General features: G+C 71.1%; 52 protein-coding genes, 1 other RNA gene and 2 pseudogenes (2 of these 55 cut by a window edge). 31 read left to right on the top strand and 24 right to left on the bottom strand.

Going from position 1 to position 56,637, the window contains the following annotated elements; translation table 11 throughout:
• On the bottom strand, positions 1–357 hold the start of the coding sequence (locus tag BKA18_RS10880; RefSeq protein ID WP_366048284.1) for a Strvi_7410 family MBL fold metallo-hydrolase. 705 nt of this gene lie to the left of the window's left edge; the window shows 357 of its 1,062 coding nt (coding positions 1–357); it begins with the start codon at positions 355–357; its stop codon lies off the left edge, out of view.
• A 199-nt stretch (positions 358–556) separates the two neighbouring features.
• Here BKA18_RS10880 and BKA18_RS10875 point away from each other — a divergent pair, with 199 nt between their 5' ends.
• Entirely contained in the window at positions 557–2,008 is a 1,452-nt protein-coding gene (locus BKA18_RS10875; RefSeq protein WP_366048283.1) for an aldehyde dehydrogenase, read from the top strand.
• The gene (locus tag BKA18_RS10870) at positions 2,008–2,241 is read left to right on the top strand and encodes a ferredoxin (protein WP_006605917.1); all 234 of its coding nucleotides are present in this window, start codon (positions 2,008–2,010) and stop codon (positions 2,239–2,241) included. Before BKA18_RS10875 ends, BKA18_RS10870 begins: the two co-directional genes overlap by 1 nt.
• Positions 2,242–2,306: 65 nt before the next feature.
• Here the strand turns inward: BKA18_RS10870 and BKA18_RS10865 are convergent, their stop codons facing one another.
• From BKA18_RS10865 to BKA18_RS10855, 3 genes are all read right to left on the bottom strand, one after another.
• Positions 2,307–2,702, bottom strand: coding sequence for a hypothetical protein (locus BKA18_RS10865; protein ID WP_366048282.1), 396 nt, complete (start codon positions 2,700–2,702; stop codon positions 2,307–2,309).
• 282 nt (positions 2,703–2,984) lie between these two features.
• A complete protein-coding gene (locus BKA18_RS10860; protein WP_366048281.1) occupies positions 2,985–3,536 on the bottom strand; it encodes a hypothetical protein in 552 nt (183 codons plus the stop codon).
• A 162-nt stretch (positions 3,537–3,698) separates the two neighbouring features.
• Entirely contained in the window at positions 3,699–4,370 is a 672-nt protein-coding gene (locus tag BKA18_RS10855; protein WP_366048280.1) for a TetR family transcriptional regulator, read from the bottom strand.
• A 239-nt stretch (positions 4,371–4,609) separates the two neighbouring features.
• Here BKA18_RS10855 and BKA18_RS10850 point away from each other — a divergent pair, with 239 nt between their 5' ends.
• The 6 genes and pseudogenes from BKA18_RS10850 (at position 4,610) to BKA18_RS10825 (ending at position 9,929) form a co-directional block, all read left to right on the top strand.
• Entirely contained in the window at positions 4,610–6,016 is a 1,407-nt protein-coding gene (locus tag BKA18_RS10850; protein WP_366048279.1) for a glycosyltransferase family 4 protein, read from the top strand.
• 68 nt (positions 6,017–6,084) lie between these two features.
• Positions 6,085–6,984, top strand: coding sequence for a class I SAM-dependent methyltransferase (locus BKA18_RS10845; protein ID WP_429638313.1), 900 nt, complete (start codon positions 6,085–6,087; stop codon positions 6,982–6,984).
• Positions 6,981–8,051: a prenyltransferase/squalene oxidase repeat-containing protein gene (locus tag BKA18_RS10840; protein ID WP_366048278.1), complete on the top strand. Its 1,071-nt coding sequence runs from the start codon at positions 6,981–6,983 to the stop codon at positions 8,049–8,051. Before BKA18_RS10845 ends, BKA18_RS10840 begins: the two co-directional genes overlap by 4 nt.
• Before the next feature lie 100 nt (positions 8,052–8,151).
• Entirely contained in the window at positions 8,152–8,955 is an 804-nt protein-coding gene (locus BKA18_RS10835) for a maleylpyruvate isomerase family mycothiol-dependent enzyme (RefSeq protein ID WP_366048277.1), read from the top strand.
• Positions 8,956–9,031: 76 nt separating this feature from the next.
• Positions 9,032–9,201, top strand: a pseudogene (locus BKA18_RS10830) (prenyltransferase); the annotation flags it as partial.
• Between the two features lie 215 nt (positions 9,202–9,416).
• Positions 9,417–9,929 (top strand): hypothetical protein, encoded by a 513-nt coding sequence (locus BKA18_RS10825; RefSeq protein ID WP_366048276.1) that lies wholly within the window; start codon positions 9,417–9,419, stop codon positions 9,927–9,929.
• A gap of 374 nt (positions 9,930–10,303) precedes the next feature.
• Here the strand turns inward: BKA18_RS10825 and BKA18_RS10820 are convergent, their stop codons facing one another.
• From BKA18_RS10820 to BKA18_RS10800, 5 genes are all read right to left on the bottom strand, one after another.
• Entirely contained in the window at positions 10,304–11,314 is a 1,011-nt protein-coding gene (locus BKA18_RS10820) for an LLM class F420-dependent oxidoreductase (protein WP_366048274.1), read from the bottom strand.
• Positions 11,315–11,506: 192 nt separating this feature from the next.
• Positions 11,507–11,770 (bottom strand): hypothetical protein, encoded by a 264-nt coding sequence (locus BKA18_RS10815; protein ID WP_040899363.1) that lies wholly within the window; start codon positions 11,768–11,770, stop codon positions 11,507–11,509.
• A 248-nt stretch (positions 11,771–12,018) separates the two neighbouring features.
• Positions 12,019–12,879 (bottom strand): DUF5336 domain-containing protein, encoded by an 861-nt coding sequence (locus tag BKA18_RS10810; RefSeq protein ID WP_366048273.1) that lies wholly within the window; start codon positions 12,877–12,879, stop codon positions 12,019–12,021.
• 198 nt (positions 12,880–13,077) lie between these two features.
• Positions 13,078–14,004 carry an N-acetylmuramoyl-L-alanine amidase gene (locus tag BKA18_RS10805; protein WP_366048272.1) on the bottom strand — a complete coding sequence of 309 codons (927 nt, stop codon included), beginning with the start codon at positions 14,002–14,004 and terminating at the stop codon, positions 13,078–13,080.
• 19 nt (positions 14,005–14,023) lie between these two features.
• Positions 14,024–14,683 (bottom strand): class I SAM-dependent methyltransferase, encoded by a 660-nt coding sequence (locus tag BKA18_RS10800; RefSeq protein ID WP_006605926.1) that lies wholly within the window; start codon positions 14,681–14,683, stop codon positions 14,024–14,026.
• A gap of 510 nt (positions 14,684–15,193) precedes the next feature.
• On the opposite strand from BKA18_RS10800, the gene BKA18_RS10795 reads away from it, so the two are divergent.
• The 3 genes from BKA18_RS10795 (at position 15,194) to BKA18_RS10785 (ending at position 20,404) form a co-directional block, all read left to right on the top strand.
• Positions 15,194–17,377: an acyl-CoA dehydrogenase family protein gene (locus BKA18_RS10795; RefSeq protein ID WP_366048271.1), complete on the top strand. Its 2,184-nt coding sequence runs from the start codon at positions 15,194–15,196 to the stop codon at positions 17,375–17,377.
• 33 nt (positions 17,378–17,410) lie between these two features.
• A complete protein-coding gene (locus BKA18_RS10790; RefSeq protein WP_366048270.1) occupies positions 17,411–18,604 on the top strand; it encodes a lipid-transfer protein in 1,194 nt (397 codons plus the stop codon).
• Between the two features lie 354 nt (positions 18,605–18,958).
• Positions 18,959–20,404 (top strand): MFS transporter, encoded by a 1,446-nt coding sequence (locus BKA18_RS10785; protein WP_429638312.1) that lies wholly within the window; start codon positions 18,959–18,961, stop codon positions 20,402–20,404.
• 90 nt (positions 20,405–20,494) lie between these two features.
• Here the strand turns inward: BKA18_RS10785 and BKA18_RS10780 are convergent, their stop codons facing one another.
• The 4 genes from BKA18_RS10780 to BKA18_RS10765 all read right to left on the bottom strand — a co-directional run bounded on the left by BKA18_RS10780 (position 20,495) and on the right by BKA18_RS10765 (position 24,399).
• On the bottom strand, positions 20,495–21,133 hold the full coding sequence (locus tag BKA18_RS10780; protein ID WP_051006926.1) for a response regulator transcription factor: 639 nt from the start codon (positions 21,131–21,133) through the stop codon (positions 20,495–20,497).
• A 126-nt stretch (positions 21,134–21,259) separates the two neighbouring features.
• Positions 21,260–22,660, bottom strand: coding sequence for a sensor histidine kinase (locus BKA18_RS10775; RefSeq protein WP_366048268.1), 1,401 nt, complete (start codon positions 22,658–22,660; stop codon positions 21,260–21,262).
• Between the two features lie 6 nt (positions 22,661–22,666).
• Positions 22,667–23,395, bottom strand: a complete 729-nt coding sequence (locus tag BKA18_RS10770; protein WP_366048267.1) for an ABC transporter permease — start codon at positions 23,393–23,395, stop codon at positions 22,667–22,669.
• A complete protein-coding gene (locus tag BKA18_RS10765) occupies positions 23,395–24,399 on the bottom strand; it encodes an ABC transporter ATP-binding protein (RefSeq protein WP_366048266.1) in 1,005 nt (334 codons plus the stop codon). Before BKA18_RS10765 ends, BKA18_RS10770 begins: the two co-directional genes overlap by 1 nt.
• A 399-nt stretch (positions 24,400–24,798) precedes the next feature.
• Between BKA18_RS10765 and BKA18_RS10760 the strand changes: the two genes are divergently transcribed.
• The 3 genes from BKA18_RS10760 to BKA18_RS10750 are packed head-to-tail and all read left to right on the top strand — an operon-like array spanning position 24,799 to position 27,768.
• The gene (locus BKA18_RS10760) at positions 24,799–25,674 is read left to right on the top strand and encodes a MaoC/PaaZ C-terminal domain-containing protein (protein ID WP_366048265.1); all 876 of its coding nucleotides are present in this window, start codon (positions 24,799–24,801) and stop codon (positions 25,672–25,674) included.
• Positions 25,675–25,716: 42 nt separating this feature from the next.
• Complete coding sequence (locus BKA18_RS10755) at positions 25,717–26,793, top strand: Zn-dependent alcohol dehydrogenase (RefSeq protein WP_366048264.1); 1,077 nt, start codon at positions 25,717–25,719, stop codon at positions 26,791–26,793.
• Between the two features lie 33 nt (positions 26,794–26,826).
• Complete coding sequence (locus BKA18_RS10750; RefSeq protein WP_366048263.1) at positions 26,827–27,768, top strand: 3-oxoacyl-ACP reductase; 942 nt, start codon at positions 26,827–26,829, stop codon at positions 27,766–27,768.
• Positions 27,769–27,878: 110 nt separating this feature from the next.
• Here BKA18_RS10750 and BKA18_RS10745 read toward each other — a convergent pair whose 3' ends face one another.
• On the bottom strand, positions 27,879–28,046 hold the full coding sequence (locus BKA18_RS10745; RefSeq protein WP_173909875.1) for a hypothetical protein: 168 nt from the start codon (positions 28,044–28,046) through the stop codon (positions 27,879–27,881).
• A 159-nt stretch (positions 28,047–28,205) separates the two neighbouring features.
• Positions 28,206–29,813: a hypothetical protein gene (locus tag BKA18_RS10740; protein WP_429638311.1), complete on the bottom strand. Its 1,608-nt coding sequence runs from the start codon at positions 29,811–29,813 to the stop codon at positions 28,206–28,208.
• A 256-nt stretch (positions 29,814–30,069) separates the two neighbouring features.
• On the opposite strand from BKA18_RS10740, the gene BKA18_RS10735 reads away from it, so the two are divergent.
• From BKA18_RS10735 to BKA18_RS10725, 3 genes are read left to right on the top strand one after another with little or no spacing between them, the layout of a single operon-like run.
• Entirely contained in the window at positions 30,070–30,945 is an 876-nt protein-coding gene (locus tag BKA18_RS10735) for a Nif3-like dinuclear metal center hexameric protein (RefSeq protein WP_173909876.1), read from the top strand.
• The gene (locus BKA18_RS10730; protein ID WP_186831796.1) at positions 30,942–31,685 is read left to right on the top strand and encodes a zinc ribbon domain-containing protein; all 744 of its coding nucleotides are present in this window, start codon (positions 30,942–30,944) and stop codon (positions 31,683–31,685) included. Before BKA18_RS10735 ends, BKA18_RS10730 begins: the two co-directional genes overlap by 4 nt.
• Before the next feature lie 3 nt (positions 31,686–31,688).
• Positions 31,689–32,870 (top strand): bifunctional RNase H/acid phosphatase, encoded by a 1,182-nt coding sequence (locus BKA18_RS10725; protein WP_366048262.1) that lies wholly within the window; start codon positions 31,689–31,691, stop codon positions 32,868–32,870.
• Between the two features lie 55 nt (positions 32,871–32,925).
• On the opposite strand, the gene eda is transcribed toward BKA18_RS10725, so the two are convergent.
• On the bottom strand, positions 32,926–33,570 hold the full coding sequence (gene eda, locus BKA18_RS10720) for a bifunctional 4-hydroxy-2-oxoglutarate aldolase/2-dehydro-3-deoxy-phosphogluconate aldolase (RefSeq protein WP_366048261.1): 645 nt from the start codon (positions 33,568–33,570) through the stop codon (positions 32,926–32,928).
• A gap of 188 nt (positions 33,571–33,758) precedes the next feature.
• On the bottom strand, positions 33,759–34,556 hold the full coding sequence (yaaA, locus tag BKA18_RS10715; RefSeq protein WP_366048260.1) for a peroxide stress protein YaaA: 798 nt from the start codon (positions 34,554–34,556) through the stop codon (positions 33,759–33,761).
• A gap of 180 nt (positions 34,557–34,736) precedes the next feature.
• Between yaaA and BKA18_RS10710 the strand changes: the two genes are divergently transcribed.
• Positions 34,737–36,245: an RNB domain-containing ribonuclease gene (locus tag BKA18_RS10710; protein WP_366048259.1), complete on the top strand. Its 1,509-nt coding sequence runs from the start codon at positions 34,737–34,739 to the stop codon at positions 36,243–36,245.
• Here BKA18_RS10710 and BKA18_RS10705 read toward each other — a convergent pair.
• Both BKA18_RS10705 and BKA18_RS10700 read right to left on the bottom strand, forming a co-directional pair.
• Positions 36,232–36,897 (bottom strand): hypothetical protein, encoded by a 666-nt coding sequence (locus BKA18_RS10705; protein ID WP_366048258.1) that lies wholly within the window; start codon positions 36,895–36,897, stop codon positions 36,232–36,234. The two genes, BKA18_RS10710 and BKA18_RS10705, sit on opposite strands and share 14 nt — an antisense overlap.
• On the bottom strand, positions 36,894–37,691 hold the full coding sequence (locus BKA18_RS10700) for a MerR family transcriptional regulator (protein WP_366048257.1): 798 nt from the start codon (positions 37,689–37,691) through the stop codon (positions 36,894–36,896). Before BKA18_RS10700 ends, BKA18_RS10705 begins: the two co-directional genes overlap by 4 nt.
• A 133-nt stretch (positions 37,692–37,824) precedes the next feature.
• On the opposite strand from BKA18_RS10700, the gene rnpB reads away from it, so the two are divergent.
• An RNA gene (gene rnpB / locus BKA18_RS10695) (RNase P RNA component class A) lies at positions 37,825–38,225 on the top strand.
• Positions 38,226–38,517: 292 nt separating this feature from the next.
• Here the strand turns inward: rnpB and BKA18_RS10690 are convergent.
• Both BKA18_RS10690 and BKA18_RS10685 read right to left on the bottom strand, forming a co-directional pair.
• Positions 38,518–39,354, bottom strand: a pseudogene (locus BKA18_RS10690) (site-specific integrase); the annotation flags it as partial.
• Positions 39,355–39,361: 7 nt separating this feature from the next.
• Positions 39,362–39,739 carry a phage terminase small subunit gene (locus BKA18_RS10685; protein WP_366048256.1) on the bottom strand — a complete coding sequence of 126 codons (378 nt, stop codon included), beginning with the start codon at positions 39,737–39,739 and terminating at the stop codon, positions 39,362–39,364.
• 501 nt (positions 39,740–40,240) lie between these two features.
• On the opposite strand from BKA18_RS10685, the gene BKA18_RS10680 reads away from it, so the two are divergent.
• Positions 40,241–40,372, top strand: coding sequence for a hypothetical protein (locus BKA18_RS10680; protein ID WP_366048255.1), 132 nt, complete (start codon positions 40,241–40,243; stop codon positions 40,370–40,372).
• A gap of 3,642 nt (positions 40,373–44,014) precedes the next feature.
• Entirely contained in the window at positions 44,015–44,305 is a 291-nt protein-coding gene (locus BKA18_RS10675) for a hypothetical protein (protein ID WP_366048081.1), read from the top strand.
• Between the two features lie 159 nt (positions 44,306–44,464).
• On the opposite strand, the gene BKA18_RS10670 is transcribed toward BKA18_RS10675, so the two are convergent.
• The 3 genes from BKA18_RS10670 to BKA18_RS10660 all read right to left on the bottom strand — a co-directional run bounded on the left by BKA18_RS10670 (position 44,465) and on the right by BKA18_RS10660 (position 47,843).
• A complete protein-coding gene (locus BKA18_RS10670; RefSeq protein ID WP_429638399.1) occupies positions 44,465–44,992 on the bottom strand; it encodes a transposase family protein in 528 nt (175 codons plus the stop codon).
• Between the two features lie 485 nt (positions 44,993–45,477).
• Entirely contained in the window at positions 45,478–46,356 is an 879-nt protein-coding gene (locus tag BKA18_RS10665) for an aminoglycoside phosphotransferase family protein (protein WP_366048084.1), read from the bottom strand.
• Positions 46,353–47,843, bottom strand: a complete 1,491-nt coding sequence (locus BKA18_RS10660) for a helix-turn-helix domain-containing protein (RefSeq protein WP_429638397.1) — start codon at positions 47,841–47,843, stop codon at positions 46,353–46,355. Before BKA18_RS10660 ends, BKA18_RS10665 begins: the two co-directional genes overlap by 4 nt.
• 147 nt (positions 47,844–47,990) lie before the next feature.
• Between BKA18_RS10660 and BKA18_RS10655 the strand changes: the two genes are divergently transcribed.
• The 10 genes from BKA18_RS10655 to BKA18_RS10610 form a co-directional block, all read left to right on the top strand.
• A complete protein-coding gene (locus BKA18_RS10655) occupies positions 47,991–48,179 on the top strand; it encodes a hypothetical protein (protein ID WP_366048152.1) in 189 nt (62 codons plus the stop codon).
• Positions 48,176–48,721 (top strand): ATP-binding protein, encoded by a 546-nt coding sequence (locus tag BKA18_RS10650; protein WP_366048085.1) that lies wholly within the window; start codon positions 48,176–48,178, stop codon positions 48,719–48,721. Before BKA18_RS10655 ends, BKA18_RS10650 begins: the two co-directional genes overlap by 4 nt.
• Before the next feature lie 25 nt (positions 48,722–48,746).
• On the top strand, positions 48,747–49,241 hold the full coding sequence (locus tag BKA18_RS10645) for a helix-turn-helix domain-containing protein (RefSeq protein ID WP_366048086.1): 495 nt from the start codon (positions 48,747–48,749) through the stop codon (positions 49,239–49,241).
• Entirely contained in the window at positions 49,241–49,906 is a 666-nt protein-coding gene (locus BKA18_RS10640; RefSeq protein ID WP_366048087.1) for an HAD family hydrolase, read from the top strand. Before BKA18_RS10645 ends, BKA18_RS10640 begins: the two co-directional genes overlap by 1 nt.
• Complete coding sequence (locus tag BKA18_RS10635; RefSeq protein ID WP_366048088.1) at positions 49,903–51,774, top strand: hypothetical protein; 1,872 nt, start codon at positions 49,903–49,905, stop codon at positions 51,772–51,774. The genes BKA18_RS10640 and BKA18_RS10635 overlap by 4 nt, the downstream gene beginning before the upstream one ends.
• Positions 51,771–52,727, top strand: a complete 957-nt coding sequence (locus BKA18_RS10630; RefSeq protein ID WP_366048089.1) for a thymidylate synthase — start codon at positions 51,771–51,773, stop codon at positions 52,725–52,727. Before BKA18_RS10635 ends, BKA18_RS10630 begins: the two co-directional genes overlap by 4 nt.
• An 8-nt stretch (positions 52,728–52,735) precedes the next feature.
• Positions 52,736–54,454 carry a carbamoyltransferase family protein gene (locus tag BKA18_RS10625; protein ID WP_366048090.1) on the top strand — a complete coding sequence of 573 codons (1,719 nt, stop codon included), beginning with the start codon at positions 52,736–52,738 and terminating at the stop codon, positions 54,452–54,454.
• Complete coding sequence (locus BKA18_RS10620) at positions 54,451–55,503, top strand: glycosyltransferase family protein (RefSeq protein WP_366048091.1); 1,053 nt, start codon at positions 54,451–54,453, stop codon at positions 55,501–55,503. The genes BKA18_RS10625 and BKA18_RS10620 overlap by 4 nt, the downstream gene beginning before the upstream one ends.
• Positions 55,504–55,599: 96 nt before the next feature.
• Positions 55,600–56,112 carry a P-loop NTPase family protein gene (locus tag BKA18_RS10615; RefSeq protein ID WP_366048092.1) on the top strand — a complete coding sequence of 171 codons (513 nt, stop codon included), beginning with the start codon at positions 55,600–55,602 and terminating at the stop codon, positions 56,110–56,112.
• Positions 56,113–56,143: 31 nt separating this feature from the next.
• A protein-coding gene (locus tag BKA18_RS10610) for a class I SAM-dependent methyltransferase (RefSeq protein ID WP_366048093.1) crosses the window boundary here: on the top strand, positions 56,144–56,637 show its 5' portion. It continues 352 nt past the right edge of the window; only the first 494 of its 846 coding nucleotides appear in the window; it begins with the start codon at positions 56,144–56,146; its stop codon lies beyond the right edge, outside the window.

Genomic DNA, 56,637 nt, shown 5'->3' with positions numbered 1-56,637 from the left:
GTGGTCGAGCCACCGGTCCGGCGTGGCCTCGCGGGTGCGGCGGACCACGGAGGTGTCCGCGGCATGCATCGCGAGCCAGGCGCCGGAGGCCTCCCGCACCTTGGCGGAGAGGCCGTGGTGGTCGGGGTGGTGGTGGGTGATCAGTACGCCGTGGAGGTCGGTGAGGGCGAAACCGCAGGCGGTGACGCCGGCGACGAGGGCGTCCCAGGAGTCCGGGTCGTCCCAGCCGGTATCGATGAGCACCGGCCCCCGGTCGGTCTCCAGGAGGTGGACGAGGGTGTGGCCGAGCGGGTTGTCCGGGATGGGGACGGCGATGCTCCACACGCCGCCCCGGTGGTCGGTCACCTGCGTCGTCATCCCGGTCCCCTCTCGGTCCGCCGTGCGCCGGACCCGACTCACTATAACTAGAACGAGTTCCAATGCGGCCGGAATCGGGTCCTTGGGTGTGCGCCTTGGGGATTCGGCCCGCCCGCCGTGGACTCCTCCCGGTGGAACTGGTATCAGTTCTGCTGAGTGATTCTGATGCAGCGTCAGGAATCTTCGGGAGGCGGCAGCGATGAGCGACCTCGTCGAGCACGGAAAGCTCTACCTGGGCGGCGAGTGGGCCGATCCGGCCGGCCGGGACACCATCGAGGTCGTCTCACCCCACACCGAACGGGTCATCGGCCGGGTGCCGCACGCCTCGCGGGCCGATGTCGACCGGGCGGTGGCCGCGGCCCGTACGTCCTTCGCGTCCGGGGAGTGGGCGAACGCCCCGCTGGCGGACCGGATCGCGGTGGTCACCCGCATCAAGGACGCCTTCGCGGCCCGCAGCGAGGAGATCGCCAGGGTCATCAGCTCCGAGAACGGCACCCCGTTCACCTCCGGCGTCATGGTGCAGTCGCTGGCCGCGATGCTGGTGTGGGACGCCGCGCTCACGGTGGCCCGGGACTTCCCCTTCGAGGAGCGGCGGGCCGGGGTGCTGGGGCCGCTGCTGGTGCGGCGGGAGCCGGTCGGGGTGGTCGCGGCCGTGGTGCCGTGGAACGTCCCGCAGTTCACCGCCGCGGCCAAGCTCGCGCCCGCGCTGCTGGCCGGCTGCTCGGTGGTGCTGAAGGTGTCGCCGGAGACGCCGCTGGACGCGTACCTCCTCGCGGAGATCGCGACGGAGGCCGGGCTGCCGCCGGGCGTGCTGTCGATCCTGCCGGCCGACCGTGAGGTGAGTGAGTACCTGGTCGGGCACCCGGGCGTGGACAAGGTGTCGTTCACCGGCTCGGTGGCGGCGGGCAAGCGGGTCATGGAGGTCGCGGCCCGCAACCTCAGCCGGGTCACGCTGGAGTTGGGCGGCAAGTCCGCCGCGGTGATCCTGCCGGACGCCGATCTGGACGCGGCGGTGGCCGGCATCGTGCCGTTCGCCTGGATGATCAACGGCCAGGCGTGCGTGGCCCAGACCCGGATCCTCGCCCCGCGCAGCCACTACGACGAGATCGCCGAGCGGTTCACCGCGGCGGCCCGCGCGCTGACCGTCGGCGACCCGCTGGATCCGGCCACCGAGCTCGGCCCGCTGGTCGCCCGCCGCCAGCAGCAGCGCTCGCTGGACTACATCGCATTGGGGCAGCAGGAAGGCGCCAAGGTCCTGACCGGCGGCGGCCGGCCCGCGGGGCAGTCGACGGGCTGGTACGTCGAGCCGACCCTCTTCGGCGAGGTCACCAACTCCATGCGGATCGCCCGCGAGGAGATCTTCGGCCCGGTCATCTGCCTGCTGCCGTACGACGACGAGGCGGAGGCGGTACGGATCGCCGACGACTCCGACTACGGGCTCTCCGGCTCGGTGTGGACGGCCGACGTCGACCACGGCATCGACCTCGCCCGGCAGGTGCGCACCGGTACGTTCTCGGTGAACACCTTCAGCATCGACATGCTCGGCCCGTTCGGCGGCTACAAGAACTCCGGCATCGGGCGGGAGTTCGGGCCCGAGGGCTTCGGCGAGTATCTGGAGCACAAGATGATCCATCTGCCGGCGGGTGCCTGATGGGGGACCGCTGGCAGGTGACGGTGGACCGGGGCGTCTGCATCGGCTCGGGGATGTGCGCCGCCGCGGCACCGGACGGCTTCCGGCTGGATACGGCCCGGCAGTCGCACCCGGTGGCGCCGGAGACGGACGCCGACGAGCGCATCCTGGCGGCGGCCGAGGGGTGCCCCGTGGAGGCGATCACCCTGACCTCGGCTGGCAGCGGCGAGGCTGTCTTCCCGCCGGAGGAGTGAGGGCTGGGGAGACACCCCGACCTAGCCTGGAGCCTGAGCCCCGAAACCAGGGACGAAACGCCCAGTCAGACTGCGGCGATGATGTTGATGCAGTTGAACGTCGTTTTCCCCACGCCGAGGTCATTTGCCAGAGTGACGGTCATCCTGTAGGACCCGACGGGAAATGGCCCGACCGAAGGGCTCAACAGTGGCCCGGACTGGCCAGACCGCAGATCCGGTTCGGAAAAGTCGTTCGGGTCACCGCCATTTTCGCTGTCGAACACGGTGTCATGATCGACTTCGTCGGATCCCGGGCAGCCTTCGGGAATGCTCTGGATCAGCAGACGGTCGACGAATGCGGGGAAATCCTGACTGCTGGTGTTGACCGCAGACCATTGAACTCTGAACGAGTCGTTGTCATGGATGAATTCTTTGTCCGGCGTGATGGGCTTCTCGCTGTTCGCGAAGACGATGTCTACCATTTCTCGGCTCCTGTGATGCGGCGTTTATGCGCTGCCGTTCAGGCTCCCCGCCTCCAATTGTCCCTTCCAGGGTGAAACTCGGCAAATCGCGCCCAGCGTGAACCCAGCGGTTGGTGATGCGTCCTGAGCTTGATTCTGTCGGGGACCTTGCACCAGGGCCGTTTCAAGGTCTCGGTGAGCACGCGAGTCTGCAATGCACGCCACACGCAGGCAGCGGACCTGCTCGCCCGGCGGGTCCTCGCCCGGGCGGGCAGGGCGGCCGAGGTGGCCTGAGTCCCGATTTCAGAAATTCCCGCATTCGGGAAAGAGAGCAATGCGTATCACCTCAATTGGCCATGCCGGCCTGTTCATCGAGTCGGCCGCCGGATCGATGGTGTGCGATCCCTGGTTCACACCGGCCCACTTCGGCTCCTGGGCGCCCTTCCCGGGCAACACCGGAGTCGATCCCGCCGGCCGGCCGCGGCGGACTACCTCTACGTTTCGCATCTGCACCACGACCACTACGACCCCCAGTGGCAAGGCCGGTACATGCGCAAGGACATCACCGTCCTGCTTCCCGACTTCCCGGTCCCTGACCTGCACCATGCACTGCCGGGCCTCGGGTTCAAGAATTTCGTGCAGACCCGGCACAACCAGCCGCTGGTCCTCGACTCCGGACTGCGGGTACAGATCAGCTCGGTGGACGCGCCACTGGGCGGCCCGCTCGGCGATTCCGGTATTGCCCTGGACGACGGCCGGGTCCGTATCTTCAACCAGAATGATGCGCGGCCCGTCGATCTGCGCCCGATCCAGGAGTTCGGGCTGCGGCAGATCCCGGAGGAGGGGGTTGCCCACCTGCGCGACGACCGGCGCGGCTGTCTCGCCGAGTACCAGCGCAAGGTGCAGCCGGCCATCGACGCCTCACCGGCGCTCTGCCGCGGGATCGTAGCGACCTGGTCGCACAGCTCAAGGAGCCTGCCAACGTTCCCTGCCCGTAAGGGAGTTTCCGTAAGGGAGCTAACGTTCCGAACCGGGCGCCGTGAGGTCGATCAGCCGGCACACCGTCTCGATGTCGATCTTCACCTGGGCGATCGAGGCCCGCCCCGACAGCCAGGTGATCAGTGCGGAGTGCCAGGTGTGCTCGATGACCCGGACCGCGGAGAGCTGTTCGGGGGTGGGCGCGGCGGGAGGTGCCGGCTCCTGCCCGGGGTGGCGCGAGGCGGCGGGCGGGGCCATCGCATCGAGGATGATCGCGGTCGTCAGCCGGGAGACGGTGTCCACCTCGGGGCTCACCGAGCGGTCGGCGAACGTCAGCGCGCGCACCATCGCGTCCGCGAGATGCGGCTCGCGCTGCAGTGCGCGAAAGGCCCGCATCAGGGTCTGGGCGACCCGGGCGCCCGGGTCCTGCTCCGACGGCGGGCGCTTGCGCAGCGTCTCGTGCATGTGCTGGAGCTGGTCCTGCATGGTGGCGACCAGCAGATGCACCTTGGAGGGGAAGTAGCGGTAGAGGGTGCCGAGGGCGACGCCCGAGGACTCCGCGACCTCGCGCATCTGTACGGCGTCGAAGCCGCCACGGGACGCCAGCTTGGCGCTGGTGTGCAGGATGCGGCGGCGTCTGGCCTCCTGACGCTCGGTCAGGGGAGGACTCGCGGGAAGCGTCGGCCTGGCCGCCTTGGATTCCGTAGTCATATTTCCCATTCCGTGGCATTCCGTCCGCAATGCAGCGAGTGCCGGTGGTGTGATCGGCACAGCATGGCAGGGGGGCGGGTGGTGGCGCGAATCACCTGGTGCGGCTCTTTTCGCATCGTTCTCGGCCGGTACATTCGGAGCTCGGTGAACTGATCAGTAGCCAATCAGTTCTGAAACTTGTTCTAGATTACCGCCAGCGGTTACGCTCCGGCGAAAGTCCAGTGAGAAGGGGGCCGAGCGTGACCGCAGAGGCCGTCCAGGCAGCCGCGCCTCGCCCCGCAGAGGCCTCCCCGGCCTCCGCCCCGACGAACGGCGAGCGTCCCCTGCGGATCGCGATGCTCACGTATAAGGGGAACCCGTTCTGCGGCGGACAGGGCGTCTATGTACGCCATCTCTCCCGCGAACTGGCCCGCCTCGGCCACACCGTCGAGGTCATCGGTGCCCAGCCCTACCCCGTCGTCGACGACGGGGTGACCCTGACCGAGCTGCCCAGCCTGGACCTCTACCGCCAGCCGGACCCGTTCCGCACGCCGAAGCGCGGCGAGTACCGCGACTGGATCGACGCCCTGGAGGTCGGCACGATGTGGACCGGCGGCTTTCCCGAGCCGCTGACCTTCTCGCTGCGGGCCCGGCGCCATCTCGCCGCCCGCCGCGGCCAGTTCGACGTCGTCCACGACAACCAGACCCTCGGCTACGGCCTGCTCGGCGGGCCCGGCGCGCTCGGTGCCCCGCTGGTCACCACCGTCCACCACCCCATCACGGTCGACCGGCGGCTCGACCTGGCTGCGGCCGACGGCTGGAAGCGCCGCGCCTCCGTGCGCCGCTGGTACGGCTTCACCCGGATGCAAAAGCGCGTCGCCCGCCGGCTGCCGTCCGTGTTGACCGTCTCCGGCTCCTCCCGCCAGGAGATCGTCGACGACCTCGGCGTCCGCCCCGACCGCCTCCACGTCGTCCACATCGGCGCCGACACCGAGCTGTTCTCGCCGGATCCCGCCGTCCCCGAGGTGCCCGGACGGATCGTCACGACCTCCAGTGCGGATGTGCCCCTCAAGGGGCTGATCCACCTCGTCGAGGCGCTCGCCAAGGTACGCACCGAGCAGCCCGACGCCCACCTGGTGGTCGTCGGCAAGCGCGCCGACGACGGGCCGGTCGCCGCCGCCATCGAACGGCTCGGCCTGTCCGGCGCCATCGAATTCGTCAAGGGCATCACCGACGGCGAACTCGTCGACCTCGTCCGCAGCGCCCAGATCGCCTGCGTGCCCTCCCTCTACGAGGGCTTCTCGCTGCCCGCCGCCGAGGCGATGGCCACCGGCACCCCGCTGCTGGCCACCACCGGCGGCGCCATCCCCGAGGTCGCCGGGCCGGACGGCGAGACCTGTCTCGCGGTGCCCCCGGGCGACGCCGGTGCGCTGGCCGGCGGGCTGCTCCGGCTCCTGGGCGACGCCCCGTTGCGCCGCCGGCTCGGCGCGGCCGGCCGGGAGCGGGTGCTGGCCCGCTTCACCTGGCGGCAGGCCGCCCTCGGCACCGCCGAGCGCTACCGCGAGGCCATCGCCCTCCAGGGCGGCCACAGCGCCCGCGCCCTGGCCGGAGCGGCGTCCGGCGGGGCCGCCGCCGCGTCCGCGCCGCGCACCGCCGGACACGTCTAGCGGCCCGCCCGGCCCGTAGTTCCTTCCGCAGACACACGCCACCCACCGCCGGACGAAAGCAGAACGCCGTGCTGACCGTCGACTTTTCCCGCTTCCCGCTCGCCCCGGGCGACCGCGTGCTCGATCTGGGGTGCGGCGCCGGCCGGCACGCCTTCGAGTGCTATCGGCGCGGCGCGCAGGTCGTCGCCCTCGACCAGAACGGCGAGGAGATCCGCGAGGTCGCCAAGTGGTTCGCCGCGATGAAGGAGGCGGGCGAGGCCCCGGCGGGCGCCTCCGCCACCGCCATGGAAGGCGATGCGCTCAACCTGCCCTTCCCCGACGACAGCTTCGACGTTGTGATCATCTCCGAGGTGATGGAGCACATCCCGGACGACAAGGGCGTGCTCGCCGAGATGGTCCGGGTGCTGCGCCCCGGCGGCCGGATCGCCGTCACCGTGCCCCGCTACGGCCCCGAGAAGGTGTGCTGGGCCCTCAGCGACGCCTATCACGAGGTCGAGGGCGGCCACATCCGCATCTACCGCGGTGACGAACTGCTCGGCAAGATGCGGGAGGCGGGCCTGGAACCGTACGGCACGCACCACGCCCACGGACTGCACAGCCCCTACTGGTGGCTCAAATGCGCCTTCGGGGTGGACAACGACAAGGCGCTGCCGGTGCAGGCGTACCACAAGCTGCTGGTCTGGGACATCATGAAGAAGCCGCTGGCCACCCGGCTCGCCGAACGGGCGCTCAACCCCGTCATCGGCAAGAGCTTCGTCGTCTACGCCACCAAGCCGCACCTGCCCGCGGCGCCCGTCGCCGCGGAGGCGGACGAGCCCGCCGCCGCACCCGCCACGAAGACCGCCGAGCCGGCCGCCGGCGAGCCCCGCAAGTCCGCGCGGCCCGCCGCCGCCAAGGCACCCGCCAAGTCCCCGGCGAAGCGCGGCGCTTCGTCCACCGCCAAGCCCTCCGCCGGGGCCGCCAAGTGACGAGTCCCGGGCGTACCGAACGGCTCGTCCTGCCGGGCGTGCTCACCGCCGACCAGGCCGCCCGCACGGTCGCCGGCATCCTCGCGACCCAGCGGTCGGACGGCGCCATCCCCTGGTTCCGGGGCCACCACCTCGACCCGTGGGACCACACCGAGGCCGCCATGGCCCTGGACGCGGCCGGAGAACACGAGCGCGCCGAGGCCGCGTACGACTGGCTGGTGCGGCATCAGAACCCGGACGGGTCCTGGTACGCGGCCTACGCCGACGGCGACGCCGGGGCCCCCACCGACCGCGGCCGGGAGACCAACTTCTGCGCCTATCTCGCGGTCGGCGTCTGGCACCACTTCCTGTCCACCGGCGACGAGGCCTTCGTCGACCGCATGTGGCCCGCGGTGCACTCGTCGATCGGATTCGTGCTGGAGCTCCAGCAGCCCGGCGGGGAGATCGGCTGGAAGCGCGAGGACGACGGCACACCCGTCAACGACGCGCTGCTGACCGGCTCGTCCTCCATCTACCAGGCACTGCGCTGCGCCCTGGCCCTCGCCGACCAGCGCGAGGAGCCGCAGCCCGACTGGGAGCTGGCGGCCGGCCGGCTCGGCCATGCGATACGCAGCCACCCCGAGCGGTTCCTGGACAAGGGCCGCTACTCCATGGACTGGTACTACCCGGTCCTGGGCGGCGCGGTCCGCGGCCAGCCGGCCAGGGACCGGATCGACGCCGACTGGGAACGCTTCGTCGTGCCCGGCCTGGGGGTGCGCTGCGTCCTGCCCAACCCCTGGGTCACCGGCGGCGAGAGCGCGGAACTGGCGCTGGCGCTGTGGGCGATGGGGGAGTCCGAGCGGGCCGTGCAGATCCTCAAGTGGATCCAGCATCTGCGCGCCGACGACGGCATGTACTGGACCGGCTACGTGTTCGACGACGACGCGATCTGGCCCCGTGAACGCACCTCCTGGACCGCCGGTTCGCTGCTGCTCGCGGTCGCGGCCCTGGGCGGCGACGAGGCCACCACCACCGTCTTCGGCGGCGAACAGCTCCCGACGGGGCTGGATCCGGACTGCTGCCGGTAGGAGGCGGGGAGGGGCGCAGCGTGCCCGCGCGGGGCGGAGCCCGGCCGGGGCCCCCTGAAATGGGAGGACAGGCCGGGGCGGCCGCACTACTGTGCGCCACATGACTCTCCAAGGCTCCCTCACCCACGAGGAATACTGCGCCCAACTCCTCGCCGAGACCGGCAAGCTCCGGGACATCGTGCGCAGCGCCGATCTTTCGGCGACCGTGCCGACCTGCCCCGACTGGACGCTGGCCGATCTCGTCCGGCATGTGGGCGGTGCGCACCGCTGGGTCGGCACGATCGTCGCCACCCGCGCGTCGGAGAACGTCGACCCCGCGGACGTCCCCGAGGGGGCCGGGCCCGAGGGCGAGGATGCGGCGGCTCTGGACGCGTGGCTGGCGGCCGGTGTCGAGCAGGCCGTCGCTGCGCTGCGGGAGGCCGGCCCCGACACGAAGGTGTGGAGCTGGACGCCGGCGCAGCACACGGGGTTCTGGGCCCGCCGGATGACCCATGAGACGGTCATCCACCGGGCCGATGCCGCGCTCACGGCCGGTGTCCCCTTCGAGGTCCCGGCGCCGGTCGCCGCGGACTGTCTGGAGGAGTGGCTGCAGATCGGCGAACTGCCGGTGGTGGTGGCCCGCTTTGCAGAACGCGGGACGACGCTGTGCGGCCCCGGCCGGACGATCCATGTCCACGCCACCGACGCCCCGGCCGGGGTGAACGCCGAGTGGCTGCTCGACCTCACGGGCGAGGCGCCCACCCACCGCCACACCCATGAAAAGGCGGCGGTCGCCCTGCGCGGCCCCCTCACCGACGTCCTGGCCGTCCTCTACCGCCGGCTGCCCGCCGACAGCGACCGGGTCGAGGTGCTGGGCGAGCGCGCCGTGCTCGACCAGTGGCTGACCTGGGCGTCGTTCGGGTGAGCGGCAGGCCGCGGTCAGGAGCTCAGCCTGATATTGCGAGGAACTCCGGGCGTGCACGCCCGGGAGGAATCGCATCCTCCACTGGACCGGCTACGTTTTCGACGACGAGGCGATCTGCCCCCGCGAACGGACGTCCTGGACCGCCGGTTCGCTGCTGCTCGCGGTCGCAGCCCGGGGCGGCGACGAGGTCACCATCCAAAGGTCGGCGGCGAACGGCTCCCGACGGGGCTGGATCCGGACTGCTGACTGGCGTAGATGTCCTGATATTTCTTCGTGGGCGTATCACAGCAGGCACTTTCCGGCCTATGTGTTGAATCCGACATGGGGGAATGTGTGCATTGCGTTTCTCGGACAGCTAACGACAGGCCCTTGAAGCCTTTGGCCTCGGAATTGCGGTCTGATAGCCTTCCTTTCAAGATCACTCCGTGACCGGGAGTGTGTTGAAGCTGAGGGGGATATAAGTGAATCGCGAACGGGTGTTCAGTGTGATCGCGGGTGCGGCCATTCTTAGTGTTCTCGGTTCGGGTGTAGCGTCGGCTGCTCCGAAGGGTGGCGCATCGAACGGCGATGTGTCCATAAAGGCCATCATGGCTCTTAAGCACGCTAAGAGGGCTGGCGAAGTCTGCGGTACTGACGTGATCGACAAGGAGACGGGTCGGGGCAAGACCACCTTGGTGATGAACGTCAAGAAGGGCGTGGCGAGCCAGGTCAGCGCGCAGATGGAAATCTCCAAGGGCGCGATATCTGCAGGCGTGGGCTATGACGTCACGAAGTCCATTGAGGTCTCGAAGGAGACTCGCTTCGAAGTCCCCAAGGGAAAGTTTGGTACCGTCGAGGCGTATGTACAGTACGCCCTTTACCGCGGGGACATTTACACAAATAACGGGGTGGGCGTGGATCCCAAGTTCCCGACTGGGAAGACGGCAACCGTGATGAAGCCGATCGGGGTTTGCTTCAATGAGTGGGCAAAATAGCCGCTTGGTGCTCGGATATAGGATACTACCGTTATTCCGGCGGAATTGGATGGCGGCGGTCCATAAATGAGCTGAGTGTGTAGCTCCTCTGCCGCGTCAAAGCTGAACGAGCACAAGGATCGGCATGTCGGTCACCGCGCCGCGACCTGGGATGAGTGCACAGGTCGTTGGCGCGGTTCGGCATTGAGCGGGAAAAGGGGGACTGGTCCTCCACCGCAGGGTGTCCGCGGATCGCGACCGGGTGCGAGGTGCTGGAGAGCGCGCCTGCCGGGCGACCGGCTGGAGGTGACGTCCTTCGGCTGAGCGGTGCACCCCGCGGTTGAAGTGGCACCTGGTGATTCAGGCGGGCGCCTCGGGCGCGGAGTCGGCGGGTGTCAGGAGTTGAGCTCGGCCAGGACCCGTAGGGTGTGCGGGTCCGGGGCGGTCACCAGCAGATCGGTGACCGGGCCCGCGCGCCACAACTCCAGCCGCTCGGCGATCCGTTCGCGCGGGCCGACCAGCGAGATCTCGTCGGCGAAGGCGTCCGGCACGGCCAGGACGGCCTCCTCCTTGCGGCCTTCGAGGAAGAGCCGCTGTACGTGCCGGGCCTCCTCCTCGAAGCCCATCCGCGCCATCAGGTCGGCATGGAAGTTCCGGGCGGCGTGCCCCATTCCGCCGATGTAGAAGCCGAGCATCGCCTTGACCGGCAGCAGCCCCTCGGCGACGTCGGCACAGACCAGGGCGCGTGCCATGGGCGCGACGAGGAAGCCGTCCGGGGCACCGGCCAGCGAGGCCCGGTAGACGTCGGTGCGCTGCGGCGACCAGTACAGCGGCAGCCAGCCGTCCGCGATCCGGGTCGTCTGGGCGATGTTCTTGGGACCTTCCGCGCCCAGCAGTACGGGGAGCCGGTCGCGCAGCGGGTGCGTGATGGCCTTGAGCGGCTTGCCCAGGCCGGTGCCGTCCGGGCCGCGGTAGGGGTGCGGGTGGAAGAGCCCGTCCGAGGTCACCGGCCCCTCCCGACGCAGGACTTGCCGGATCACGTCCACGTATTCCCGGGTGGCGGTCAGCGGACTCTTGGGGAACGGCCGCCCGTACCACCCCTCGACGACCTGCGGCCCCGACAGCCCCAGGCCCAGCAGCAGCCGGCCACCGGAGAGATGGTCGAGGGTCAGGGCGTGCATGGCGGTGGCGGTCGGGGTGCGGGCGGCCATCTGGACGATGCCGGTGCCCAGTTTGATCCGGGAGGTGTGGGCGCCGATCCAGGTCAGCGCGGTGAAGGCGTCCGAGCCCCAGGCCTCCGCGGTCCATACCGAGTCATAGCCCAGGCGCTCCGCCTCGCGGGCCAGTTCGAGGTGCCGGGGGTCCGGGCCGCGGCCCCAGTAGCCCAGGTGCAGACCGAGTCGCATGCTGATCGCCCCTCTTCGACGGTGGCCCGAGGGTTCCGGGGTTCCGGAGTGGATGGATACTGACGGTGCGTCAGGTCGCTGCGTGCCCGCGCACTGTACGGCGGGGCCGCGGACAGCGCAATGTACGGCGGCCGGGCCGCGGGCGACGCAATGGGGGCTCGACGGGGCCTTGACGAGGGCCTGGCGAGGCCCCTACCTGAGCCAGGCCGGCTCCAGCGCCCGCACCTCGTCACGGTGGCCCCGTACCACCTCGAAGAACCGCTCCGGGCCCGACTCGAACAGGGCGCACAGGGAGACGTAGAGGCGATACGCCTCGTCGGGCATCTCGTACGGGCAGTGGACCGCCGCGCACTGCCACCAGTCGGACGTCGAACCGACCAGCTGGACACCGCACTGTGGGCACGGCGGAGCGGCTATTGAGGCTTGCTCGTCCCGCACCCGTAGCAGATCGCCCACCCGTCCTGGGTGGTCGTCATCTCCTGCCCACACTTCTCGCACGTCGCTCGCGTCTCGTACAGATCCTTGTTGCACTGCATCGACCCTCCAAGGGGAGTGGTGATTCTGCCATTGACCAGTGAGTAACGGCAGACCTACGGCCGGCCATCGCCGCGGTGTACGGCGGCCCTGCCCCTTCCCGCGGCCGCACGACAAAGCGCCCCGCCCCCTGAGGGGCGAGGCGCAAAAGGACCGCTGTGGTGTCCGTGTCAGCCGCGCTGGATGCCGGTGGTGTCCTGCAGGACGCCGCGGCGGCCGTCCTGGGTCTGGGCGATCAGGGCCTGGCCGCGCTGCTCCACCGCGAGGTACCAGGTACCGGGCGCCAGTTCGGCGATCGGTGCCGGCGAGCCGTCCTCGCCGTACAGCGGCCGCGCGACGGGCACCGCGAACCAGAACGGCGCGAAGTCCGCCGGGCTGCCGGCCGCCTGGGTGGCGCCGGCCGCGCCCCCGGCCGTCCCGTCGGCGGCGGGCGCCTGCTGGCCGTAGGTCTGGCCGCCCTGGGGCTGCTGCTGGCCGCCCGGGTAGCCGTAGCCCTGGCCCGCCTGCTGCTGGGCGCCGGGGTAGCCGTAACCCGGGTTGGGGCCCGCCCCGTAAGGGGCTCCGGCGGGCTGCGGCTTGGGGGCGCCGACCAGGGCGACCTGCAGGGCCGGGACGAGCGGCGTGGCGACGGCGCCGCCGGCCAGGATCAGGGTGGCGAGCAGGCCGATGATCAGGCCCGCGCCGGCGCTGGGGGCGTCGACGATGGTCCAGAACGCCGTCCACGCCGCGAAGATGCTGAGGGCGACACCGAACTGGCCGAGGTCGAGCCCCGCGACCTTCCGCGGCTGCGGCAGCAGCCGGGTGAGGACGATGATCGCCGCGGCGATCACACCGGCCAAGTACACGCTCATGACGGTCCGCAGCGAGTCCCAGGCATTCGGGCTGGAGTAGTCCTGAGCCTGCTGGCAGTACTTGGCGGGCAGGCCGGAGCAGTCCGGGCCGCCGGTGAGACTGAGGAACGAGGCGATGAACAGCAGCACCGCTGCTCCGATCACCACGCCGTCGCCTCGAGTGAGGGAGCGGATGTTCACGTAAGGGTCCTTTGTCGGTTTCGTGGGTCCGGTCGTCGCTGTCGCGGTGCGCGCAGTGCGGGGCACGGCGGGGGCCACCCATCGTAAAGGGGAACCTGCCGCCGAATCCGACGGGCCGTCGTCTTCGTTCCCGGCGCGCACGGCAGCTCGTATCGGACCTGGTCTCGGAGGGTTTCGCAGTCGCGCCCGGCGGTCCGGTCAGTGCGTCAAGAAGTCCGTAATGCCCTCGGTGATCCCACGGGCTGCTTTCTGCCGCCAATGTGCGTCGGTCAATTCCGCGGCGTCCTTCGGGTCACGCATATTTCCGCACTCGATGAACACCTTCGGCACGGTCGAGAGGTTGAGGCCGCCGAGATCGGAACGCACGTCGAGTCCGGTGCCGTGGCCGATGTAATTGGACGGCGCGCTCCCGGTGACCGCGAGGAACCGGCCGGCCAGCCGTTCGCCCAGCCGCCGCGAGGGCGCCACGATCGCGGCGTTGTGGGCCGGGCCGGCTGTGACGCGCGCCGGGAGGATGACGTGGAAACCGCGGTTCCCACGGGCCGAGCCGTCGGCATGGAGGGAGACCGCGGCATCGGCGTGCGCCTTGTTCCCGACGGCGGCGCGCTCGTCCACGCACGGCCCGTACCGGCGGTCGCCGTCCTGGGTGAACACGACCTTGGCGCCCTCCTGCTGGAGGAGGGTGCGGACGCGGTGGGCGACGTCCAGCGAGAACGAGGCCTCCGCGTAGCCGTCGTCGGTGGAGGTGCCGGTGGTGTCGCACTCCTTGTGGGCGTTGCCGATGTCCACCTGCCGGGCGATCTCCCGCCCGTGATCCACGTTGTGCGGATTGTGCCCCGGGTCGAGCACTATGACCTTGCCCTTGAGGCTGCCGTGCGGAGCGCCCTTGCCCGCGCCCCCGCCCGGGGAGTCCTTGCCGTCCGGGGAGCGGTCGGTGCCCCCGGCCCCGCTGCCCGGCGACCGGCTCGCGGCGGGCGGCCCGGCTCCGTGTGGCGGGCCGCCGTCGCCGCCCGATGTCCGCCAGACCAGCCAGCCCCCCAGGCCGGCGACCACGACGGCGGTCACTACGGCGAGGAGGAGGCCGCGCAGGCGGCGGTGCGGTGGGGAAGTACTGCCGTTCGACACGTCCGCGATGGTAGCCCGCTCAGATTCCGGGCCCGGTGCGCCGCAGAACGTGCAGCGAACGGTGGGCCGACACCTCGGTGAACGCGCCGGACTCCAGGGCCCTGCGGTAGATCCGGTACGGGGCCTGGCCGCCGTCCGCCGGGTCCGCGAACACATCGTGGATGACCAGCAGCCCGCCGGGCGCGAGATGCGGCGCCCAGCCCTCGTAGTCGGCGGTGGCGTGCGCGTCGGTGTGCCCGCCATCGATGAAGACCAGCCCGACCGGCGCCTGCCAGACGGCCGCGACCTGCGGCGACCGGCCCACCAGGGCGATCACCTGGTCCTCCAGGCCCGCGGCGTGCAGGGTGCGGCGGAAGGTGGGCAGGGTGTCCATCCGGCCGACCTCGGGGTCGACGACACTCGGATCGTGGTACTCCCAGCCGGGCTGCTGCTCCTCGCTGCCCCGATGGTGGTCCACGGTGACGGCCATGACCCCGCCCCTGCGCGCGGCGTCCGCGAGCAGGATCGTGGACCGGCCGCAGTACGTACCGACCTCCACCAGCGGCAGTCCGAGCGACGCCGCCCCGGCCGCCGCCGCGTACAGGGCCAGGCCCTCGTCCACGGGCATGAAGCCCTTCGCCGCCTCGAACGCGGCGAGTATCTCCGGCTGTGGCGCGGTCGGAGCCGTGGGAGCGGACATGGGCTTCCTCCTGAGGGTGCGGTCAGGGGGTCATCGTGCCGTACGGGGTGGGGCGGGCGGTGTGCGGGTGGGTGCTGTGCGGGCGCCCGGGCCGGACATTCGGATATCGGCACGGGCTCCGAATTCCTGACACCGGGACCCGCGTTTGTATCGCCCTCAGGTTTGTATCGCTCTGCCGATCCCCGATGCCCAAAGCGGCAAATTCGCATGCGGAGGAGTAGAGGGGGAGAGGAGCCGGGGCCGGGAGGCAGGGGAGAGCGAGAGGGAATAGTGACACGGGCAGAATTCACCGGACCGTTTCCTGAGTGCGTCCGGAGCGTTCCCTGGTGAATTCGTGGGGTTCTCCGGGGGGCTGACGGCCGCCCGGCAGCGCTTGCGGGGCAGCCGACGGGCCCAGGGGCGAGGGCGGCGAGGGCCGGGTGTCCTCCGGGTCTCCCGGGAGCGGCACTTCCCGCCGTATCGCCGCACCTGACCTTCCGTCAGAATGAAACGTGTTCTAGCCTGCCCCGCATGGGCATCGGAATCACACAAGAGCAACGTGACCTGGCCGAGGCGGTGGGGGGCTGGGCCGCACGGACCATGCCCCCTGAAGAAGTGCACAAGTTGCTCGACGCCGCCCCGGGGCAGCAGGGGCGGCTCGACTGCTGGGACCGGCTCGCCGCGCAGGGCCTGCTCGGGCTGCACCTCCCCGAGGACGACGGCGGCGGTGGCGGTGACCTCCTCGACCTCGCCGTGGTGCTGGAGGAGTGGGGCCGCGCCGCGTTCCCCGGCCCCTACCTGCCCACCGTCCTCGCCGCCGAGCTGCTGCACCGCGGCGGCCAACGGCACCTCGTCCGGGACCTCGCCACCGGCGCCCGCGTCGGCGCCGTCGCACTCGGCGCGGGTTCGCTCACCGCCGTCGAGGAGGCCGGCGGTTACGTCCTGAACGGCACCGCGCCCCCGGTCCTCGGCGGCGCCGACGCGGATCTGCTCGTACTGGCCGCGCGGACCCCCGCCGGCCCGGTCTGGCTCGCCGTCGAGGCCGGGGCGCTGACCGTACGGGTGCAGGAGAGCGCCGACCCGACCCGGCCGACCGCCGAGGTGCGCGCCGAGGGGGCCCTGGTGCCGGCCGACCGGCTGTCGGCGGTCGACGGCGACCTGGTCCGCGACCTGGCCGGGGTGCTGTTCGCCGCCGAGAGCTGCGGCACGGCCGCCTGGGCGCTGCACACCGCCACCCAGCACGCCGCCGTACGCGAGCAGTTCGGCCGCCCGATCGGCCAGTTCCAGGCGATCAAACACCTCTGCGCCGAGATGCTCGTCCGCTGTGAACAGGCCCGTGCCCTGGTCTGGGACGCGGCCCGGGCCCTGGACGAGCCGCCCGAGGTCCGCGGACTGGTCGCGGCGCTGGCCACGGCGACCGCCCTGGACGCCGCCGTCGGCTGCGCCAAGGACTGCATCCAGATCCTCGGCGGCACCGGCTTCACCTGGGAACACGACGCCCATCTCCACCTGCGCCGGGCCCTGGTGGCCCGCGCGCTGCTCGGCAGCGGCGACACCCACCGGCTGCGCGCCGCCCGCCTCGCCGCCGGCGGCGCCCGGCGCGCGCTGCGGCTGGAGCTCCCCGCCGAGGCGGCGGAGTACCGCGCCGGGGCCCGGGCGGTCATCGACGGCGTACGCGGCCTCGACCCGGCGGCCGTACGCCGCGCCCTGGCCCCCACCGGCTACGCCGCGCCGCATCTGCCCAAGCCCTACGGGCTGGGCGCGGGTCCGGTCCAACAGCTCGCCATCCAGCAGGAGTTGGCCGCAGCCGAGGTCAGGATCAGCGATCTGGGCATCGCCACCTGGGTGGTCCCCGCGCTGCTCGCCCACGGCACCCGCGAGCAGCAGGAGCGCTATCTGCTGCCGACGCTGCGCGGCGATCTGCTGTGGTGCCAGCTGTTCTCCGAGCCCGAGGCCGGCTCGGACCTGGCCGCCCTGCGGACCCGCGCCGAGCGGGTGGCGGGCGGTGGCTGGCGGATCAACGGCCAGAAGGTGTGGACCTCGGCCGCCCAGTGGTCGAGCCACGGCATCCTGCTCGCCCGCACCGACCCCGACGTCCCCAAGCGCAAGGGGCTGACCTTCTTCGTCGTCGACATGAAGACTCCCGGGATCGACGTCCGCCCGCTGAAGGAGATCACCGGCGACGCCCTCTTCAACGAGGTCTACTTCGACGACGTGCTGCTGCCGGCCGATGCGGTGGTCGGCGAGGTCGACGACGGCTGGAAGGTGGCCCGCACCACCCTGGACAACGAACGCGTCCACATGGCCGACCAGATGACCTTCGACACCGGTCTGGAGCAGCTCCTCGCCCGGGCCGACGAGCTGGACGCGACGGTGCGGGTGCGGCTGGGCGCGCTGGCGGCCGAGGCGCACGCCCTGGGCTGCATCGGGCTGCGCACCACGCTCCAGCAGGTGTCGGGGCTGGAGCCGGGGGCCGGTGCCAGCATCCGCAAGCTGCTGCAGACCCCGCACCAGCAGAAGACTGCCGAGCTGGCGCTGGAACTGCTCGGCCCGGCCGGTGCGGTGCGCGAAGGCGCCGGTGAGCGGGCGCTGCACGGCTTCTTGATGTCCCGCTGTCTGACCATCGCCGGCGGCACCACCCAGGTACAGCTGAACGTCGTCGCGGAGCGGCTGCTCGGCCTGCCGCGCGACCCGGAGCCCCGACCCCTGATCTGACTTCCGCCCGTCCGCTCCCCAGGAGGTAGACACATGGCCGGCAAGGCGTACATCGTCGGGGTCGGGATGACCCGGTTCGAGAAGCCCGAGACCGGGGACCGGCAGTACTGGGAGCTGGTGAAGGAGGCGGGCACCGCCGCGCTCGCGGACGCCGGGATCGGGTACGAGGCCGTCGAGCAGGTGCCGGTGGGCTACTGCTTCCAGGCCTCGACGGCCGGCCAGCGCGCCGCCTACGAACTGGGCCTGACCGGCGTTCCCGTCTACAACGTCAACAACAACTGCGCGACCGGTGCGACCGCGCTGATGATGGCCCGCCAGTTCGTCGAGGGCGGCCTCAACGACTGTGTGCTGGCACTCGGCTTCGAGAAGATGAAGCGCGGCGCCCTGGGCGGCGGCGCCGACAGCGGCGATTTCCGGACGTCTCCGGTGGCCCGCCACTACGGGGTGATGGCCGCCGCGCACGGTTTCGAGCAGACCCCGCCCACCGCCCAGCTCTTCGGTAATGCGGCCCGCGAGCACATGGCGCGCTACGGCACCACCGCCGAACAGCTCGCCGCGGTCGGTGCCAAGAACCACCGGCACTCCGTCCACAACCCGTACGCCCAGTTCCAGGAGGCGTACACGGTCGAGGAGGTGCTCGCCGCCAAGACCATCCACCGGCCGCTGACCAGGCTGCAGTGCTCCCCGACCTCGGACGGTGCGGCCGCGGCCGTGGTCGTCTCCGAGCGGTTCGTCGGGGAACACGGGCTGGCCGACCGGGCGGTGGAGATCGCCGCACAGGCCATGACGACGGACACCGGGGACAGCTTCGCCTCGGGCTCCTGCATCGACGTCGTCGGCCGGCCCATGTCGCGGGCCGCGGCGCGGCAGGCCTATGCGGCCGGTGGCCTCGGCATCGAGGACGTGGACGTGATCGAGCTGCACGACTGTTTCTCGATCAATGAGCTGTTGACGTACGAGGCGCTGGGGATGTGCGCGGAGGGCGAGTCGGGGAAGCTGGTCGCCGACGGTGCCACGACCTACGGCGGCCGCTGGGTGGTCAACCCGTCCGGCGGGCTGATCTCCAAGGGGCACCCGCTGGGGGCGACGGGGCTGGCGCAGGCCGCCGAGCTGGTCTGGCAGCTCCGCGGCACCGCGGGCGAGCGCCAGGTCCCCGGCGCCCGGGTGGGCCTGGCACACAACATCGGGCTGGGCGGGGCGGCGGTGGTTACGTTGTTGCGGCGGTGAGGGTGATGAGGGCGATGAGACCGCCCGGCGGGGTAACTGTCGCCCGCGAGGTGGTCCTTCCCCGGGAGGTAACCCTTCCCCGGGAGGTGGTCCTTCCCAGCGAGGTAACCCCCCCGCGAGGTAACCCTCCCCCCCCGAGGTAACCCGCCCCCGTGAGCGGGTAGTTGGTCTGCAAGGGGTCTTCCCACCCCCTAAGGGCCCGCCCTCCCCACCCCGTACGGGCTCGCCCCATACGGCCGCACCCCCGCCCCGTACGCCCCCACCCCCGCCTTTCTCCGTCCTGCGGCCTACGTCCCCGGTCAGGCGGCAGGTACGTCGAAATCCCGATGCGTGGCCCCAGCATCGAATGCGAGCATGGTCCCCATGCCGCCGATAACCGCCCCCGCCACGCTGCCCGAAACCGCACGCCGTACGACCGCCCCGGCCTGGCTGGTGATGGTGCTGGTGTGCGCGGGGCAGTTCCTGGTGGTGCTGGACGTCTCCGTGGTGAATGTGGCGCTGCCCGCCATGCGGACCGGCCTGGGGCTGAGCGAGCTGGGCCTGCAGTGGATCGTCAATGCGTACGTCATCACCTTCGCCGGCTTCATGCTGCTCGGCGGGCGGGCCGCCGATCTGTTCGGCCGCAAGCGCATCTTCGTCCTGGGGCTGGCGCTGTTCACGATCGCGAGCCTGGGCGGCGGGCTGGCGCAGCAGCCCTGGCAGCTGATCGCGGCGCGTACGGTGCAGGGCGTCGGCGCCGCCGTGCTCTCGCCGGCCACCCTCACGATCCTGACCACGTCGTTCCCGACCGGCCCGGCCCGTACCCGCGCCATCGGCACCTGGACGGCGGTCGGCGCCGGCGGTGGCGCGGTGGGCGGTCTGGTCGGCGGCGTGCTCACCGAATCCCTGTCCTGGCGCTGGGTGTTGCTGATCAATGTGCCGGTGGGGGCGCTGGTGCTGGCGGGCGCGGTGCTGTGGCTCACCGAGAGCCGGCAGGACACCGGACGGCGGCTCGATGTGCCCGGCGCGCTGCTGGTGACCGGCGGGCTGGCGCTGGTGGCGTACGGCATCGTGCAGACCGAGACGGACGGCTGGGCCTCGGCGTCCGCGCTGCTGCCGCTGGCCGCCGGGCTGGTCGTGATCGCGGCGTTCCTCGCGGTCGAGGCGCGGGCGAAGGCCCCGCTGATGCCGCTGGGGCTCTTCCGGCTGCGCTCGGTCTCGTCGGCGAACGCCGCGATGGTGCTGGCCGGCGCCGCGATGTTCTCGATGTGGTACTTCCTGTCGCTGTACGTGCAGAACGTGCTGGGCTACCGGCCGTTGCAGGCCGGGCTCTCCTTCATCCCGCACTCGCTGTCCATCGTCCTGGGTTCCAAGATCGCGCCGCGACTGATGAACCGTCTGGGAGCCAAGACCCTGGCCATCACAGGTGCGGTGATCTCCGCGGCCGGCATGGCCTGGCAGGGCACGATGGACGTCCACGGCAGCTACCTCCAGACGATCCTCGGCCCCGGCATCCTGATGGCGCTGGGGGCGGGCCTGACCGCGACCCCGATCGCGTCCATCGCCACCTCGGGCGCCGACCCCGCCGACCAGGGACTGGTCTCCGGCTTGATCAACACCTCCCGCCAGATGGGCGGTGCGCTGGGCCTCTCGGTGCTGTCCACCGTCGCGGCGTCCCGTACGGAGGCGGACAACAGCCCGCAGGCCATGGCGGACGGCTACGGCCTGGCCTTCCAGGTCGGCTCGCTGATCCTGCTGGTCAGTCTCGTGCTGATGATCGTGGCCCTGCCGCGACGACGGGCGGACGCCGAGCACGGCTGAGGCGGCAACGGGCCCTAGGATACGGTGAGTTCGGGCCACGGCCGCCCGTTCCGCTGCCTCCGGGTCGCCGCGCACCCGCTCGCTGCCCCGCTACAGCCACCCGTTCTGCCGCGCCGCCCGGACTGCCTCCATACGGTTGCGGGTGCCGGTCTTGCCGATCGCCGCGGAGAGGTAGTTGCGGACGGTTGCCTGCGAGAGGTGCAGCTTGCCGGCGATATCGGCGACCGTGGCGCCGTCCACGGCGGCGGTGAGGACGTCCCGCTCGCGCTGGGTCAGCGGGTTGGGCCCGGCGCTCAGGGCCGCCGCGGCGAGCCCGGGGTCGATGACCCGCTCGCCGGCCAGCACCCGGCGGATCGCCGCAGCCAGATCCTCCACCGGGCCGTCCTTGACCAGGAATCCGGACGCCCCGGCCTCCATGGCGCGCCGCAGGTAGCCGGGCCTGCCGAAGGTCGTCACGATCAGCACCTTGCAGGACGGCAGCTGGGCGCGCAGGTCGGCCGCGGCGTCCAGGCCGCTGCGGCCGGGGAGTTCGATGTCCAGGAGGGCGATGTCGGGACGGGTGTCCAGGGCGGTGGCGACGATCTGGTCGCCCGCCGCAACCTGTGCCACGACCTGCATGTCCGCTTCCAGGTCGAGTAGCAGCGCCAGCGCGCCCCGCATCATGCCCTGGTCCTCGGCGAGGAGGACCTTGATGCTTCTCATGGGGGGCTCGCCGGGCGCGTCAGTCATGGCGCCAGAGTAGCCAGCGGACGACCGTCCGGCAGCGGACAGCCCCCGGCAGCGGCAGCTGCTGGGCTGGCGTCCGACGTCCGGCGGAGATCAGTGGTCCGCCGGCTCCAGACCTGGCGGACGGCTTCAACGCACTTCCTCCGCCCCCGCCATATCCCCCGTCCCGACCGGCAGTTCGGCCGTGACCCGGAAGCCGCGCCGGCCGTCCGGGCCGCTGTGCAGGGTGCCGCCCGCCGCGGCCAGGCGCTCGGTCAGCCCCTTCAGGCCGGTGCCGCCCATCGGTCCCGTACGGCCGGGCGGGGGCGGAGCGCCGGTGCCGTCCGCGGGGTCCGGGCGGCCGGCTGCGTCCGCCCCCGGGTCGCCCGGGTCGCCCGGGTCGCCCGGGCCGCGGCCGGGGACGTGGCCGCGCAGCCGGCCCGGGACGGGTATCGCGGCGGCACCGGCGCCGTCGGGTCCGCGCCCGTCATCCGTGATCGTCAGCCGTACCCGGTCCTCGTCGGCGTGGACGGAGATCTCGCAGGTGGTGGCGCCGCTGTGCCGGACGGTGTTGGTGACGCCCTCGCGGACCACCCAGCCCAGCAGCGCGCCGGCCTGCGGGGGCAGCGGCGGCCCGGCCTGGCGTACGACGGGTTCGATGCCGGCCGCCTCCAGGACCGAACGGGCGCGGTCGAGTTCGGTGCTCAGGCTGCCCTCCCGGTAGCCGGTGACCGCCTCGCGGATCTCGGTCAGCGCCTGCCGGCCGACGGCCTCGATGTCGGCGGCCTGGGCGAGCGCGGCGTCCAGATTGCGCGGCGCGAGCCGGCGGACCGCCTCGGCCTTGACGACCACCACGGACAGGGTGTGGCCCAGCAGGTCGTGCAGATCGCGGGAGAAGCGCAGCCGTTCCTTCTCGACGGCGCTGCGGGCCAGTTCCTGGCGGGTGGTGTTGAGCTCCTGGATGGTGTCGAACAGGCTCAGGACCGTGGCCGTCACCGTGCCGGACAGGAAGGTGCCGTAGCCGACGCCGAACGCGCCCGGGCTGCCGTTGTGCCAGCCGGTCAGATACCCGGCCGCACCGCTGAGCGCGATCAGCCACGCGGCGAGCTTCTTGCCGCGCAGCGCGCGGACCGTGCCGGAGGCCAGCGACAGCAGCGGGAAGAACAGGAACCAGTCGCCGCCGAACCCGAGGGCGATGGCGAAGGTGATCGCGGTCAGCAGCACCAGCGCGTACAGCGGCCGTCGGGAATGGCGCAGCCGGGGATTGAACGAGGTCCACACGACGGTGATGTAGACGGAGTTGAAGGCGAGCAGCCCGAGGCCGGCCAGCCAGGGGTTGCCCGTCTTGCCCTCGATGACGTTGGAGAAGGCGCCGAAGCCCATCAGCAGCCAGGGCAGGAAGGCGTACTTCCCCGGCCCCCCGTCCACGTTCCGCTCCGCCCACCTGGGCCGGCACCGGCCGGAATCCGTGCTGCCCGCGGCGTCGGAATCCGCGGCGCAGGCGTCCTGTTGCTTCGTGTGCTGCACTGTCGCTTCCCAGGTCTGCGCCATCGTCGGTCACGGCGTCCGTGCGGCCCGACGGTACGCGTACACCGCGTAACCGCCGAAGAGTGCCAGCCAGAGGGCCAGTATCGCCACTGTGCCCGGGTCCGGTGCCCCGCTCTGCGTCACGTTCCGGCCGAGCTCGGCGAACCGGTTGCCCGGTGTCCAGGACGACAGTGCGCGCAGCCACCCGGGGAACAGCTCGGTCGGGAACCACAGGCCGCCGACGATCGAGAGCAGCACCATGCAGCCCGTATTGACCACGCCCGTGGACTGCGCGGAGAGGCGGTAGCCGTTGCCGAGGCCGAGCAGGGTGAAGGGGGCGGTGCCCAGCCACAGCACCCCGGCCAGCGCGGCCCACTGCCAGGCGGGCATCCGTACGCCGTTGACCAGCGCGCCGACCAGCAGTACGGCGGCGATGGCCGGCAGCACCGTCACCGAGGCGGTCAGCCCGCGGCCCACCACGACCCGTATGGGGCTCAGGGGGGTGATGCGCAACTGCCGCAGCCACCCCAGCTGCTTGTCCTCGGCGACGCCGGTGCCCGAGCCGATCGCCGCACCCAGCGCGCCGTACGCGGCCATCCCGACCATCGACGCGATCTTCCACTCCATGGCGGCGCCGCCGGCCCCCACGCCGATGTTGGTCATCAGCACATACATCAACACCGGCATCCCGATGCCGAACACGACGAAACCTCTGTCGCGCAGGGTGCGGCGGACTTCGAGCCGGATGTAGTCGAGCATCAGGCGCGCTCCTTCACAGACGGGGCGCCGGCGGCGGCCCGCGCCGGGGCAGCAGGGGCAGCCGGGGCAGCAGGGGCGGTCTCGGCGGAGGTGAGCGTGAGGAAGGCGTCCTCCAGGCTGGCGGGGACGACCTGGAGCCCGCGGACGAGCCCCCGTGAGGCCAGTGCCACGACCGTCGCGTCGGAGTCCGTCGTCCGCAGCAGCGCGCGGTCGCCGCGCACCTCCACGGCGCTCACCCCGGGCAGGCCGGGCAGCGGCCCGGTCGGCGCGCCCGCGAGGTCGAAGGAGACCAGCGTGCCGCCGGCCTGCCGCTTGATCGCCGCGCCGCTGCCGTCGGCGACCACCCGGCCGCCGTCCATCACCACGATCCGGTCGGCGTGTTCGTCCGCCTCCTCCAGATAGTGGGTGGAGAACACGATGGTGTGGCCGCGGCGGGCATAGGCCCGCATCGAGCGCCAGAAGGCGCGGCGCGCCTCCACGTCCAGCGCGGCGGTCGGCTCGTCCAGCACCAGCAGCGCGGGGTTGCCGGCCAGCGCCACGGCAAAGCGGACCCGCTGGGCCTGCCCGCCCGACAGCCGGTCCACCCGCCGCCCGGCGAACTCGCCGAGGCCGGCCAGCTCCAGGGCCTCGGTGACGTCCATGGGGTGCGGGTAGGTGGCGGCGACAAAGGTGATCAGCTCGCGGACGGTGACCCGCGGTACGGCCTTGCCGTCCTGCAGCATGGCGCCCACCCGGCCGGCCCGCACCGCCGCCTCCGGTGTGCCGCCGAACAGCCGCACCGTGCCCGCACTGGGCGGCAGCAGCCCCAGCAGCATGGTGAGGGTGGTGGATTTCCCCGCGCCGTTGCGCCCGAGGAGCGCCACCGTCCCGCCCGTCGCGATCTTCAGATCCAGGCCGTCCACGGCCCGCACCACGCCATAACTCCGCGTCACCCCGGAGAATTCCACCGCCGCGACGCCCTCTGCCGTGTGCGCCGTGCCGCCCGGTCCTGTCGTCTCTGCCATGCCCGCCCCGCCTTTCCTCTGTCCGGCTTCGACGTTACGGAGAGTGGCCGTCGTGCGGTAGGGGGGAATGTGGGCGATGACCCCTGACAAATGTCATGGGCGTGCGCGCTTTTCGTCAGGGGATCGCGGCGGGGGCAGCGCGCCGGCACCGCCGTACATGCCGCCGTACGCCCGCCCAGCGACCGGCCCGCGGCACCGAATCTGACAAGGTGTCAGGGTCTTCCGGGTCCCGGACGGATCGGCTATACATGAGACCCATCGGCTAGAACGCGTTCTAGAAGTGTGCCCTGTGCGCGGTCGGAGCGCGGCCGTGGCCGACCAGATACGACCCCGGTCCGGTCGACGGTGCGGACGGCCGGGCCGGGGTCTTCCCGCCGTGGTGAAGGAGCCATCTGCCCCATGCCCATCGACGCCGCCAAGGCCACCTCCGCCGAGCCGCGGATCACCGAACTCGCCTGGGACCACAAGGACGTCCAGCTCTACCACCTCGGTATCGGCGCCGGTGCGGCCACGCCGGAGAAGCCGCACCCCGCTACCGACCCGGACGAACTGCGCTACACCCTGGAGAGCGCCCTGCACGTCCTGCCCAGCTTCGCCACTGTGGCGGGCGGCGGGATGGCGCTCGCCGGCGGGCTCTCCGCCCCCGGTATCGACGTCGACCTCGCCGCGGTCCTGCACGGCGGCCAGACCGTCACCGTGCACCGCCCCCTCCCCGTGCGCGGCCGTGCCACCCAGACCTCCTCCGTCCCCGCCGTGTACGACAAGGGCAAGGCCGCCGTGATCGTGCTGCGCTCCGAGATCGCCGACGAGGACGGCCCGTTGTGGACCTGCGACACCCAGATCTTCGTCCGCGGTGAGGGCGGCTTCGGCGGCGACCGCGGCCCGTCCGCCCGCCTCGAACTCCCCGAGCGCGCCCCGGACCTGCACACCGAGCGCCGGATCCGCGAGGACCAGGCGCTGCTCTACCGCCTCTCCGGCGACTGGAACCCGTTGCACGCCGATCCGGAGTTCGCCGCGCTCGCCGGCTTCGACCGGCCGATTCTGCACGGGCTGTGCACCTACGGGGTGACCCTCAAGGCCGTCGTCGACACGGTGCTCGGGGGCGAGGTCGCCCGGGTGACGTCGTATGCCACCCGGTTCGCCGGCGTCGTCTTCCCGGGCGAGACGCTGCGCCTGCGTATGTGGCGGGAGCCCGGCCGGGTGCAGGTCTCGGTGACGGCGGCCGACCGGGACGACGCACCCGTTCTGGCGGACACGGTGGTGGCGCACAACTAGGGCAGCGAGGGCAGCCAGGAACAACCCGAGAGGAGCCGTGACATGCGCGCAGCCGTACAGCACGAGACAGGCCAGGACAAGCTCGAAGTCCTCGACGACATCGAGGCGGTGGGGTTCGGCCCCGGCAAGGTCAGGATCCGGATCCGGGCGACCGGGCTGTGCCACTCCGATCTCTCGGCGATGAGTGGGGTGCTGCCCCAGCCCGCCCCGTTCGTCCCCGGACACGAGGGCGCGGGGGAGATCCTCGACGTCGGCGACGGCGTCACCGGGCTCGGTCAGGGCGACCGCGTGCTGATGTGCTGGCTGCCCGCGTGCGGCAGCTGCCCGTCCTGCAAGCGCGGCCAGACCCATCTGTGCCTGGCCGGATTCATGAACGCCGGCACGCCCAACTTCCGGCGCCCCGGCGGGGACGTCTTCGGCTTCGCCGGCACCGGGACCTTTGCCGAGGAGGTCGTGGTCCCCGCCAACTGCGCGGTCCCGATCCCGGACGACGTCCCGTACGAGATCGCCGCGCTGATCGGCTGCGGTGTCACCACCGGGCTCGGCGCCGCCCTCAACACCGCCCGGGTGGCGGCCGCGTCCTCGGTCGCAGTGGTCGGTTGTGGCGGTGTCGGCATCTCCGTCATCCAGGGGGCGAAGGCCTGCGGGGCGGCCGAGATCATCGCCGTCGACCCGGTGCCCGCCCGCCGGGAGGCCGCGCTCCGCTTCGGCGCCACCGAGGCCCTCGCCCCCGAGGAGTTCGCCGGCGCCAAGGCCCGGATCACCGCGGGGGAGGGCTTCGACTACGTCTTCGAGGTGGTCGGCAAGTCCGCCACCGCCCGTACCGCCTACGAGATGACCCGGCGCGGCGGCACGCTGTGCGTGGTCGGCGCGGGCGCCATGGACGACACCTTCCAGGTCAATATGTTCGAGCTGTTCTTCGACGAGAAGCGGATCCTGCCGTCCCTGTACGGCGGCGCGGACGTGCTGCGCTCCTACGAGCGGGCCATCGCCCTGTGGCGGGCCGGCCGGATCGACCTGGAAGGCCTGATCACCCACCGCGTCCCACTGGCCGAGATCAACGACGCCCTGGACCAGATGCGCTCCGGCACGGCACTGCGCACCTGCATCGAGATATGACGGCCCCGTTCTAGAGGACTGGAGAGGACAGGTATGGCACAGCCACTGGAGGGCCTGACCGCGATCGTCACCGGTGCCGGGCGCGGCCTGGGCCGCGCCGAAGCCCTGGAACTCGCCCGCCTCGGCGCACAGGTCGTGGTCAACGACTACGGACAGCCGGGCCGCGACGGCTCCGGCGAGGCCTGTGCCGCGCCCGCCGAGGACGTCGCCGCCGAGATCCGTGCGGCGGGCGGCCGGGCGGTCGCCCACCTCGGTGACGTCGCCGACCACGCACAGGCCCGCGCCCTGGTGCAACTGGCGGTCGAGACCTACGGAAAGCTCGACATCCTGGTCAACAACGCGGGCATTCTCCGCGACCGGATGGTGTTCTCGATGACCGAGGACGAGTGGGACTCGGTCCTCCGCGTTCACCTCAAGGGCCACTTCAACACCACGCGCTTCGCCGCTGCCCACTGGCGCGAGCGCGCCAAAGCGGCCGGCGGCCCGGTCCACGGCCGGATCATCAACACCTCCTCCGAGGCCTTCCTCGCGGGCTCGGCAAGCCAGCCCAACTACGCGGCGGCCAAGGGCGGCATCGTCGGCCTGACGACGTCCACGGCGCTGGCGCTCGGCAAATACGGCGTGACCGCCAACGCGATCTGCCCGCGCGCCCGCACCCGGATGACCGAGGATGTCTTCGCCGGCTTCCAGGAGCCCGAGGACGGCGCCCTGGACCCGCTCGCGCCCGAACACGTCGCCCCGCTCGTCGGCTATCTCGCCTCGCCGGCCGCGGCCCGGGTCAACGGACAACTGCTGGTCGTCCACGGCGGCATGGTCGCCATCGCCGAACGGCCGCGGATCGCCGCCAAGTTCGACACCGCGAAGGAAGTGTTCAGCTACGCGGAGCTGGATGAGCTGCTGACGCCGTATTACGCGCAGCGACCGCCGAACGAGACCTTCGCGGCGGCCGAGGTGCTGGGCCTCAAACACGGCTGAGGCCGGCGCCGCGCCGCACCTACGGACGAGCCATGGCCGCCACCCGCGCAATGCGGTGCGGCGGCCACGGCTGTGGTGTGTGGTCGGCGGTCGGGACCGCCGGACCGGCCTTACGCGTCCTGCGGCTGCTTGTCCCGGCGGTGCCGGCCATGGGCGGCGGAGCCGGACTCCTCCGCGGCGGCCGGGCCACGGTGCCTGCCGGAGCTTGCGGCCTCGGCGGCCTGGGCGGATGCCTCCTGGGGGCGCGCCTGGGTCGTGTCGGTTCGGGCTTCGGACATGAAAAGAGTCTCCGTCGGATCGCTTACAGCTGTACGCGTCGGGACCTCGCCCGACGACCGCCAAGGCTGACCCCGAACGGCACGGCCGGTGGCCGGTCAACCGGCTGCGCTGCCCCCGCCCGAAATTCTAACGGGGCGGGAAATAGCGCTCCACCGGGTCTACCGTGCCGCCAGGGGTGCTTGTTGCAAGGGAACTGGCCTGCACAAAGGGGGATGTTCGGTGATCGGCCGCGGTTCCCCGGCCACGGCGCAGGGTTGTGCAGATGATGTGGAGCGGTTGTCGGTTTCCCCCGTATCCGGGACAATCTCCCCGCTGTTTCCGGGGGTCGATGCGGTGCTCGCTCCGGCACCCGGTGCGGTGCCCGATGCGATGTCCGCCCCGGCCTCCGCTTCTGTCTTTGCTTCTGCCGCTGCGCCTGCGTCCGCTCCGGACGGCGCCTCAGCGGGCATCGCGCCAGGGAGCCCGGAAGTCGGCCCGGAAGGCGGGCTCTGCGCCGGCCGCAGGGGCCCGACCAGTTTCCACGGACTCCTCGGCGGAGCCGGCAGCCGCACCGGCGGCACCGGCTCCATCGGCGGCATCGGTCCCACCGGTCGTACCAGCCGCACCCGTTCCACCGGCGGCGCCACCGCCCGTGCGGGTTCCACCGCCCAAGCCTGTTGTGGCGGCTCCATCGTCCGGACCTGCTGCGGGGACTCCACCGCCCGAACCGGCTGCGGCGGCACCACCACCCGCGGGGTCTCCACCACCCCCACCGGCGACGCCACCCGCGCCACCCGCGCCACCCCGCAGGGCTCCGCCGCCGTCGTATACGGCAGCAGCAGTTCCCCGCCCCCCGTCCACAACCCGGCCCCCGTCAGCCACCCCCGGGGCGCCGGGAATTGGCGCAGTTGTCGGACCGCGGGGCGCCAGACGCCCAGCCAGGTGCCGTGCGCGCCGTCCATCCGGAAGGCCACCGCGCAGCTCTCCGGTGCCAGCATCTGCCGTGGCTGCATCGCGAACGGGGTGACCGTCGCGCCGACGGGATGCAGGCACTCCGGGAAGCGCACCGGCAGCCGGCTGCCCAGTACGCCCCAGCCGAGCCGGTCCTGGCCCGGCGCGTCCGACCGGACCAGCAGCAGTCCGCTGTCCGGATCGGCAAGCAGCAGGCGGTCGTTGCTGTCCTCGGTGATCTGTAGCAGCGGGCCGGTCTCGCCGCCCCGTTCCAGGTCGACCGTGATCGCCTTCGTCCGGCCCGCCCACTGACGGTCCAGCGCCAGCAGCCGGCCGGCGCGGTCCAGCCAGACGCCTCCCGAGCAGCGCCCCGGGATCTCGGCGACCGGCTCGGGCCCGCCCGCGCCGCCGTGCAGCAGCCACAGCGTGGTGTGCTGCGCCCCGGGCGCCAGGGCATAGCCGCGCGTCCCGTCCGGCGCGGGCGGCAGCAGGGTCAGCTCGGGCGCCTCGACCGCACCCAGCAGGAGTTCACCGGTTCCGGGGCCCGCCGGGTAGAGCAGGGAGACGGCGAAGCGGTCGGCGACCCGGCGCGCGATGAGCACCCGGCCGTCCGCCAGCGGCAGCAGTGCGCTGTCCGGCTCCTCGGGCTGGGTGCCCTGCAGCGGCACGGCGTACGGCTCGGGGCCGCTCAGCGTCCAGCGCTCCGGGAACCAGCTCCCGGCGGCGTCGTCGTGACGGGCGAGCCGGGCTGCGTACGAGCCGTCGGCGGCGATCGTCAGGGTCGCGCGGTGCGGGCGCGCCGGCGCCGTGGCGTCCTCGGTGGCACAGATCGTCATCGGGCGGTCACCTCCAGTCGGCAACCGAAGGTAGGTTTCGCACGTCCGGCCGAACAGGGCGAGTTGCCGCACTTCACACATAAGGATGGCAGTTGTCCGGTTCGCCGTTCCCAGACGGAACGGTTGTGCATCGGCCCGCCGGCCGCGGGGTGGCAGGCCCCGGTACGACGGTCCCGCCGCACCCCCGTACCGTGGCCGCGGGCCCCCGCGCAGGACGACCCGCGCGGTGTCACAGCTGGGAGGTAACCTTCCACCCGTGCCCGTACTGTCTGAAGTCCTCTCCGCGCTCGACGCCCTCTGGCCCCCCGAGCGGGCCGAAGGGTGGGACGCCGTCGGCACGGTCTGCGGTGATCCCGGCAGCGAGGTCCGCCGTGTGCTGTTCGCCGTCGACCCGGTCCAGGAGATCGCCGACGAGGCGGTGCGGCTCGGCGCCGACCTCCTCGTCACCCACCATCCGCTCTATCTGCGCGGTACGACGACGGTCGCGGCCTCGACCTTCAAGGGCAAGGTCGTGCACACCCTGATCAAGCACGACATCGCCCTGCACGTCGCGCACACCAACGCCGACACCGCCGACCCCGGTGTCTCCGACGCCCTGGCCGGCGCCCTGGATCTGCGCATCCTCGGCCCGCTGGTGCCGGATCCGGACGATCCGGCGGGCCGCCGCGGCCTGGGCCGGATCTGCGAGCTGCCGCATCCGATGACGCTGGCCGAGCTCGCGTCGTATGCGGCCGGCCGGCTGCCCGCCACCGCGCAGGGCATCCGGGCGGCCGGCGACCCGGACCGCGAGATCCGGACCCTCGCCGTCTCCGGCGGCTCCGGGGACAGCCTCTTCGGCGCCGTACGGGCGGCCGGTGCGGATGCCTTCCTCACTGCCGACCTGCGCCACCACCCGGCCTCCGAGGCCGTCCAGACCACCGGAGACCGCCCGCCGGCGCTGCTCGACGCCGCCCACTGGGCCACCGAGTGGCCGTGGTGCGAGCAGGCCGCGGCCCAGCTCGACGCGGTCTCCGACCGGCACGACTGGGGACTGCGCACGCATGTCTCCCGTACGGTCACCGACCCCTGGACCGCCCACGCGGCGTCCACCCCTCTCTTCACCCCGACGCACACCACAGGAGCCCCACGCTGAACGCCGCGCCCGCCGACCAGATCCGCCTTCTCGACATCCAGGCCCTGGATGTCCGGCTCACCCAGCTCGCCCACCGGGGCCACAACCTCCCCGAGCTGGCCGAGCTGCAGACTCTGGAGGCCGACCTCCTCCAGCAGCGCGACCTGCTCGTCGCCGCACAGACCGAGGAGAGCGACACCAGCCGCGAGCAGACCAAGGCCGAACAGGACGTGGACCAGGTGCGCCAGCGCGCCGCCCGCGACCAGAAGCGGCTGGACTCCGGCGCCGTCACCTCCCCCAAGGACCTGGAGAACCTCCAGCGCGAACTCGCCTCGCTGGCCAAGCGCCAGGGTGATCTGGAGGACATCGTCCTGGAGGTCATGGAGCGCCGGGAGTCCGCCCAGGAGCGGGTCACCGAGCTCACCTCCCGGGTCGAGGCCATCCAGGCCAAGGTCGACGACGCCACCGCGCGCCGGGACGCCGCGTTCGCCGAGATCGAGGCGGAGCGTGCGACGGTCGCCAAGGAGCGCGAGCTGACCGTCGCCGACATCCCGGCCGATCTCCTCAAGCTCTACGACAAGATCCGCGCCAAGGAGGGCGGCGTCGGCGCGGCCCGCCTCTACCAGCGCCGCTGCGAGGGCTGCCGCCTGGAGCTGAACATCACCGAGCTCAACGATGTCCGCGCGGCCGCCGCCGACACCGTCCTGCGCTGCGAGAACTGCAGCCGCATCCTGGTCCGTACGCCCGACTCGGGCCTGTAGGCCATGGCCCGCACCCTGATCGTCGAAGCGGACGGCGGCTCCCGGGGCAACCCGGGGCCGGCCGGCTACGGCGCGGTGGTCCTCGATGCGGAGACCGGCGAAACCCTCGCCGAGGCCGCCGAGTTCCTCGGTACGGCGACCAACAACGTCGCCGAGTACAAGGGCCTGGTGGCCGGTCTGCGGGCGGCGCACGCCCTGGATCCCGAGGCCGACATCCGGGTGCGGATGGACTCCAAGCTCGTCGTCGAGCAGATGTCGGGGCGCTGGAAGATCAAGCACCCGGACATGAAGCCGCTGGCGGCCGAGGCCCGCTCGGTCTTCCCGGCCGACCGGGTGTCGTACGAGTGGATCCCGCGCGCGCAGAACAAGCACGCCGACCGGCTCGCCAACGAGGCGATGGACGCCGGGAAATCGGGCAGGCAGTGGGAGCCGCGCGACTCCCGGGCGGCGCTGGACGCCGCGGCGCCCGTCCGCAGCGCCGCCGCCCGGGCCGCCGACGCCTCCGCGGAGGCGGCCGACGAGGCGGCGGAGGCCCCGTCGGCCGGCTGGGGCCCCGACCTCGGCCCGCCCGCCACCTTCGTCCTGCTGCGGCACGGCGAGACCGCGCTCACGCCGGAGAAGCGCTTCTCCGGCAGCGGCGGCACCGACCCCGAACTCTCCGCCGCCGGCCGCCGCCAGGCCGAGGCGACCGCCGTCGCACTCGCCGCCCGCGGCACGATCCAGGCCGTCGTCAGCTCACCGCTGCGACGCTGCCGGGAGACCGCCGAGGCGGTCGCGGCCCGGCTCGGTCTGGAGGTCCGGATCGAGGAGGGCCTGCGGGAAACGGACTTCGGGGCGTGGGAGGGGCTGACCTTCGCCGAGGTGCGCGAGCGCTACCCCGAGGATCTCGACGCATGGCTCGCCTCCGCGAAGGCGGAGCCCACCGGAGGCGGCGAGTCCTTCGCCGCGGTCGCCCGCCGGGTCGCCGTCGCCCGGGACAAGCTCCTGGCCCGGTACGCGGGCCGCACCGTCCTGCTGGTCACCCATGTCACGCCGGTCAAGACTCTGGTCCGGCTGGCCCTGGGCGCCCCACCGGAGGCGCTGTTCCGCATGGAACTCTCCGCGGCCTCCCTCTCCGCCGTCGCCTACTACTCCGACGGCAATGCTTCGGTGCGGCTGCTGAACGAGACCGCGCATCTGCGGTAGGCCCTGAGCCATCGGGTAGCGCCTGAGCCATCGGGCGGGCCCTGCGCCGCGGCCGTCAGACCGCCAACGCCGCCGCGTCCCGGGCGAGTTGGCGCACCCGGCTCCAGTCCTTGGCGGCCGTCGCCCCGGCCGGCAGCATCCAGGAGCCGCCGACGCAGCCGACGTTCGGCAGGGCCAGATAGGCCGGTGCCGACGCCGGGCCGATCCCGCCGGTCGGGCAGAAGCGGGCCTGCGGCAGCGGCGCGGCCAGCGAGGTCAGATAGGCGGTGCCGCCCGCCGCCTCGGCCGGGAAGAACTTCATCTCGGTGAGGCCCTCCTCCAGCAGGGTCACCACCTCCGACGCCGTCGAGACGCCCGGCAGGAACGGCACCCCCGAGTCCTTCATCGCCCCCAGCAGCCGGGGCGTGCACCCGGGGCTCACCAGGAACCGGGCGCCGGCCGCACGGGCCGCCCCGGCCTGCGCGGGGGACAGCACGGTGCCCGCGCCCGGCACCGCGTCCGGGACCTCGTCGGCGATGGCGCGGAGCGCGTCCAGCGCGGCGGGCGTCCGCAGCGTCACCTCGATCGCGGGCAGCCCGCCCGCGACGAGTGCCCGGGCGAGCGGCACGGCGTCCGCGGCGTCATGGACCACCACGACGGGGAGGACGGGCGCGAGCCCGAGCACCGACGAGGGAGCGGGGGAGGCGGCGTCGCTGGTCACGCCGCCATGGTGCGCAGGCCTGCCCACTCTCCGCAACGAGCGTTGCGCATGCTGCAACCGCCAACCGTCGGGCGCCCGCCGCCGGGCCGTACCGGCTCCCGTGCCCGCCGGGCCGTACGGGCTCCCGTGCCCCCCCCGGGCCGTACCGGCTCCCGTCCCCGGCAGGCCGTACCGTCCCCCGCCCCCGCCTACACCTCCGTCACGATCACATCCACAGCCCAGGCTTTCCCGCCCTTCGCCGGAGCCTGGGCCTCCACCGCATAGCCCAGCTCCCGCAGCGCCTCCACCAACTCGGCCGGGCCGTCCGGAGCGCGCCCCGACGAGAGCAGATCCCGCACCAGCCGCCCCTTGGTCGCCTTGTTGAAGTGGCTGACCACCGTCCGCTTCTCCACACCGGCCACGATCTTGGACTGGAGGACCCGCACCGTCGCGGTCCGCCCGGCCAGCTCGCCCTTGGGCTTCCACGCCGTCGCATACGCCGCCGACCGCAGATCGAGCACCAGCCCGTCCCCGGCGGCCGCGGGCAGCACCTCGGCCATCGGCGCCCGCCAGTACGCGCCCAGCGCGCCCAGGCCCGGCAGCTTCACCCCCATCGAGCAGCGGTAGGACGGAATCCGGTCACCGACCCCCACGGCGCCCCACAGCCCCGAGAACACCAGCAGCGAGCGCTCGGCCCGCTTGCGCGCCGCCGCGTCCAGGGACGCCAGGCCGAGCGCGTCGTAGAGCACCCCGGTGTAGATCTCCCCGGCCGGTCGGGCCGGCGCCGACCGCAGCCCCGCGTTCTTGGCGATCTCTCCCTTGAGGCCCTCGCTGAGCCCGAGCACCTCCTGGGCCTTGGTCTCGTCCGCGGCGCACAGCTCGACGAGCTCCCCGAGCACCTCCTCGCGCGCCGCGGTCAGCCCCGGCAGCGACAGCGCCCCGGTGTCCAGCGGCGCCCCCTTGCCTCCCGCGGCCTTCCCTTCGGACGGCGGCAACAGCACGAGCACGGTGTTTCTCCTTCGCGGCGGTACGGGCGGGGGTGCGGCCCCGGGAAAGCGTATGGCCTGCGGCGGGCCGGTACGGAACCCGCGCGCCCGCCGGGGGACCGGTGCGTCACCGCCCGCCGGGGAGCCGGTGCCGCGCCGCACGCCGCGCCGGGAGCGGCCACCCGCCATACGCTCGGTTTCATGCCCCGTCTCCATATGCACGTGACCGACGCAGCCGAGGCCCCGCTGCGGGTGGCGCTGCATGAGCTGCGCGGACGGCTGGAGATCCCGGACCACTTCCCGCCCACGGCACAGGCCGAGGCGGAGAGCGCGGCCCGTGCCCCGCGGATCCCGGCCGCCGACGGCGCGGTGGCGACCGAGCACACCCTGGAGGACGCCACCGACCTCCCGCTCTTCACCCTCGACCCGCCCGGCTCCCTCGATCTCGACCAGGCGATGTTCCTCTCCCGCCGCCCCGGCCGGGGGTCCTCCGGATCGAAGACCGGCGGCTACCGCGTCCACTACGCCATCGCCGATGTCGCCTCGTTCGTGACCCCCGGCGGGGCCCTGGACGCCGAGGCGCACCACCGGGTGACCACCCTCTACTTCCCCGACGAGCGGGTCCCGCTGTATCCGTACGCGCTGAGCGAGGGCGCCGCCAGCCTGCTGCCCGACCGGGACCGCCCGGCCGTCCTGTGGCAGCTCGACCTCGACGCGGACGGCGCCCTGACCGGCGTCCGGGTCCGCCGCGCGCTGGTCCGCTCCCGCGCCAAGCTCGACTACGCCGGTGTCCAGCGGATCCTCGACGACGGTACGGCCGAGGAGCCGCTCGCCCTGCTCCGCGAGATCGGGCTGCTGCGCGAGGAGCTGGAGGTCGCCCGGGGCGCGATCTCCCTGAACGTCCCCGAGCAGGAGATCGTCGAGGAGGAGGGCTGCTACCGCCTCGAATACCGCGCTCCGCTCCCGGCCTACGGCTGGAACGCGCAGCTCTCGCTGCTCACCGGCATGGCCGCGGCCGAGCTGATGCTGGCCTCCGGCACCGGCATCCTCCGTACGCTGCCGACCGCTCCGGACGGCTCGGTGGCCCGGCTGCGGCTGACCGCCCGCGCGCTCGGCGTCGACTGGCCGCACCACACCTCGTACGCGGCGCTGATCCGCGCCCTCGACCCGCGCCGCCCCGCCCACGCCGCGTTCCTCCAGGAGTGCACCGCGCTGCTGCGCGGCGCCGGCTACACCGCTTTCGACGGCACCGCACCCCCGGGGCACGAGGCCCTGCACGCAGCGGTCGCCGCCCCGTACGCGCACGCCACCGCGCCGCTGCGGCGGCTCGTCGACCGCTACACCTCCGAGCTGTGCCTGGCCGCCTCGGCGGGCGTCGATGCGCCCTCCTGGGTCCGCCGGGCGCTGGCCGCGCTGCCCCGGGAGATGGAGCTGGGCACCCAGCGCGCCAACCAGGTCGAGCGGGCCTGTGTCGACCTCGTCGAGGCGGCGCTGCTGCGCGACCGGATCGGGGAGGTCTTCGAGGGCCTGGTCGTGGAGATCCAGGAGACGGACCCCACCCACGGGAGGGTCCACCTCGTCGATCCCGCCGTCATCGGCCCCGTCGAAGCCGCCCCGGAAGGCCCCGCACTGCCACTCGGCCGCCGTATCCCGGTCCGTCTCGCCGAGGCCGAACCGGGCCACCGCCCGGTCCGCTTCACTGCCGCGTGACGCTCGCCCCGCCGGCTCCCGGGCCGTCATCCGCCCCCGCCATGGCCTCCCGTAGGGCCCGCACCGCTGCCCGGGGGTCATCCGCATGGAACCGCACCGTGCCCACGGTCGCCCGCCGCCCCAACAGCCCCACCACCACGACCGGTTCGGCCAGCTCGACGGTGACCGAGGTCTGCCCGCCCACGGCGAACTCCGCCACCCCCGCAGCCGCCCCCTCCGTCGCTGCGTCGCCCGCCCGGGCCTCCGACCTGCCGAACCGCAGGTCGTCACGCACCGAGGCGATCCGCCCGACCGGTATCCGAAGCTCCCGCCGCGCGCCGTCGCGCAGCCACAGGTCACCCGCCCCCAGCACATGCGGCCGGGTGACCGCCGCGGCCTGCAGGCCCAGCACCATCAGCACGGTGTACACATCGAGCACCAACAGCACCCCGTGCACCGCCGGTTCGCCGGCGAACAGCGCACTCAGCCCCACCGTCTCCACCACACACACGAACGCCAGCCCGTAGACGAACGCCGCCTGCGCCGCCGCATATCCCAGAGGCCGCTCCCCGGGCGCCACCCCGATCCGCCGCCGCGCCACCCACCACACCAGACTCACCAGCCACCGCCCCTCGTGGGCCGCCAGCCGCCGCAGCGCACCGCCCCGGCTCACCCCGCACGCTCCGTGACCAGCCGGACCGCCTCGCGTACGGCCGCGGCCTGCGCGGGCGCGAACTGCGCGTGGACCGCCGCCAGAAAGCCGCCCTCCGGCGCCGGGCCCTCTCGGCCCGGTACGGCCAGCTCCGCGGCCACCGCGTCCGGAACGCAGTCGGCGAGCGCCTGAGCGGCCCGCCCCACCCGCGGGTCGTCCGGCGCGGCCTCCGCCAGCGCATCGAGCAGCCCGTACACCTCGTACATCCGCTCCATCGCCCCCGGCTCCGCGGTCATCTTTCCCAGCAGGTCCGCCATCCGCCGGCGTCCCGCCTCCTGCCCCGTCGATTCGAGCAGCGCCAGCACCTCCCGCTCCTTCGCCGCCATGGCGGGTTCCGGGCCGGGGCGGGCGGCCGAGGTACGGGCCATCTCCCCGAAGACCGCGGCCAACTCGTCCGAGACGGGCCCCTCGGCGGGCAGCCCGCCGTGCTCCTCCGCCTGCCGCCGCAGCGCGGCCAGCCGGCCCCGCCGGGACCGGATCTCCTCCTCCTGCCGGGCCAGGTCCGCATCCAGCTCGGCCAGCACCTCGGCCAGCTCCCGCCCGGAGTCGTCCGCCAGGATGTCGCGCACCTCGTCCAGCCCGAGCCCCAGCTCCGCCAGCCGCCGCAGCCGCGCGAGCGCCACCGCGTCCGGCAGCCCGTACTCCCGGTAGCCGTTGGCCCGGCGGGCGGGCTCGGGCAGCAGCCCGAGGTGGTGGTAGTGGCGCACCGCACGGGTGCTGACGCCGACCAGCGAGGCGAGTTCCCCGATTCTCATGAGCTTTCCCCGATTCTCATGCGCTCAGTAGAAACGTTGCCGCCGCGACAAGGTCAAGGTCGGCCGCGGGGGACTTGCCGCGGGCGCGGGCCGTGGCGCCGCTGCCTGCGGGTACCATGGTCGCCACGGCGGACGAGCCGGCCGGACGGCCGCGTGGGGATCTTCGATCCTCCCGAGGAACGTCCGGGCTCCACAGGGCAGGGTGGTGGGTAACACCCACCCGGGGTGACCCGCGGGACAGTGCCACAGAAAACAAACCGCCCGTGCCGCAAGGCGCGGGTAAGGGTGAAACGGTGGTGTAAGAGACCACCAGCCTCCGAGGTGACTCGGAGGGCTAGGTAAACCCCACCCGGAGCAAGGTCAAGAGGAGGCATCGGCTGATGCCTCTGCGCGGACGACCGAGGGCTGCCCGCCCGAGTCCGCGGGTAGACCGCACGAGGCTGCCGGCAACGACAGCCCTAGATGGATGGCCGTCTCCCCCCGGCCCGCAAGGACCGGGGGCGACAGAACCCGGCGTACAGGCCGACTCGTCCGCCGCCACCTGGGACTTTAACCCGGAAAGGGCCTCTGACCTGCGTCGGAGGCCCTTTCCGGTCTTTCGGAGCCTTACTTGTTTAGGCGGCGGAAAGTCCCCGGAAAGTCCCCCTGACAGGCCAGAAAGTCCCCGAAAAGTCCCCGGGATGGGCTGCCTGACGAGACCTCTGAACAGGCGATTCGACGTATGGCGCCACGAGGGAAGGCGCCTCTCGCCGAGAGGCTGCCACCTCCCTTGGGCTGCGGATGCGTGCCTGCCGAAGCTGAGAGGCCCCGTCAGGGTGGTGGCATGTCAGGGCTCAGCCCAGTATTTGACCGGTGGTTTTCCGCCTGTACTCGTAATGCGTAGGTCTCGGGTTCGAATCCCGAAGGCGGCTCTGTGGAAGCCCCCGGACTCACTCGCCGTGACCTGGGGCTTTTGCTTATCCCGGGACCTTGCGGGGGGCGGAACGCGATGATCTTCGCACCCTCCTGCGTACCCATCGGTCGAGGCGGGATCCTTCGGCGGCTCCAGTGGCGCCTGCCGAGCGGCACCCCACGGGACGATGGCGGCGGTCGCCTCGCCAGCCCCCGCGGCAATCCTCGGCATGACCGATTGATACGTGTCACGCGTGATCTGGGTGTCACTGTGACCGAGAGTCTCGGAAACGATCTTCTCGTCAACGCCGGCGGCGAGCATGAGCGAAGCGGCCACGTGTCGCAGATCGTGCAGTCGGATCGGCGGCAGTCCGCTTGCCTCGACGAGGCGCTCGAAGTAGTCGGACAGCCATCCGGGATGAATCCACGTGCCATCTTCGCGAGTGAACATTCGCCCGGTGTTGGTCCACGCCAGCCCCCACTCGGCGCGCTCGACAGCCTGCTTGGCGCGATGCAGTTCGAGAACTTCGTCGGTGTAGCCGTCGAGTGTGATCACGCGCTCGCCGCTGTTCGTCTTGGGTGCGCTCTCGACGATTTCCCAACCGTCCTGCACGAGCTGCGTGGCGGCGGTGAGCGAACGCCGCTTGCGGTGGAGGTCGACCCACCGCGTCCCGCACGCCTCGCCTCGGCGCAGCCCGCGGAAGGTGATCAGGTGCCACAACGCATACAGCCGGTCCTCGGCAACGAAGGCGAGGTAGGCGCCGGCCTGCTCGCCTCGCCTACGTCTTTACGGCGCCGCCAGGGCTGATCACACGCAGCGCGGCGTACCGGCCCCGTGCGGCCTGCTCGCTGGCAGGACTCTGGCCATCGGCTTCATCGGCCTGCGCGAACTGCATCCGAAGCCTCGACCTGTCCTCGGGTGTCGCGCCGAACTTCGCTACACGCAGACGCAGTTCGGTGGCGGCCGAGGATTCGCCAGACCAGAGACGGGCGTGGATGAGGGCGGTATCCAGTAGGAAGTCCCAGTCGGTGCTGCTGAAGTGCTCGGCCTGCGGTGAGGCCCGCCACATCAGCCACCACTTCCGGGTGCGTTGCGGCCAATCGCCCTCGCCTGGCCAGGCGGGAAGGTCGGGCGGCTCGGCCTGCTCGAACCGCAAGATCGTCTATGGTGCCGGATCGGGCCCGCGCGCAGGGTCCTTCGGGGCAGAGCCTCGGTCGGCCATGGGCAGCCCCTCGCGATCGTGTTCACGGCCCCGGCGACTGGAATACCCCAGACCCGTACATCTGCCGAGCCGCAATACGCTTGCGGTCTCCGCGGGCGGGGAGGGGGCCTCCCTCCCCTAAGCCTGCAAGATCACCTTGATTGTTACGGCGGCTTGCGGCTCCGCACTCGTGGCCCGCCCCCTGGGGGCACGGGGCGGTATTTCTCTTTGGCGGGAGCCGCGCTCGTGCGGGATAGACGATCACGCAACGTCGCGGGCAGCAGAGGCCCAGCCGGAGCATCGCCGCGCTTTATGGAAAGTGAGCCTTCCGCTTCTTTCGCGGACCATCTCGTCGCCCCTATAAGGGACTTGCCCGCTGATATTGTCTTCTCACGCACCGCCCCAGAGTTGATCAGGTCCGGCCGGACTGATCAGTCCGAGATGGGGGGTGATGAGGTGCTCGGCAAGATCTTCAACCGAATGAAGACCAAGCCGGCGCGGACGAAGCTCGAGCGGCTTTCTCAGATCGCCACGGTGGTAGCGCGTGCCCTGCAAGGGGTGTACTACGCACTGCGTATCTGGGGATAACCGCAGGTCAGCAGGCCCGGTCGCCCCTACAGCGACCGGACCTGCCAGCTAGTCCACGTCTCGGCCCCGCGCTGACTCTTCCTACAGGAGAGCGCGGGGCCTTCTTCATGTCGACTAGCTTGAGCGACGCAGTGCCGCTCTGCTCGGATGCCAAACTAGCGTGACGGATACCGAGTAAGTCAAGGATACAGCTCCAGGATGAATAAATTAAGTCCGGTCTTGGATCTGCATCATGGATCGTTATTATTTGCGGCCAGAGTATTTGTTTTTCATTACTGAAAGCGTTAGTCAACTAAACCCGCGTGACATCTAGAGCGGTAATGGCTAATGCGAGGATGCTGCAACATTGCACGCCGAACTAATTTACTGCGGACGTGTGGCAGTTGGCGGCCCCGGCGCAACGCTGTGCATCTGTGGGTGGTTGGAGTGCAGCCTCGGCTGGCTGGCGACGTTGTGCAGGAGCGCGGAGTGGGCGCCCGCCGGCATCCGCGGTGAGCTTCGGGCTGTTGCTTACATCGCGGGCCGGGTGGTGTGCCGGCGGGCCGTGTGCCGGGCTGGGCGGTGTGCCGGGGCGGACCGTGTGCCGGACCGGACCGTGAGCCGGGGCGGACCGTGTGCCGGGGCGGACCGTGAGCCGGGGCGGATCGCGAGCCGGACCCTGAGCCGGACCAGACCGTGAACGGGGCGGACCGCGAGCCGGACCCTGAGCCGGACCAGACCGTGAACGGGGTGAGACCCGGCAGGTCTCACGAGACCGTGAACGGGGTGAGACCCGCAGGTCTCACGAGACCTTGAACGGGGTGAGACCGTGAACCGGACCGGACCGGTCCGCGCTCGGGCGGTACACCAGAGTGAACTGGTACCGGGTACGGCGTGGTACCGGAACCGGGAACGAGAACCGCGCCAGGAACTGGAACTCGCACCGGGTGGAACCTGGAACTGGCACCGGTGACCGGCACCGGTAACTCCGGTAACTGGTACCGGTAACCGGGGCCGGCAACCGGTACCAGTGGGTGATCGCGTACCTGTACGGAGAAGCGAACCCCGTACAGATACAGCGAACCCGAGCCATACGGGTACGGATGCGCATCACGGATGCGCATCACGGATGCGCATCACGGATGCGCACCAGGGATGCGCACCAGGGACACGGTCACGGACACGCGCTCGGACACGGTCACGCGCGCGCTCGGGACGCGGTCACGGACACGGTCACGCGCGCGCTCGGGACGCGGTCACGGACACGCGCTCGGACGCGCTCGGGACGCGGTCACGGACACGCGCTCGGACGCGCTCGGGACACGTCACGGACACGCGCTCGGACACGGTCGGGACGCGGTCACGGACACGCGCTCGGACGCGCTCGGGACACGTCACGGACACGCGCTCGGACGCGCTCGGGACACGGTCACGGACACGCGCTCGGACACGGTCACGCGCGCGCTCGGGACACGTCACGGACACGCGCTCGGACGCGCTCGGGACACGGTCACGGACACGCGCTCGGACACGGTCACGCGCGCGCTCGGGACACGTCACGGACACGCGCTCGGACGCGCTCGGGACACGGTCACGGACACGCGCTCGGACACGGTCACGCGCGCGCTCGGGACACGTCACGGACACGCGCTCGGACGCGCTCGGGACACGGTCACGGACACGCGCCACAGATGCATCTCCGATGCGCATCCCTGGTGCGCATCCGTGGTGCGCATCCGTGATGCGCATCCGTACCCGTATGGCTCGGGTTCGCTGTATCTGTACGGGGTTCGCTTCTCCGTACAGGTACGCGATCACCCACTGGTACCGGTTGCCGGCCCCGGTTACCGGTACCAGTTACCGGAGTTACCGGTGCCGGTCACCGGTGCCAGTTCCAGGTTCCACCCGGTGCGAGTTCCAGTTCCTGGCGCGGTTCTCGTTCCCGGTTCCGGTACCACGCCGTACCCGGTACCAGTTCACTCTGGTGTACCGCCCGAGCGCGGACCGGTCCGGTCCGGTTCACGGTCTCACCCCGTTCACGGTCTCGTGAGACCTGCGGGTCTCACCCCGTTCACGGTCTCGTGAGACCTGCGGGTCTCACCCCGTTCACGGTCTCGTGAGACCTGCGGGTCTCACCCCGTTCACGGTCTCGTGAGACCTGCCGGGTCTCACCCCGTTCACGGTCTGGTCCGGCTCAGGGTCCGGCTCGCGATCCGCCCCGGCTCACGGTCCGCCCCGGCACACGGTCCGGTCCGGCACACGGTCCGCCCCGGCACACGGTCCGGTCCGGCACACGGTCCGCCCCGGCTCACGGTCCGGTCCGGCACACGGTCCGCCCCGGCACACCGCCCAGCCCGGCACACGGCCCGCCGGCACACCACCCGGCCCGCGATGTAAGCAACAGCCCGAAGCTCACCGCGGATGCCGGCGGGCGCCCACTCCGCGCTCCTGCACAACGTCGCCAGCCAGCCGAGGCTGCACTCCAACCACCCACAGATGCCAGGCATGACAGACCTTCAAGTCGCGTCGCATGCGTAGAACTGTGGCCAAAGGGCCCGCGTTTCTACCCGAACCGCCGTCGGGCTGTGTCAGCGGATGTACCAAGCGACCTGGCAATGCGATCCCACGTAGCCCCAGCAGCACGATCGGCGGCTACCGCCTCGGTGATGAGCTGATCAACCATCATCTTCAGTTCAATTACTGCCTCCACGCTGCCGAGACGGGATCGTTCGCTGGGCTTCGGAACCCGCTGCGCCGCCGCTTTGGCCTCCCCAGCAACACCGACCGCAGTGCGTACGACCTTGGTTCGCGCGGGCAGCCATCGATCCCGCGTGTGCTCCGGCGCCAGAAGGAGTAGCCGCTCCCGGACACGCTGCTCCGCCTTACGGCAGGCATCAGAGCAGAAGCGGCGTCTGCGACCGCCACGAGCCATCCCCACGGAAGCAGAGCTAGTCACGGAACCACCCGGGCCGGGGAGTTGCTCGTCACACCCCTCCCGCGCACACGTCGGTCTCGTTGAGGTCGGCTCTCCCTGTGTCACGGCGTGATGTTGTCACGAAACCGCACAGGTGCGGTAGCAGTCCCAGGCCTGAATCTCTTCCAACTTCGGCGAGGGGGCGGAGCGTTGTCCCGCGACTCCAAAGCTCGCGGCTACGGAACGTGACGCCTTACAGGTGCAGTTGACGTGATGCCTTCGCCTTCCCGCGACGGGTGCAACCCTGGGTGCTCCTCAGCTGGACGTCGTCTGACCTGTTGGCCGCGACCTGCCCGGCGTGCTGCGGCGCTCTCGGCCGCTGTCTTCCGCTCGTGATGCCAGCGACACAGGGACTGAAGATTCCCCAGGTCATGGTTGTCGCCAGCGAGGATGTGATCAACGTCTGTAGCTGGCCGCGGGCAACGGCTACCGTCACGCAGCCGCGCGGTGCACCGATGGCCGTCGCGCTGCGGAACGACTCTGCGTACGAGGTACCAGTTCCTCGGTAGTCGCTTCGGACGGTTACTGGTTGTCCATGCCATTGGTCGTCCCCCGGGGTGTGACCTTTCGGCGATGTGGCGTTCGCACCGACGACCGGGAGCACCTTGGCCTCTTAATGGGGATCCAGCGTTAGCGTGCCGAGCTGGTTGGGCATGGCGTCCCCGTGCGCGGCGGTACTGGTGACAAGCGTGGCGCGAGCCAGGGGCGTATCGGTCGAGGACGGGCGTCGGATCGCCGCTGACGCGGACACCGAGCACGGGCAGCTGGTGGCCGGCGCGTTCGAGCCCTCGCAGGATGGCGGCGAGGGGCACCCCCGAGCCGACACGTGCGACTACCCGGCGCAGGCCGGATGGCAGTTGCGCGGCTTGTTCGGCGACTTGATCGAGGTATGCGGGGTGTTCCATGCCAAATGGCGTGCAGGCCCACTCGCGCTCGGCAAGAGCTTCCGCATCTGCGCGGTAGCGGGCGCGGATCACTGACAGGCGGGCCGGGCGGTGGCCGGGGGGCTCCCCAGCAGGTCCCAGCACGGCCTGCGGCTCAGCCGGTGTGGACCGTCCAGATGGACATTAGGGCCGCCCCGTCACCTGTCGCCGTCCATGCCGGAGAGTGCGCTGTTGGTGGCAAGCGGCTGCGTCGCATTACGCGGGAGGAGGCGTCGAGGCCCTGGCCGCCGGGGTCGAGGCGTGCCTGATGTGCAGAAGATCGAGAGGCTGGCCGGTCTCACAGTCGATGAGCACGGTGCCGTAGTGCTGTCCGCGTCGGGTGGCGAAGTCGTCGACGCCCGACACTTTCGGGACGGTCCAGTCCGGATCGGGCAGGGCCATAAGCGCCCGCAAGAGCGTCGTCCGGCTCACCCGTGTGTGCAGGACAGAGGCCAGACGGCTCCCAGCCCGGCCGCCGAGTGCGACGGCGACAGCCTCCAGAACCCGCCGGGCGGCAGGTGTCCGGCGGCCATAGCGAACGGTCAGGCCCTTGACCCGCTCGGTGAAAGTACGCCGCGGACAACGAACGTTCTCGCAGTACAACCGTCGCACCGTCAGCTCGATCAATACCGGCCGATCCCCGACCGGCGTATCGGCAAGGCATCTTCCGTACGTGCTGTGCACCCGGTTGGACACAACCGCACACCCCGGGCAGGCCGCCTCTGCCTCTCGGGTCCTCGCCACCACGTGAACCGCTCCGCGCTTGAAGAAAACGCGCTCCACCAGCAACTCGCTGAGGTGCGGAAACAGGTCACCGACGAGATCATCACACCGAACCACGATCCCAGATGACGCTACGTCACCGAGACCAAACCCCGATGTTCGTCCTCACGGAATTTGTGCCTGATCCCGGTTTCGTGAACAAAGCCACGGAGGTTATCAGCGAGGTTGCCGTTGCGGTCTCGGCTCAGGCTTGTGAGGCGGTTGGGCTTCGTGCGAAGCCCAACCACTGCCACCCTCTCCTCGTTCCAGGGTTCAAAGAATGGGACGGCGGCGGTGCTTGGCTTTACACGCCGCGCCCCTGGTGGCCTGACTGGGGGCGGTGAACGGCGGGCGTTTCTCGGCCCGATGCCCGCTGACCGGGACCGCCGTGGAGCGAATCGTTGCCGCAGGCTGTGGGCGTAGAGAAGTAGGGCGAGTGAGCTGTGCCGGCCCTGGTCGGCGCGTGGTCAGTGGATGGCCCAGCTCTTCGTGCGGTCGCCGCGTTTCAGAGTGTCCAGCCGGAAGGTGAGCTGGGCAGCCGCCTCACGGTCGCCCAGGTCGGCGCGGCGGATGAAGGAGCCGAGCGTGTGGAGGTCCCGTAGCTCGGTGAGTACCGAGAGCCCTGGCCAGTCGGTGAGGTCGTAGCCGTATGCGTTGGAGAAGGAGCGCAGCTGAGCAGGGGTGCGACCGAAGCGGACGCCCTGGAACGTGTTGGCGAGGTCGGCCTCCCGGGGGCCGATCGCTGCTTCGTCCCAGTCGCCGAGCCGGGCGGCGGAGCCGTCCCAGAGGGTGTTGCCCGGGTAGGCGTCACCGTGGATCAATCCCTGTCCGAGGGGAAAGTCGAGATGCGCGTAGGCATCCAGGATTTCGTCGGAGCGGCCGAGTATCCACTCGCGATCGCTGGGGGCAAGGGTGGTGCTGGACCCGACGACGGCGCGCAGAGCGAGATGGGGGCGGTAGGCAGGTAGCTCGACGGGGGGCGCAGGAAGCCGGTGCAGCTGGCTGAGCAAGCGACCGAGGTGTTCCGGGCCGGGGGACGGGCCATCGGGCTGTGGGTAGTGCCGCCACAGGGTGATCACGTATCCGTGAACGTCCAGGGGCTGCGATACATCGAGCGGCTCCGTGACCTCAAGTCCCTGGCTGGCCAGCCAGCTGGTGAGGGCGATGGCTCGTTGAATCGAGGCACGCTGTTCGGCCCGGCTGACTCGGACAACGGCGTCGGCATGGGGAAGGAGATAGACGGAGGTGGCATGGGTACGCAGGGGCGAGATGCCCCGAGCCGAGAGCCCCCAGACGGTGCATGCCCGTTGAGCGGCGCCCTGGGGCGTAAGAGATGTCGTGGTCATCGATCCGACCGTAGCGCGGCCGTGCCGTCGATGACCTGGTAGCCGTGAATGAGGTCTGCCAGCTGTCCGATGGTCCGGTTCCCCTTGAGGTCGGTTCGGCGCATGAGGCTGCGGAGGCGATCCATGGCGCTGCCGAGCTGGCGGATGCGCATCTGTGGGGGCAGGTCCAGGACATGCTGAAGGGCGGTTGTCGCCCCGGTGGGGTCTCCCTGGAGGATGCTGGCGGTGATCAGATCGATATGGGCCAGGGCCTCGTCCCCGTACGATCGCTCTTCTCTCGGGCCGCTGCGGTACGCGGCGATAGCGGCGGTGGAGTGCTGGTGGGCCTCCTCGTACATCCCGAGCAACGTGTAGGTGCCGCCGAGGTAGTAATCCTGCTTTGCGAGGGGAAAGGTCAGCAGGCCGCCGAACTGCTCGACCTCGTCATGGAGTGGTGTCTCCTCCCTTGCCTGCCGCATCCGGTCGATCGCGGCCAGTGCCAGCTCGTGATCGCCGATTCGGGCCGCCGCGCGAGCTTCGATCGCGGCGATGCGGATACGGGTCTCGCCGGCGGGAGCGAGCTGGGCGGCGTGTTCCGTCAGCTTCAGCGCCATCCGATTCTGTGGCGACCACTCGGTGATCAGCGCGGCCGTGCCCGCAGCCCACGCCTGGAGCCCGGTGTGATCCGCCTGCTCGGCGCACAGGCGCGCGGTACGGATCTGCGCCAGCGCTGATGCCTGTTCGCCGAGGTTCTGTGAGGCGTGTGCGAGGAGCAGGCACGCCGTCCCCGCGAGCATGAACAGCTCGCGGCTCTGCTGGGGGCGCTGGCGGCCTTGCAGGCGGTCGAAGAGCTCATCCCGTACCGCGACGAGTTCGGTGAACAGCGGGAGCAGCGGTGCGTGGACGTAGTCGGTGGCGATGCGGGCGAGAGTGAATCCGAACTGCTCTAGCTCGTCTGTGTTTACGTTGCTGGAGGAGATGAATTCGGCGAACGCGCTGGAGGACTGCGCCGCCCCGGTGGCGAGCGAGCGCAAATGATCGGCTTCATCGCGCTCGGGCTCCGGTGCTTTGCGCACTGGCGCACTGCCGGGAGCGAGCGGACGGAGTTCGACTGGCACATCCAGAGCGTCCAGGAACGCCTGGGTCTTGTCGAGACGCGTGAGACGCCGGGCTCCGGATTCGAGCTGGGAGAGGTAGCCCTGGCTGAGGCCGGTGAGGCGAGCGAGGTCGTCTTGCCGCAACCTGGCGTGTTGCCGTAGGAGACGGCTCACCTGACCGAAGTCCAGTACTCGGAGGGCTTCTTGGACCCCAGGATCCGACCAGACGCGGGCTGGAATGGAGGGCGGCTCGGGCGCGGTTGAGGTTGGGGCACCTCGTGCACATGCCCCACACAGGTCCCGTTCGTCAGGGTTGTAGCGGCTGAGGCGGCACCCGCACGTCAGGCAACGACGCTCACCGCTCACTGCCCCTCCCGACCTCGGCCGACTGATGTGGACGCTGATGCTCATGCTGGCATTGCAGTTGCCATATTGCAGCCAACTTCCTTTATCACGCAGGCGATATGCGATCTCCAAAGCGCGGTGGCAGCGTGATCCGCAAGCCGTTGCCGAGACGAATTGACCGTCGGCGTGGCAGGGACCTTGGGAGGTATGTCCATGACGGCGAACCACCAGATCGCGTTCCACAATCTCCGCAGGGAATCGGCGGTTGCCGAGGCTCGGCACCGTGTTGGCGTGGATACGCATAACGCGACCATGCGTCAGCAGCACCTCGTCACCCGGGCCCGTGACTTCGCAGATCGAGCTGCCGCTCCGTTGCCGGTGCTGATGGAGGCGGCCCAATGATCGGCCGGAGATCCCCGGCCGGCGTGGCGGCCGCCGCGGAGTCCTTTGATGGACTCCGGCGGATGGCCGGCGGGGGCGGCGAGAACACCGCCGCCCTGGCCATGGAAGCCGTCATCGAGCATGCCGAGCTGCAATCGAGCATCTCACTGTCCTCCGACGACCTGGCCCCCCGTCGGGCCCGGTCATTCACCCGGACGAAGCTCGCCGAGTGGGACCTGGACGCTCTCGCCGATCGCGTACTGCTCATCGTCAGCGAACTCGTCACGAACGCATGCCGCCACGGCAGAACCAAGTCCGAGGGCATGTTGGAGGAGATCACCCTGACGATCTCCTATCAGAACGCCGTCGTGGGGATCGAGCTGGAGGACAACTCCCGCCAGCTCCCCGTTCCACGTAAGGGGCCGATCAGTGCGCTCGATGGCCGGGGCCTGTGCCTCGTAGCCGCCGAGGCGGACGCCTGGACCTCGCGCCTCAATCCGGACGGCACCGGCAAGCGGGTCCTTGCCTTCCTGCGCTGGCCGTCGACGCCGCCGGCCGTCTGACCGCAACCAGTCCTCTCCACTCCACGTGTCCGATCAGATCCTGGAGCTGTTCGTCATGCCCGCACACTCCCCGCCTGTCCTGCTGCACCTCCTGACACCGAGGGAAACTGAGATCCTGGGCCTCGTCGCCGATGGCCTGGGGAACAGCGAGATCGCGACCCGCATCGGCTTGGCCGAGGACACCGTCAAGAGCAACCTCCGCAGTATTCGGGCCAAGCTGGGCAGGAGTAGCCGCCCCGTGCTCGCCGACATGGCGTGCCGAGCAGGCCATGTAGCCCGGCCGAAGGGTGCAGAGGCGGTGCGGCCGGAGATCTCTGATGAGGAGACGACCACGCTAAGGCTGCTCGCCCAGGGGGCGGGTGCAAGAGAAGTCGCGAAAGCGCAGCTCATGTCGCACCACACCGCCAAGAAGCACATCCGGCGGTTGCTGGACAAGATGGGTGCCTCCGACGCCGTGCACGGAGTCAGCCTCGCCTGGAGCTGGCACATCCTCAACGCCGACGAAGGAGCGCGATCCTGATGGCGGCGTCCAGACTCAGGCGTGCGCTCGTCCTCGACCTCGACGGGGTTCTGCTCGATACGCGGCCGGTTATGCGGCAAGCGTGGCGCGAGGTACGCGAACGCCATGGCATCGACGTGCCGTTCGAGGCATACGAGCAGCATCTCGGCCGCCCTTTCGACGACATCATGGAACTGCTGGGCCTCACCCAGGCTGACCGCCTCCACGAGACGTACGCGGAGGCATCTCAGCGAGGCTGCGAGCTGGCCAGACCGTTCAACGGTGTGGAGGAAGTGCTTCACGCATTTGCTGCCGCTGACTGGCTGCTCGGGGTCGTCACGTCCAAACCGTTGGACCGCGCCGCTCCACTGCTGGCTCGGCTCGGGTGTCCATTTGCCGCGGTCCGCACCCCCAGTGGCCCCGGGCGGGGTAAGCCGGCACCGGACCCCCTGATGCTCGCACTTGTTGATCTCGCCACTGATCCCGCGTCCGCGATGTTCGTGGGCGATATGGCCGTTGACCGCGAGTGCGCCCGGCGAGCCGGTGTGCCGTACGTACATGCAGCCTGGGGCTACGGCGAGCCCGGCAGCCCGACACCCGAGATCGCGCGTGACCCGCAGGACCTCCTCTGGGTACTCGACACGAGCTGCGAGTCGGGCCCCTTCGTCGCAGGGAGCCTGCTGTGAGCATTGCGAAGAGGAGCGCACTCGGCCTCGTCCGGACTTCAGCGGGGGAGCAGACCGTCTGGGCGCTCGTTGGGGAAGCGTCCCTTCGGCACACGACGGCTGCCTGCATCACCACACTGGATCTTGAGGCTTGGCCGGTCGATCGAACAGAGGTGGATCGGCACGTCGCCGACGTCATGTCCGCCTTGGAGGCGTACAGCTCGCGGCGCGCCGAGACGCCGGGTGGCGCCTCGTGGTTGTACGTGCAGCACGTTCCCGTACGGCGTCTGATCACGCAGCTGGTGCGGAAGCTCCTGGCGCTGAGCGCGTGGCCCGAGTTCGCCGCGGCCCCTGGGCCCGTGACCCTTGCGCCGTACGAAGGACTGCTTGGCCTGCGGGACAGCAGCTCACGCGAGTACCGCGCCTACACCGTCACCTGGTCGGGTGTCGCGTACGCCCTTGGTGCGCTGGCGCCGCATAATCCGGCGCGCTCCGCCCGGCTGCGAAAGCTAATAACTCTCCACCCTGATAGCCGACTTGCAGGTTCCTCTACGCCCTCGGTCGTATCCGCGGCCGAGGTGGTGGCACTGACTTGGTCATCCCGGCACGCGCAGACCCTGCTGCCGGTGCTGGAGGAGCTTGCCGACGAAGGTCGATCCAGCGTGCTGGTCGACCTCGCCACGGACTCGGTGGAGCGCTGCCCAGCCCCCGCGGGCGGGTCCATCACGCTGTGCCCAGCTCCCTCCGAGGCCGTCACCGCCTCCGGCACGGTCCCCGAGATGCGTTTGGATACCGAAGAACCCGACGGTGCCGATGGCACGGCCCAAGTCGGTGTACACACCGTTCGGTTGGACCGGCTGGAACGCCTCGCCGCCGCACTTCTGGAAGGGGGCGGCGGGTGTACCCAGCCGTCCTGGCGAGCCGTAGTACGAGTGGAGAAGTGGCTCCAGGAGCTGCTCGACGCGGTACGCCCGCACACCGTGCTGCTGAGCAACGACACCAGCCCGCTCGGAGCGCTCGCCGCCCATGCCGCGGAGCGGCATGGTGCCACCACCGTGAACGTCCAGCACGGGGCGTGGATACCGGAGTCGGTCGCCTGGCCCGCCCTCCACAGCCGTCACATCGTTGTGATGGGTGACCGCGACGTTGCCCCGGCGAGGTCATGGGTTCGGCACCCCAAGGCGGAGATCCATGTCCTGGGGCAGCCGCGCTTCGATGCGCTCGCCGGCCTCGGGCGGGAAGCGCAGCGTCGCTATCTCCAGAAGCTGCTCGGCGCCGACAGCGAGCGCGGTCCGGTGCGGATCGCGGTGTGGGCCTGCCAACCGTTCGGCCCTGAGCGCCTCCAAGCTCAGGCGAACATCATCCTCGATGGCCTGAAGGCGGCCCAGGGGCACTGGGGGCTCGTCATTGCCCCGCACCCAGCCCAAGGGGGCCACGTCTTCGACCGCCTGCTGCGAGGGGACGGAAAACCACCTGTGGCTGTGGCCGACCCGCGCGTCGGAGCGCGCGGCTGCCTGGCGGGCGCGGATGCCGTGGTGAGCGTGTCCTCCACATGCGGCATCGAAGCCGTACTCCTCGACGTGCCCGTCCTCGAACTGGACCGCCCCGGTGACCGCACGCTTGGTCTCGCAGGGCACGCCGTCGCGCATCGGTGCCGAACGGCTGCCGATGTCACGGACGCGCTCGACCACGTGAGCCGAGGGAGCGCCCGAGTACCGCGAGAAGCGCGCGATGCGGTGTGCCGCTGGCGAGGCCACAGCGCTGCCGACATCGCCCAGCTCATCATCCGCCAGGCCGAGGCCGGCATCTCGCACACCGATCCCATCGAACACCATCCCGCGGGCGCCGAGTCCGGCCTGTCCCGGGGCGAGGGAGCCACCATCCGATGACGAACCTGACCGCCGATACCGTCGCCCAACTCTTCACCGGGGCCGTTACGTTGGCCAAGAGCGGGGAGAAGATCAGCCCGCGCGGGATGGCCACTCGCGAGGTCCTCGACCTCACCATGCGCCTGACTCAGCCCCGGGCACGACTCCTGTACGCGCCGCCCGCCCGCATTTTGAACCCCGCCTTCGCGGTGGCCGAGACCGTCTGGCACCTTTCCGGCTCCGACGCCCCGTGGATCTTCGACTACAACGCGCAGCTGCGGCAGTACGCCGACGACGGCATCCTCCGCGGCGCGTACGGGCCCAGGATGCGGAACTGGGGCGGGGAGGTCGACCAGCTCCACCGCGTCGTGGAGATCCTCAAGGACGACCCCGACTCCCGGCGGGCGACCATCCAGCTCTACGACCCGGCTCGCGACACCGCCGGCCACAAAGACGTGCCCTGCACACTCGGCTTCCGCTTCCACCTGCGTGGCGGACGACTGCACATGTCGACCACGATGCGCGGCCAGGACGTGTGGATCGGCATGCCGTACGACCTGTTCTTCTTCACCACGCTCCACGAGCTCGTCGCCGGCTGGCTGGACGTCGACCTGGGGGAGTACCACCACCACGTCGACTCCCTCCACATCTACGAGCGCGACATCGAGAAGGCCGACGCGTTGACCGATGTGGCAGCGAGCCCGGTAATGCCTGAACTCTCCACGCCGTGGGAGGGGTTCGAGAAGCTCCTCGACCAGGTTGAAGCCGGTGGCGAGACGGGGCACCCGGCCTGGGACGCCATGGCTGAGACGATGCGCAGCTACCGGCTGTGGAAGGGCGGAGAGCGCGAGCAGGCGTGGCGTATCGCTGACGCCATCAAGGGGCCGCTCGGCGAGGCCCTGACCGGCTGGTACGGCGAGCTGACTCGCCGCGTCGGCGGCACGCCGGCTTCCGCACCGGCGGGGACGAGGTGACGACCGCCGTGGACCACGTTCCGTCCGTCGTCCTGGGCGTGTGCTCCTTCACCCACGACTCCGCCGCAGCTCTCCTCATCGACGGCGAGCTGGTGGGCTTTGTCGAAGAGGAGCGCTTGTCCCAGCAGAAACACACCCGCGAGTACCCGCGTCAGGCCATCGGGTGGCTGCTGGAGGAGGCGGGCATCACGCCTGGTGACGTCGATGCAGTCGCGTACAACTTCCAACCCATCCGCTACCTCGCCGAGACTCCTGCTGCCCTGCGGATGGCTCTGTCGGGCACGACCCGCTCACGGGCCATACCGCGTGCGGCAGGGTTCACCAAGGTCGCCGTACGTACCCGGCGTCGCCTGCGGCTCCTCGCTCAGGACTTCCCCGACGCCCGTGTTACCCCCGTACTGCACCACCGCGCGCATCAACTGGCCGCGTTCACCGCGTCGGGCTGGGAGGAGGCGGCTGTTCTCGTCGTCGACAGCCTCGGCGAGCGCCAGACCACCACCATCGCCCACGCTCACCACAGCGCCCGCCCACGGGTCCGCATGCTGGAGGCGCTCACGGACCCGGCTTCGCTGGGCTATGTGTACGGGGCGGTCACCGAGCACCTCGGCTGGCGGCGCGGCGACGAAGAAGGCACCGTCATGGCCCTCGCAGCGCTCGGCAACCCCGCCCGATTCCGGCACGTCTTCACCCGCGCAGTCCGCACCACAGCCATCGGCTTCGCTGTGGACCCGGCGTACTTCCCGCCCCGCGTGCTCACCTCCGGCTATCCACGCACTTCCCCTCGGTTCGTCGCCGAGACCTGCCTGCCCCGGCAACCGGACAAGCCGGTCCAGGAGATCCACCAGGACCTGGCCGCCGCCCTCCAGGAGCGCACCGAGCAGATCATGATTCACCTCGCGCGCCGAGCCCGCTTGGTGAGTGGCTCGCGCAGGCTGTGCGTGGGCGGTGGCGTGGCCACCAACTGCGTCAGCATCGGGCGGATCATCGACGTCGGCATCTTCGACGAGGTCTTCGTCCCGCCAGCCCCCGGCGACGCAGGCACGGCGATCGGCGCCGCTGTCGCCGTGCACACCGACAGCGGCAGCCAACGGCCCCTGTCCGGGATCGCCCGTACCTGCTACCTCGGCCCGTCCTTTCCGGAGCCGGAGCTGGACCTCACCCCGTGGCCCGGACTGAAGCAGAAGCCCCTTGGCGCGGACGCCGCGGAGTTTCTCGCGGACCAGCTGGCCCACGGGATGATCGTGGGGCTGTTCCAAGGCCGCGTCGAGGCCGGCCCCCGTGCCCTGGGGAACCGCTCGATCCTCGCCTCGCCCCTCGCAGCCGGGGTGGTCGAGCGCCTGAACGCTACGGTGAAGTTCCGCGAGCCCTTCCGCCCGTTCGCCCCCATGGTCACCGCCGTCCGCGCCCATGAGTTCTTCACCCTCGGCCAGGACGCCCCGTACATGTCCATGGCCTCCCAGGTGACCGACGCTGCCCGCGAGCGGATCCCCGCGATCGTCCACGCCAACGGCACCGCCCGTCTCCAGACCGTCACCGAGCCACAGAACCCGTTCATGCACCAGGTCCTGGAGGCGTTTGCCCGCCGTACGGGAGTCCCTGTCCTGATCAACACCTCGCTCAACGTCAAGGGAAAGCCCATCTGCGGCACCCCGGAGATGGCACTGGACTGCCTCGCGAACTCCGGGCTCGACGCCCTGCTGCTCGAAGGGCGGTGGATCACCAAATGAAGATCGGGTACAGCTTCTGGGGCTTCCTCGGAAACGGGGTCACTGACACCCCCGACGGAGGCCGCAGCCACCGCCGGCCGCTGATCGACGCGCTCCTCGGGCGCGGCCACGACATCGTGTTTCTCCAGGCCGACCGCGATCGCCTCGAAGCTGGGGACGACCTCGGCGGCGCGTACACCTTCGACGCGGGCATCCCGGACATCGACGTGCTGTTCCTCGAATGGCGCTGGTCCATCGAAGGACGCAACACCACCGCCTGCGGCACCCAAGGACACACCTGTGATCTCCACCGCCAAGCGGAGCTGCTCCAGCTCTACACCGTTCGCCGCCGTACCCCCACCGTGATCTGGGACAAGGACCGGCAACTGCGCGAGGACAGCATCTGGCGGCGGATCCGGAACGTCGAGGTGTGCGAGGCCGCCCTCACGCCCACCCCCGGTGCCCACCGCCTCCTCTTCCCCGTCGCCGATGCGCTCCTGGACGGTGCCGACCCAATCGCCTTGGCCAGCGAGGACCGGAAGACGCCGCTCGGTTACGTCGGCAACCAGTACGACCGCGACGACGAGTTCGACCGTTTCTTCGCTCCAGCCGCCGCCCGCTTCGACCACCAGGTGGGCGGCAAATGGACCAGCACCGCGCGCTGGCCACACATCACCTTCCTCGGCCGAATCCCCTTCAACGCCGTCTCCCGGTTCTACAGCAACACCCTGGCCACGGTCCTGCTCCTGCCCGAGCGGTACGCCGCGGCAGGACAGATGACGCAGCGGATCTTCGAGGCTGTCCTGGCCGGTTGCCTGCCGCTGGCGCCGGCCGGCATCCGGCACGTCGAGCGGTTCGTCCCTGAGGACCTGGTGGTCAGGACCGGCGGCCACGTGATCCAGCGGATCGCCGGCCTCCAGAAGATCGCTGGCAGCCAGCAGCACGCCGAACTGATCTCGGAGTGCCTCGGCCGACTGGAGCTGTTCCGGCTCAGCCACCAGGTCGACGCACTGGAGACCGTGCTGGACATGGCCACCGCCGCCGCGCCGCCAAGGCAGGGGGCCGCATGATGAACCGCCCCGCATGGGCCAGCAGGCCCCGATCATCCGTATGTGTTCCGGCGGCCGAGCCGTCCGGGCACCCGAGCACCTCTAGGCTGGAGCACCATGAAGAAGGTCGCCATCGTCGGCTGCGGAGGCAGCGGCAAGTCGGATCTTGCCCGCAAGCTGGCCAAGATCCTGGATGCTCCAGTGACGCACCTGGATGCCGCGTTCTACGACGACGAGTGGAACGCCCTGCCCATGGAGAAGTTCGCCGAGGTGCAGCGCGGCCTGGTCGCGCAGCCGACGTGGATCACCGACGGCAACTACAACTCCACGCTGCAGATCCGGCTCGAAGCCTGCGACACCGTGGTGCTGATGGACGTCTCGACGCCGGCCGCACTGTGGGGGATCTTCTCCCGACAGATCCGCCACGGCGCCGGACACAAGGGCAACGGGGTGCACAACCGCATCACCTGGGGCGTGATCAAGTACGTGGCGACCTACCGGCGCAAGATGCGACCGCGGGTCATGGCCAAGATCGAGGAGTTCGCCTCCGGGCACGCCGAAGTGGTGTTCCTCACCAGCCGTCGGCACACGCGACGCTGGCTGCAGCAGGTCGCCGCACAGCACACCTGAGGGCGCCGCGCCCCGAGCGGGGGTGCGGCTCGTGATCACCAACCCGTTTCTCGACCCCGACCGGCAGGGTGAGCTGTACGGCAACACCGCCCGGCTGGCCAGTCGCTCCACCGCGCTGATGCGGGCCAAGACCGCTGGACGTCCCGTCCCCGAGACCATCGTCCAGCTGGCCCAGGCGCACCGAACCGAGGGCGATCGCCGTCCCGGCCTGGTAGCGGACATCGGATGTGGCCGCGGAACCAGCAGCCGCGTCCTGGCCGAGCAGCTGAAGCCGCAGCGGCTCGTGGGTATCGACGCTTCGCCCGCCCTGGTGACCGCCGCTCGAAGTCGCGTGGGCCACCACCCCGGAACGCAAGTGGCGTTTCTCCAAGGGGACTTCCACCATCTACCCCTGCCCGATGATTCTTGTGAGCTGGCTGTTGCGGCGTTCTGCCTCTACCACTCACCCGAACCCGGCCAGGCCATCGCGGAAATCACCCGCTCCCTGGCCCCCGGTGGACTCGCCGTGCTGGTCACCAAGGCGCT

Origin of the sequence: Streptomyces auratus (assembly GCF_050433025.1) — a bacterium.
Classification (GTDB): domain Bacteria; phylum Actinomycetota; class Actinomycetes; order Streptomycetales; family Streptomycetaceae; genus Streptomyces; species Streptomyces sioyaensis.
Note: the sequence above shows the minus strand (reverse complement) of the source record. Positions and strands in the feature narration are given on the sequence as shown.

Coding starts and splice junctions, on each gene's coding strand:
- BKA18_RS10875 (WP_366048283.1), top strand. CDS start 557: ATGAGCGACCTCGTCGAGCACGGAAAGCTCTACCTGGGCGGCGAGTGG.
- BKA18_RS10870 (WP_006605917.1), top strand. CDS start 2,008: ATGGGGGACCGCTGGCAGGTGACGGTGGACCGGGGCGTCTGCATCGGC.
- BKA18_RS10865 (WP_366048282.1), bottom strand. CDS start 2,702: ATGGTAGACATCGTCTTCGCGAACAGCGAGAAGCCCATCACGCCGGAC.
- BKA18_RS10855 (WP_366048280.1), bottom strand. CDS start 4,370: ATGACTACGGAATCCAAGGCGGCCAGGCCGACGCTTCCCGCGAGTCCT.
- BKA18_RS10835 (WP_366048277.1), top strand. CDS start 8,152: ATGACTCTCCAAGGCTCCCTCACCCACGAGGAATACTGCGCCCAACTC.
- BKA18_RS10820 (WP_366048274.1), bottom strand. CDS start 11,314: ATGCGACTCGGTCTGCACCTGGGCTACTGGGGCCGCGGCCCGGACCCC.
- BKA18_RS10800 (WP_006605926.1), bottom strand. CDS start 14,683: ATGTCCGCTCCCACGGCTCCGACCGCGCCACAGCCGGAGATACTCGCC.
- BKA18_RS10795 (WP_366048271.1), top strand. CDS start 15,194: ATGGGCATCGGAATCACACAAGAGCAACGTGACCTGGCCGAGGCGGTG.
- BKA18_RS10790 (WP_366048270.1), top strand. CDS start 17,411: ATGGCCGGCAAGGCGTACATCGTCGGGGTCGGGATGACCCGGTTCGAG.
- BKA18_RS10785 (WP_429638312.1), top strand. CDS start 18,959: ATGGTCCCCATGCCGCCGATAACCGCCCCCGCCACGCTGCCCGAAACC.
- BKA18_RS10780 (WP_051006926.1), bottom strand. CDS start 21,133: ATGACTGACGCGCCCGGCGAGCCCCCCATGAGAAGCATCAAGGTCCTC.
- BKA18_RS10775 (WP_366048268.1), bottom strand. CDS start 22,660: ATGGCGCAGACCTGGGAAGCGACAGTGCAGCACACGAAGCAACAGGAC.
- BKA18_RS10770 (WP_366048267.1), bottom strand. CDS start 23,395: ATGCTCGACTACATCCGGCTCGAAGTCCGCCGCACCCTGCGCGACAGA.
- BKA18_RS10765 (WP_366048266.1), bottom strand. CDS start 24,399: ATGGCAGAGACGACAGGACCGGGCGGCACGGCGCACACGGCAGAGGGC.
- BKA18_RS10760 (WP_366048265.1), top strand. CDS start 24,799: ATGCCCATCGACGCCGCCAAGGCCACCTCCGCCGAGCCGCGGATCACC.
- BKA18_RS10755 (WP_366048264.1), top strand. CDS start 25,717: ATGCGCGCAGCCGTACAGCACGAGACAGGCCAGGACAAGCTCGAAGTC.
- BKA18_RS10750 (WP_366048263.1), top strand. CDS start 26,827: ATGGCACAGCCACTGGAGGGCCTGACCGCGATCGTCACCGGTGCCGGG.
- BKA18_RS10745 (WP_173909875.1), bottom strand. CDS start 28,046: ATGTCCGAAGCCCGAACCGACACGACCCAGGCGCGCCCCCAGGAGGCA.
- BKA18_RS10740 (WP_429638311.1), bottom strand. CDS start 29,813: ATGACGATCTGTGCCACCGAGGACGCCACGGCGCCGGCGCGCCCGCAC.
- BKA18_RS10725 (WP_366048262.1), top strand. CDS start 31,689: ATGGCCCGCACCCTGATCGTCGAAGCGGACGGCGGCTCCCGGGGCAAC.
- BKA18_RS10710 (WP_366048259.1), top strand. CDS start 34,737: ATGCCCCGTCTCCATATGCACGTGACCGACGCAGCCGAGGCCCCGCTG.
- BKA18_RS10700 (WP_366048257.1), bottom strand. CDS start 37,691: ATGAGAATCGGGGAACTCGCCTCGCTGGTCGGCGTCAGCACCCGTGCG.
- BKA18_RS10665 (WP_366048084.1), bottom strand. CDS start 46,356: ATGACCACGACATCTCTTACGCCCCAGGGCGCCGCTCAACGGGCATGC.
- BKA18_RS10660 (WP_429638397.1), bottom strand. CDS start 47,843: ATGAGCATCAGCGTCCACATCAGTCGGCCGAGGTCGGGAGGGGCAGTG.
- BKA18_RS10655 (WP_366048152.1), top strand. CDS start 47,991: ATGACGGCGAACCACCAGATCGCGTTCCACAATCTCCGCAGGGAATCG.
- BKA18_RS10650 (WP_366048085.1), top strand. CDS start 48,176: ATGATCGGCCGGAGATCCCCGGCCGGCGTGGCGGCCGCCGCGGAGTCC.
- BKA18_RS10640 (WP_366048087.1), top strand. CDS start 49,241: ATGGCGGCGTCCAGACTCAGGCGTGCGCTCGTCCTCGACCTCGACGGG.
- BKA18_RS10630 (WP_366048089.1), top strand. CDS start 51,771: ATGACGAACCTGACCGCCGATACCGTCGCCCAACTCTTCACCGGGGCC.
- BKA18_RS10620 (WP_366048091.1), top strand. CDS start 54,451: ATGAAGATCGGGTACAGCTTCTGGGGCTTCCTCGGAAACGGGGTCACT.
- BKA18_RS10615 (WP_366048092.1), top strand. CDS start 55,600: ATGAAGAAGGTCGCCATCGTCGGCTGCGGAGGCAGCGGCAAGTCGGAT.